Raw genomic sequence first — 57,671 nt, 5'->3', positions numbered from 1 at the left:
AAAAGAAATGTATGTCTAAAAACATTTCAATGCATGTTAATAATAACTTTAATATAAAATTAGCAGATAGCCTTAACTTGAAAGGAAAACAACGGATTAATATTCTGTTTAAAATAGATAATAAAGGCGATGTGGTAGATGTGCGTTCTAGAGCGGGTCACGATGGTTTAGAAACTGAAGCTATTAGAGTTATTAAAACGCTGCCTAAATTTAAGCCAGGAGAATATGAGGGAAAACAAGTAAATGTACTTTATTCGCTCCCAATAATTTTTGCTGTTGCAGAGTAATTAATTTAAGAAAATGATTAAAAACCGAGGTGAATGCTTCGGTTTTTCTTTTTTAAATTATTTAAAACCTAAAAAAATTGTATTTTTCGGTTTCAGTTGATGTCCATGAAGAATTTTTTAGTTTTAATATTCATTTTATCGCTTACTTCTTGTGAGTATTTAAATGTGAAAAAAACATCTTCTGAGGCTATTCTTCAAGAAGAATTACAGACATTTAATTGGAATGAAGTTGATGAGTATCCTAGTTTTTCAAAATGTGAAACTTCTATTTCAAAAGCAGAGAGAACTTTGTGTTTTCAACAAACTATTACTAAGAATATTATAGACTATTTATTAAGTGAGCATATTGTTGTTACTCAAGATATTAAAGATACCATTATGTTACATTTTCGAGTAACTAAAAATGGAGAGTTATTATTACTGCAATCAAAAATAGATTCACTTACAACTCAAGAAATCCCTAATATTAAGCAATTACTTAATAAAAGTCTTGATACCTTACCTAAAATATTTCCAGCAATAAAACGTGGGCAACATGTAACTACAGAGTTTAAGCTGCCTATTGTAATTCATGTAAATTAGCTTTTTTAGGCACTTACAAATATACTCACTAAGTTCTTTTAACTGCCTATTGTAAGTTTATCTGCGTTAGGGATTGCAGAGGAAAGCCCACAGCGAGGAACGAGCGAGGACTTGCAGCGTAAAGCCCGACCCTTTGGGTAACGCCATAAAAAATTAAAACTTAATTGCTAATTTTCGCATAAGTCTTAAAACTTCCATATATAACCAAACTAATGTAACAAGAAGGCCCCAAGTAGCTAGCCATTCTTTGTATTTTGGCGATCTGTTTTTGTGGCGTTCAATATAATCAAAGTCTAGAAGGAGTGATAGAGAGGCAAAGATTGCGGCAAGTATGTTGAAAATAATTGCAGGCCATGTAGTACCCCAGATAAATACTTTAATACCAAAAAAACTTAAAATCCAAGATATTATATAGATTACAAAAATACTTGCTGCAGCTGTTATTATAACACTTCGTAACTTTTTAGTAACAATAATAATTCGTGCTTGGTAGAGAAGTAGCATTACTATAAATGTAACAACTGTTATCCCAATGGCTTGGTAAGGTAAATTTGGGAATTGTGCATGGGCATAAACAGTCATGGCTCCCAGAAAAAAGCCTTTTGCAATTGCGTAAAGTGGTACTAAAATATGTGCCCAATGTTGACGAACAGAAATGACAATGCTAATAACAATAGCTGCTAGCATACCGCCCATAGAATACCATTTTATATTTGTTCCAGTTTTATTAAGTTTCCACATGCCAATAGAAATGATAATTATAATGGCTATGGATAACATAGATTTTATAAAAATACCTGTTACTGTCATGGTTTTTTGTGACGCTGTTTTTTCTCCAAAAAAGTAACTTTTAAAGGCTGGGTTTGAGGTTTTTTTAAGTAAATCCATAAGCTATAAAGCTAGTAAAATTATTAGTAAAACTTAATTTTTATAAAATATTAGGATGGTTTTTATTTTTTAAAGCTACGTCCCTTCCATTTGTAACCAGAAAATATAGATATACATGCTACATAAACACTAAAAAATGGATAAATGATAAACCCTAAAATGTAATTTTTTAGAATGTTTTTTTGGTTAAAAAATGAAGCTGATTTATGTATTAAATAGAAATCAATATTAAACTTTAAAAAAGCTATATAAAAAAAAGTTATAAATTTAAAAACATCAATAATATAAAGGGTTAGCGTAATAAAAATTATGGCATTCATGAGTAAAACAGTTAAGCCTGTAAGTTTGCCAAACCAATTATTATAGGCGCTTGTTTTTGCTGCCCAACGAATACGTTGAGCTGTTAAGTTTTTCCATGTGGGTTGCGCTTGTGTTTTTACTATAGCCTCTTTACATTTTAAGTAGTGTAATTGGCTAAGGTGTTTTTTGGAAATTTTTTCTAACAGAAAAATATCATCACCACTTGCAATATGGGTATTGCCATTAAAACCGTTTAATTCAATAAAGGTGGCTTTTTTATACCCTAAATTAGCGCCATTACACAAAAAAGGTTTGTTGAGTCCAAAACCACCTATGGTTGCACCTTGTAAACTCAATATATCTAGTATTTGAAATTTATTTAAAAAAGAATGATGTTTGTTATAAGCTACTGGAGCAGCAATGCATATGGTATTATGTTTTTGAATATATTGGTCAAAACAATCCAGCCAAAATGTTGGTAACTGGCAATCTGCATCTGTAGTTATTATCCAATCAAACTTAGCTATGTTAATAGCTGAGGTTATAGCATCTTTTTTTGGCGAATTTGTTTGTCTTTTATTTGAAATAATTTTAATGTCTTGATTTCGTTCAAGTGTGTTTATAAATTGATTAATAATTTTAATAGAATCATCTTTTGATTCATCATCAATAAAAATAATTTCAAAAAGGTGTTTTGGGTAGTTTAAACTTCCAATAGACTTTAGTAAACTAGGTAGATTTGCAGCTTCGTTTCTAAAGGGAATAATTATAGAAAACTTAGTTTTAGCTGGAATATCTTCTAACTTAAATATCGAGATTTTATCGAAACCAAAAATGAAGCTTCCTATTAAAATTAAATAGGTTATTGTAATAATTAAACTAATTATAAACATAGTTATTGTTGGCTTTTTGGAAGGTTAAAGTTTAGTACATAATAACTTCCAAGTAGGCTAGGGAATGCAAAATTAAGCAGCCACATTATTGTAATGATACATAAAATTACTAATTCATTTATATCAGCAAAAGTAAATAAATAAACAGCAATACTTCCTTTTATAATAACATCAAAAACAAAAATAGTTGGAACTATCGATGCTAATAAATACATGGTTGTAATGATTTTTATGGCATTTATATAGCTGATATTTACTTGAAAAATTTGTAATAAAAAGTAAAATTGAAAAGAAAAAATAGCATATCTAATTACAGAATAAAATAACCCTAAAGCCAATTTTTTTTTAGGGTATTCCGTTATAAAACGTTTAATTTTATTTATTGTAACTCCTTTAAATTTACGGTTACTTCTAGTTATTCCAAAACCAAATAAAATAACTGTAATTAATAGTAAAACTATAAATCTTATTATTTTATAATAATTAAATTCTGGGTTATATTTTAAAACGAATAAGATAAACCCAATAATACCAAGCATAGTAGTAACACCCATTTGTAAAATGTTACTTAATAGATTAACCAGCAAAACGCGTTTTCTAAAATGAGATGTATAATACATAGCTTTAGCTCCATATTCGCCAATTCTATTTGGAGTAAATAAAGAAGCGGTTAATGAACCTAAACTTTGTTCTTTGGCATCATTAAAAGTGATTTTTTTAATAAAACTCACCAAAGTTTTCCATTTTAATATTTCGAAAAACCAATTAAAAACACTTAAAATTAGCAAAAAAACAATGTTTTTAAGTGAAAAAACATTGTTTTTTATCGAAAAACCAATAAACTCTGAAAATGATAAAACACTATTATTTGTTAGTTTATTATAAATAAAATAAAAAGCACCAACTACAATACTTAATTTAATAAGTACAAAAAAGAATTGTTTAGTTTTGTATGGCAGCTTATAATGCATTGGTGTTGCAAATTAAATTAATATTACCATATGACCTCAAGTTTTAAATTGAATACACATATATGTTTAGTTTTAGTATTGTATTTATGTAGTTTTATAAGTTTTTCACAGGGTGATACAAGTACTTTCAAGGCGCAGTTTGCATTAGGGGTTAATGCCCCTTCATCAAATGGTTTTGTTAATGATTTTGAGGCGAATTCTATGAACTTTCCAACTATTAATTTAGGTTTGCAATATATGTTTAAGCAAAAGTTAGGAGCTAAATTAGATTTTGGTTTTAATCGCTTTTCGAATACAGATAATTCACCAGAATTTAAAGTTAATTACTCGCGCATTAATGCTCAATTGGTCTATGATGCTTCAATAATTACAAGTTTTTCAAATAATTTGGGTGCTTTTATTCATGCGGGTCCAGGGTATTCCTTGATAAAACCATTGGGGAATTATGGTGCAAACAAAATATCTTACTTAAATGTAATGGCAGGAATGGAGTTTCATTACGGTGTTTCAGATAAGTTATCTATTTATCTAGATGCTTCTTATTTAAAAGGTTTTGCTAAAGATTTTAATCCAGTCTTAAATGGATTTGGCTCCTTTAATGGAGATTTATTAACAATAACCATTGGCGCATCTATATCGCTTAGTGGTTGTTATTATTGTGGAGACTAATGGCGAAAGAAAGAATAATATTAGGAATAGACCCTGGAACAACAATTATGGGTTTCGGACTAATAAAAGTAGTGGGTAAAACAATGCAGTTTGTACAACTTAACGAGCTGGATTTAAAAAAATACAACGACCATTATTTAAAGCTAAAGCTTATTTTTGAGCGCACTATAGAACTTATAGATACGCACAACCCCGATGAAATTGCCATTGAAGCTCCCTTTTTTGGTAAAAACGTACAAAGTATGCTAAAGTTAGGAAGGGCTCAAGGTGTAGCTATGGCGGCTGGTTTAAGCAGGGAAATTCCTATTACAGAATATCTTCCTAAAAAAATTAAAATGGCCATTACAGGAAACGGAAATGCTAGTAAAGAGCAAGTTGCAAAAATGCTGCAAAGTTTATTAGGCCTAAAAACACTTCCTAAAAATTTAGATGCTACTGATGGTTTAGCAGCTGCAGTATGCCACTTTTATAATTCTGGAAGAATTGAAGTAGGCAAAAGTTATACAGGTTGGAGCGCTTTTGTGAAGCAGAATGAGGGTAGAGTTAAAAAATAATGGCCGGCATCTATATACACATACCGTTTTGTAAGCAAGCATGTTATTATTGCGATTTTCATTTTTCAACATCTTTAAAAAAGAAGGATGAGCTTATTATATGTTTAATTAAAGAATTAGAACTACGAAAAACTGAATTTAAAAACGTAACTGTTGAAACCATTTATTTTGGAGGAGGAACACCAAGTTTACTAACAAATAGTGAGATTGAATTAATTATAAATACCGTTTACAATAATTATAAAGTTGTTGAAAATCCTGAAATTACGTTAGAAGCAAATCCAGACGATTTATCTAAAGATATCTTATTTCAACTTTCAGAAAGTCAAATAAACCGCTTAAGTATTGGTGTTCAATCTTTTTACGAACGCGATTTAAAACTCATGAATCGAGCACATAATGCACAAGAGGCTAGTGAATGTTTAGCATTAGCAACTCAATATTTCAAAAATATATCTGTCGATTTAATTTATGGTATTCCAGGATTATCAAATAACGATTGGATTAAGAATATAGAAAAGGCATTATCATTCAAAGTACCTCATATTTCTTGTTATGCTTTAACTGTAGAACCTAAAACAGCTCTAGAAACATTTATTAAAAAAGGGGTGATTGATAATGTTGACGATGATTTAGCTCAAGAACAATTTAATATTCTTGTAGAGAAACTAGAGGCTTCTGGTTTTGTAAATTATGAACTTTCTAACTTTGGGAAGCCAAACTATTTTAGTAAAAATAATTCGTCATATTGGTTAGGAAAATGGTACTTGGGTATTGGCCCGTCTGCACATTCATTTACAGGTGACCAACGTAGCTGGAATGTGTCCAATAATACAAAGTATATAAAATCCATTCATAACAATGAATTGCCTTCAGAAGTAGAAAAACTCTCTAAAACTGATAAATTTAATGAATATATCATGACAGGTTTACGAACCGTTTGGGGTGTTTCTCTCAAAAAAGTAGAAGAAAATTATGGTATTACTTATAAAAAGTATCTTTTGCAGCAGGCAGATATTTATATTAAGGAACAATTATTGTATATTGAAAAAGGCAAACTATTAACAACCAAAAAAGGCAAATTTTTAAGCGATGGAATCGCTTCAAGCCTTTTTAAAATAAATCTATCTTGATAGCGACAATACAATACAATTCTAGAAAATTACAAATAGATTTATCGCAACCTTTAGATATTTCTATACCATTAATATCATCTAAAAACAATGTGAACGCTTGGTATATTGACGAGCCAAAAATCGAGCCTGTTACAGATGGTGAGTGGATTGCTGCTGTAAGTCAGGGTGCGAGTATTAATTTTAATAATATCCATTTTAATCCGCATGCCCATGGTACCCACACCGAATGCGCTGGCCATATAACAGAAGAGGTGCACTCCATAAACCAAAATTTAAAAACATTCTTTTTCTTAGCCGAAGTAATTACTGTTGCTCCAGAAAATGATATGGGCGATAAAGTTATCTCCCAAAAGCAACTTCAATTTGCTTTAGGAAATAAAAAAAGAGATGCTGTAATTTTAAGAACCATTCCAAATACAAGAAGTAAATTATCCAGACAATATTCAAATACCAATTGGCCTTATTTAAAAGAAGATGCTGTAAAATTTCTAGTAAATAAAGGCATAAAACATTTACTTGTAGATGTGCCTAGTATAGATAAAGAAAAAGATGAGGGTGAACTGTTAGGGCACAATGCATTTTGGAATACAAAAGGAAGGTTACGGTTAGATGCTACAATTACAGAGTTAATTTATGTATCAAACCAAATAGAAGATGGAGAGTATTTTTTAAATTTACAAATAGCTCCGTTCGAGAATGATGCGACACCAAGTAAACCTATTTTATATAAAGTTTTAAGTTAATGGAAGTTTTTTTAGCAGTTATTATTACAATATTAGTAACATTAGGTGTTGTTACTATTTTAAAGTCTATTAAGAAAAAACAACTTGTAAATTCACAATCCACAATACTTTTAGATAAGATTAAAAAGGTTTGTAAGTTTATAACTGTTGAAGGCGATTTTGCTGAAATTTACCATTACGAAGATGTAAAAGAGCGTTTTTTAAAATTAATAACAAGTAGAAAAAAGGCTTTAGTTGTAATCAATGCAAAAGCACATATTGGTTATGATTTGGCAAAAATAGATTTGATTGCAGATACCGATAATAAGAAAATTATATTAAAACATTTTCCTCAACCCGAAGTGCTATCTATTGAGACAAATTTGAATTACTATGATAAATCCGATGGGTATTTCAATAAGTTTGAAGCAAATGACCTAACTGGATTACACAACGAGGCTAAACAACATATACAAGATAAAATTCCAGAAAGCGGACTTATTCAAGTAGCTCAGAAAGAAGCCTTAGAAGCTATTTTACTTATCGAAACCATAGTTGAAACCATAGGATGGAAATTAGATTATTCGGCTTTAGAGATTGAATCTGGCAGTTCAAAAAAACTTCAATAATGAATATTGAGCAACTTAGAAACTATTGCTTAGAAAAAAAAGGAACTACCGAAGATTTTCCTTTTGATGAAGATACTTTAGTCTTTAAAGTCTTAGGTAAAATGTTTGCATTAGTATCATTAAAAAAATGGGAAAGTGGTGAACCGGCAATAAATTTGAAAGCAGACCCTGAATATTCTGAAGAATTACGTGCCATTTATCATAGTATCCGTCCAGGATTTCACATGAGTAAAAAACATTGGAACACACTCTATCTAAATGAAGGCGAATTGCAACCTCAGGTCATAAAAGATTTAGTAGATCATTCTTATAAAATGGTTGTTAGAGGGATGACTAAAAAAATGAGAGAAATATTACTGAGTTAAAATATTGATTTTCAGAAGTTTTTAATTATATTTATAATCTCTCTATCTCCTTAAACATTTTTATAGCATAATCTATTTCTCCCTCGATCTTAAAGTAGTATTTAATTTTAACAAATTTTATAAACTTTAATTTTTTACAGATTATGAAAACAACCAAACAATTATTTTCAACACTAACTGCTATGTTATTGTTGTTTTGTACAAGTACAATTTCATCTCAAGATGACACTTCTAAAGATCAAGAATTCATGACAGTTACCACAAATCATTGGAACATGAATAAGGAAGATTTTAAAATGTCCGAATGGAAAGCTGCTGCAAAAGAGTACTTTGAAAAAGTAACCATGAAAAATGAATATATAATGGGAGCTTCCATGTATTTACATAATATGACCGGCGATAATACTGAGTTTATTGCAGTGCATAACTTTGCTTCTTGGGAAGATATAGGTAAGTTTGGAGCACGTAGTAGTGAATTAGAAAAAGAAGCATGGCCAGATGAAGCCAAGAGAAAAGCATTCTTAAAAAATCTAGCCTCCTATTTTGCCAACGAACATTCTGATGAAATTTATGCACCAATTTCAGGAGCTAAATATATGACTGAAAAACCAACAAAAGATATGGTGTGTTATGTTAGAAAAAGTCATTTTGCTTTTCCAGAAGATGGTTCTATGGAAGAGTTTGAAAAATTAAGAATGGAAGGGAATGCTGCAATAGTCCAAAAAAATGAACACGTTAAAGCATATTATCCAAATGTACATGCTTGGGGATCAGATAAAACAGAATATATGGAAGCTTTTTTCCTTGACTCATTGGCAGATTTAGATAAGATGTTTGAAAGAGGTGGCGAGTTAATGGATATAGCATTTCCAGAAACCGAAGAGAATAAAGCAAAAGGAAAAGCATGGGGTAAATATTTCACAGGAGTTCATGGTGATTATTTGTATACCTGGATTCACGATCTTTCCAAATAATAGTATTATAATATAATCGAAAAGGACACCCAAAAGTGTCCTTTTCTTGTTTTTAAATAATTTTATCTTATTAAACCTAAACTTGTAGAACCTCCTATTTAGCTGTATTATTGCAGTAACAAAAAGTAGAAAATGAGTTTAGAAAGAGAATTATATAAAAGAGCCGATAATAAATGCGAACTATGTGGAAACGAAGAGCATTTACAAATATATACTTTAGCACCACAAAAAGATGAAACATTAAATAAGTCTTTAGTAGCATGCAAAATATGTGTTGACCAAATAGAAGATCCTGAAATAACAGATGCAAACCATTGGCGTTGTTTAAATGATAGTATGTGGAGTGAGCAAGATGCAGTAAAAGTAGCCGCATGGAGAATGCTTTCTCGTTTAAGAGCAGAAGGCTGGCCACAAGACTTGTTAGATATGATGTATTTAGAAGACGACATTTTAGAATTTGCAAAAGCTACAGGAGAAGGTGAAGCAGATCCAGAAAAACTAATTCACAGAGATGTAAATGGTGTAGTTTTAGAACATGGAGACTCTGTTGTTTTAATTAAAGATCTTAAAGTAAAAGGTTCTAGTATGGTTGCTAAACAAGGTACTGCTGTTCGAAATATACGTCTAGATCGTGATAATGAGAAATATATTGAGGGTAAAGTAGGGCCAACACTAACTGTTATTATTACAGATTTCGTGAAGAAATTATAAAATTTAGGCTTTTCACTTAAACACCTAACAAAAACATGTTAGAAATAAGACCAAACTGCGAAAATTGTAACAAAGTACTCCCTTACAGTTCAAAAGAAGCCATGATTTGTACCTTTGAATGTACATTTTGTAAAGATTGTGTAGAAACATTTCTACATGAAGTTTGTCCAAACTGTGGTGGTGGTTTTGAGAAACGTCCTGTTAGGCCAAAGCATTTATTAGAAAAATACCCAGTATCAACAAAAGAAGTTTACAACCCCGTAGATATTGTTAAGCATCAAGATTTATTAAAAAATATAGGCAATAATACTTTATGAGGACTAACTGGAAGTGTCTGCAATAATCTTCCATTCACCATTAATCTTTTTAAAAATAACCATAAAAATACCATCAGCATTACCAATGTCTCGTTTTATATGGTATTCGCCTAAAACATAGTAAGCATTGTTACTTATATACGAAATATCATTAATTCTAAAACTAAGTTTTCCTGTGTGGTCTTTTGTAGGATAAGCTTTTTGGTAGCGCTCTAAAGTGTTTTCCCATCCGTAAGTTACACCGTTACTTCCGTAAAATTTCAATGAATCACTTTTCCAATAGCCTTCCATATACTCCTCTAAGTTGTTATTAGACCAGGCAATTCTTTGGTTTTTTAAAACTTTATTAATAGCTTTTATATCTGCCTCAGTATCAACTTGTGAAAAGCTATTTAAGAAAGAAATCATACAAATTAATAAAACTAATTTTTTCATGTTTTAGAATATTTATTATTTGATATTATTGTTCTTAGTACAAAACTCATACCATCTTTTTTGTGTTAAAACAAATTGTTATGAGGTAAATGTAACAAAATCTTATAATTAAAAAGGGTTAGTCATCGATGAAATTAACATAAAGTATTTTTTCATCTAAAGAAAAATGTCTTGGTCGAAAAAATTGTGAAGTAACCTCTTATGTTTTCTATTTTTACGATTGTGTAAATAACAATATTCTCCCTCAAGTTTATTTTAACTCTTAAAAATCAACATATTATGGACTTTAAAATTACCAATTGCAACAATTTCTTTAAAATTAAAGGTGTTCTTGATAAGAACAATGTAACTGTTTTTAATGATGAATTTAACAACATTTTTGAAAAAGTTAACAACGTAACAATTAGCATCCAAGAAATAGTAAGTATGGATAAATATGGTGTTGATGCTATTTCAAAACTCCATGAAGAAGCTCTAGCTAAAAACAAAAGATTATCAATAATTGGTTTTGGCTGTAAAGAATTATACGATCATTTTAAATCTGAAATTGCAGCATAGTTACAATATGTTTTTTTGTTGTTTGTAAAAGGCATCTGCTTGCAATTGCATAAGTTCCCTCGCTTTTTTGCGTTTGTATGTGTATAACTCGCTTTCTTTTTCAATATCGCTATAAATGCGGTCGTTAATGGCGTAATCAGTTTTTAATAAAGCTTCGAGCTGGTTTTTGTTTTGAAGTACATTTGTTTTTATAGCCATTTCTAAGTCTTCAAGTTTAAGGTCGTAAGCGCCTTTTGGAGACAGTAGTTTAGCAAGTATAGGTGAGGTTTCAATAGCTAAAAAAAGCATAAATATAAAAAGTGATGGTAACCAAGGGAGCTTCCCTAATGCTTCAATCCTAGCCATTAAACCGTCAAAATTATTAATAATAGGCTGTGTGTTTGCAACCTGCATATTATAATCGCCTTTAAGTTTTGCTATTTCGTTCTCAAAAGAAATAATTTTTGCTTTATTATCTGTTTTTAATTGCTGTAATTCGGCTAGTAAGGCGTCGTGTTTTTCTCGTTTTTCCTTATAAACAGGTCCTTTTCCTAAAAGTTTAGTACCAGCAGTTCCCTCGGCTTCGGCTATATAAGTGTTATAAAGTTGATTTACTTCCGCCTCTTTAGTGTCAATTTCTTGTTGTAAGGTTATAATATTGTTATTTAACTCATCAATGTTAGGTGTAAATTGTTTGGCAAGTTGTGTTTTATTAGCTAAAGTCATTTCGTTTTTTTGCTCCAATAGAACTTGATTAATTTCTTTTTCAAAAATTTTAAGTTCAAGAGGTTTTGAAATTACAACTGCTATTATTATTGCTAAAATTATTCTTGGAGAAGCTTGAATTAGCTCATCTATAACATTTCCCGTTTTTTTTATAGTAGAAACAATGTAACGGTCTAAGTTAAAAATAAGCAAACCCCATATTAGTCCGAAAAAAATAGAAGAATAAAGGTTGTCAAATACGGTATACAAAGCATAACTAGCAGCAATAAAAGCCATAACTGCTGTGAAGAAAACGGTGGCTCCAATACCTGTGTATTTGTTTTGCTCACCTATGGAGCAACCTTCTAGAATATCGGTATCTGCTCCTGAGCAGATTATAAAAAAACGCTTTAACATGATTGATTGTTTTTTGATTGATTAACTATTAGAACGTTTATGCTAGTGATTTGTTACAACTTTTAACAAAAAAACCTGTAAGTTTTTAATTTACAGGTCTAAGGATAGTTTAGAGTCTTATGGGTTCTGTTTGAATTTTTACAACACTAACGTCATCGATTGTTTTTGAGGATATATTTAAATTTTTATTCTTTTTTAATAATTCAATGGCTTCATCAGAAGATACTTTTTTGCCATTGTAATAAAATATAGCACCTTTTTTAGCCATATCAATCACGTGATCTAATGGTGGTTTTGGAGCTGGTGGCAAAGGTGGATTAGGAACTTCAGATACATCACATTTTTTTGCATATGGTGGTTTAGGTGGTGGTGGAATATTTGAAGCATCACCTTTTTTTACTATAGGTGGGGCAGGTGGTGGTGGACAATCTGGAAAAGGTTGGCTATTTACTTTTTGTTCTTCACTCATTAAACTATATAAATATTCTAATCGGTTAACATCTTTTAGTTTTATAACACGTTTATTTTGCGGTTGTGCATTATATTTTTTTGCTAAAGCATTATATTCTTCAACTTGTTTTTTTGTTGCTTTTTCTTGAGTGATGGTTTCATTTAAAGAATAATCGTATTCAATATAATTTTTATTACTAAAACTATAAATTAAAATCGCTAATAATGGCAGAAGTACTAGACTTCTAAACCAAATGACTGTTTTTGATGTTTTTGTTTTCATGACTGTAAATCGTTTTTTGATTAATGAATAATTGATGGCATTTGCCAAAGGGATATCAGCTGCATTTGATGAGAATGCTAATAATAAATACTGATACTGTTTTGTATTAATACCTTTATTTATAACAGCTTGGTCTGCTAAAAATTCATGATTAAGTTTAATATCCTTTTTTATAAAATAAAGCAATGGGTTAAACCAAAAAGCTATTTGAAGTACTTCAATGAACAATATATCTATAGCGTGTTTTTGTTTTGCATGAACTTGCTCATGCAATAAAACTTCTTTTGGTATAAGGTTATGTTCATAATTGTTTTTATTTAAAAATATATAATTAAAAAAGGTATGAGGATGTATTAAATCATGCAGTAAAACATTTATATAATTTTGGTTTTTATACTTAGGGTTTGCTTTTATTTTTTGAAATATTTGATAGAGGTTTTTAAAAAATCTAAACGAAAAAATGATGACTCCTAAAATGTAAATACTCCATAAGATAATAGATGTATAGTTTATAACTAACTTATTTTCAAGTACATCTGTTGTTCCTGTTTTAAATTCTGTAATGTTAGTTAAATTAGCAGGTTTTGTTTCAATATATTCTGTAAATACAATAAAAGGAATGCTGATTGATATTAAAATAACAGCTATTAAATAGAAACGTTTAAAGGTATGCGCACTTGTTTTTTCTAAACAAAGTTTATAAAATAACATAAAAACTGCTAAACAGGCACTTGATTTTAATAGTATAAGTAACATAACTATTTGTTTTTAATTTCACTATCAATTAAAGTCTTTAAATCCTCTAACTCTTCTTTGGTTAGATTAGTTTCTTTGGTGAAAAAGGATGCAAATTGCGAAGCGCTATCATTAAAAAAGTTTTTAATTAGCCCATTAACATGTTTGGAGAAATAATCTTTCTTTTTTACTAATGGGTAGTATTCTCTGGACTTACCATAAAGTTTATAATCTATAAAACCTTTATCAGTCATACGCTTTAAAAGAGTCGCAATTGTTGTATTTGCTGGTTTTGGTTCTGTATAGGCATCTAATAAATCTTTCATGAATGCTTTTTCAAGTTTCCAGAGATGATTCATTAATGCTTCTTCGGTTTTAGATAATTGCATTGTTCTACAAAATTAGATTGTTCTCTACAAATGTAGAGTAAATAATTGTATTCTACAAATGTAGAGGCTGTAAAATTATTTTTTACTAGATCGAATACTTTCTATAATTACTGTAGCAATAATTAAAGAACCACCAATAAATGTATTTAATGCAGGGATTTCATTTAAGAAAATGAAGGCTATTATAATACCGAAAATAGGTTGCATACTTCCAATAATGCTCGCAGTACTTACCGAGAAATGTTTTAAGCTGCTAATAAATAAAGAATGTCCTATTGCTGTAGTTACTAAACCTAAAATAAGTAGATATGGTAATTGTGTTTTAATATTGCTTATATCCATATTAAACATAACAGGAACTAGCAAGATACTTACAATAGAAACTTGCTGCATCATGAGTACGGTGCCATCGTATTTGTGAACGTGTTGTTTTAAAATTAAGTTTCTTATAGAATAACAAACAGCAGAAAAAACACCAATTAGAATGCCTTTTAAATACGTGTTTTCAAAATTTAAGTTTGGAGCAAGAATATATATGCCTAACAAAACCATGAGACCTAAAACGATATGTATAGGGTTTAATTTAGATTTTGTAAATAGTGGTTCTAGAAATGCTGTAATAACAGGAAATGTAAACATAGATAGCATACCAATGGCAACATTTGATAGTTTTAAAGCGTAAAAATAGGTTACCCAATGTACACCTAATAACACAGCACCTATAAGAATAGTTGGGATGTCTTTTTTAGATTGAATTTTAAGGTTTAAATTTTTGTAACGGCAAAATACAAATAGGAATATTGTACCTAACGCACTTCTGCACCAAATAATTACGGGAGTAGGTAGGTCTATAAATTTTCCTAAAGCACCAGATGTACTGATTAGTAAAGTGGCAAATGTGAGTAATAAAAGTTGATTGCTGTGTTGGTTTTTCATTTTGTGTTGCTAACTTGTGTTAGCGATTGTAATGGCATCCTTTTTTTGCTTTAATTAGTGGCAAAAAAAGATATAAAGAAAAGCGCGACCCTTGTGGTAACACCTAAATTATTTTGATAATTCTGTAAAATATTTATAAAATAACGGAATGGTTTCTATGCCTTTTAAGTAATTCCAGATTCCAAAATGTTCGTTTGGAGAATGGATAGCATCACTATCTAGACCAAAGCCCATTAAAATGGTTTTGCTTTTTAACTCTTGCTCGAAAAGTGCTACAATTGGAATACTGCCTCCACTTCGTTGCGGAATTGGTGTTTTTCCAAACGTGTCTTGATAGGCTTTGCTAGCAGCCTTATAACCAATACTATTAATTGGGGTTACATAGCCTTGACCACCATGGTGAGGTGTAACTTTTACCTTAACTGCTTTGGGTGCAATGTTCTCAAAATGGGTTTTAAATAATTGAGTAATGTTTTCCCAATCTTGATTAGGGACTAGTCGCATAGAAATTTTGGCATAAGCTTTACTGGCAATAACGGTTTTTGCACCTTCACCTGTGTAGCCTCCCCAAATACCATTAACGTCTAGCGTTGGCCTAATCGAATTTCTTTCATTGGTAGTATAACCTGCTTCTCCATACACAGTTTCAATGTTTAACGCTTTTTTATAGTTGTCGAGGTTAAAAGGTGCTTTAGCCATTTCTGCACGCTCTTCTTTTGACAGCTCTTCAACTTTGTCGTAAAATCCTGGTATTGTTATATGATTGTTTTCATCATGAAGTGATGCAATCATTTTCGTTAAAACGTTTATTGGGTTTGCTACAGCACCGCCGTATAGTCCTGAGTGTAAATCACGGTTAGGACCTGTAACTTCTACTTCAACATAACTTAACCCTCTTAGTCCAGTTGTTATAGAAGGGACATCGTTAGCAATCATTCCTGTGTCAGAAATTAATATAACATCGTTTTTTAATTTCTCTTGATTGTTTTTTACAAAAGTTGCAAGGTTGGCGCTACCAACTTCTTCTTCCCCTTCAATCATAAACTTCACATTGCAAGGTAGTTGGTTTGTTGCCATCATAAACTCCATGGCCTTAACGTGCATATACATTTGGCCTTTATCATCGCAAGCACCACGAGCAAAAATAGCACCATCTGGATGTTTGTCCGTTTTTTTTATTACAGGTTCAAAAGGTGGAGAGTCCCATAAGTTTATTGGGTCTGGTGGTTGTACATCATAATGTCCATAAACCAGAATGGTAGGTAGATTTTTGTCAATTATTTTTTCACCATAGACTATTGGGTAGCCCTCTGTTTTGCATATTTCTACAACATCGCAGCCTGCTTCTTTAAGACTGGTTTTAATGGTGTCTGCTGTTTTTAAAACATCATTTTTGTAATTAGAATCTGCACTAATAGATGGAATTTTTAAGAGTTCGATTAATTCGTTTAAAAAACGATCTTTATGTTCAGATATATAAGATTGAATATAATTCATGTGAGTTTTTATAAGTATGTATTCAAAAGTATAAAAAAGAATGTTTTTTGAGACTATAAAGTTTGCAATTTAAAAATGTTGTTTATATTTGCAGTCCTTTAGCGGGCGTGGTGGAATTGGTAGACACGCTAGACTTAGGATCTAGTGCCGCGAGGTGTGGGAGTTCGAGTCTCCCCGCCCGCACAAAAAGTCGAAGAGAAATCTTCGACTTTTTTCGTTAAAAATTGCAACGCTTTTTTAGTTAGGTACAACATTTTGTTGTTTTTGTTGGCTTAATTTAGAATAATGAGATTTAATTATATTTAGTATCAAATACTATTTTTTGTATTAATTCAATAATTTTTCTTCTATTTAATAATCAAGCTCATAATCCGACGGTCACTGGTTCGAGTACAGTTCCTATTGCTATAAAACCCTATAATGCTGTTGGTTTTATACGCCATAAGCTGTTTTCAATTGTAACCTCTAAAGAATTGATATAGAAAATGATGTTTCAAAAGTACTTTGCGGATTCAATTTCTGCACACCTTCCTTTTTTGTAAAATCCTTATTTTGATATTTTCGGTCTGCAATACCATACCATGGTTCTATGCATATAAATGGAGAAGTATTGCTGATAGACCATATGCCCAAAAATGGAAAACCTTTAAAATTAACGCTTAAATATGGTTTTTTAGTGGGTTTGTGTACAAAAGTAACTTTTGAGAAAACATTAGGGCTAAGAGCTAAGGATTTGTCATCGAATATAGTATCTGGTAAATCCAGAATGCCCTTATCTTTAAAAACATCCTTGGTGTGACCCTCGTATATTCCGTTTATGTTTGTTTGAAATTTAGGCGCTATTTTTTTGTCAAACACTAATTGATATTCATTTCGTTTTTGGTTTGCTTCAAACGGACAATTAAATGAAGGATGTGCACCAATAGAAAAATATAATTCTTCAGATACGGAAGGGTTTTTTACAATATATTTTGTTAGTAATGTTTTACCCTTTAAAGTATATTTTACCTGTAATACAAAATCGAAAGGATAGATTGCTTTTGATTCTTTTGTTGCGATTTGTTCAAATGTAATGCTGTTATCTGTTTTTGCTACAACTTTAAAATTATTATCTCTGGCAAATCCATGTTGTTTCATGGTGTAGGTTTGCCCTTTGAATAAATATTCATGGTCTTTTAACCTGCCCACAATAGGAAATAAAATTGGAGCCTGCCCAGACCATACCTCAGGATCTCCGAACCAAATATATTCTATATTATTTGCTTTCAAACTTATCATTTCTGCACCTTTTATCTTAAAAGTAGCAGAGCACTCATTATTTATAAGTTTATATATGTCATCTTTTTCATTAACCTTTAAAATGGATGTATCAAATGCTATTTCATTTTTTTGCTTTTGGTTAGAAATGCAGCCTAATAATAAACATGATAGCCAAAAAGACCTAAACATTAATTTCAAACTATTTTTCATTTTCTTTAACTATAATTAATAAAATAGATATTGATCAAAACACGAAAAGCTATGAGTTATAATCATTATCGTTTTGAGGGTTCTTAAAATATTCTTTTGGTGAAATTTTATAGGCTTTTTTGAAGCAGCGAGTAAAATATGATTGAGAACTAAAGCCAACCCGAAAAGCGACTTCGTTAAAGCGGTAATTTTCTTTTTTTATTAATTTCACAGCATACTTTAGTCTTATTAAGTTTACAAACTCAGAAGTGCTTAAACCTGAGAGTGATTTTATTTTTCTGTGAAGATTACTTCTGCTAATCATTAATTCTTCTGCTAATTTTTCTATACTAAAGGCTTCATCCGATAGATTGCTTTCTACAACTTTACGAACCCTATTTAGGAAGAAATTATCAAGTCCACCGACTTCTATCGTCTTTTTGGAAATAAAATGTTTTGTGAAGTTTTTATGGATACGACGGCGCTGTTCAAGGAGGTTTTCAATTTGTTTTAGCAATACTTTTGATTCAAAAGGTTTGGTTAAATAAGCATCTGCTCCTTTGTCTAATCCTACAATTAAATTTTCGGATGAAGATAACGCAGTTAATAAAATAACAGGAATATGACTAGTTTCTATTTGAGATTTTACAATGTTACAGAATTCAAATCCATCCATTTCTGGCATCATAACATCAGATACAATAAGGTCGATTTGACGTTCTTTTAAAATAGCTAAACCTTCTTTTCCATTAGAGGCATGCTCTACTTGGTAATAGTCATTTAGATAGTTGCAAATAAAGGAACTAAAATCTGGATTATCTTCAACAATTAAAACCTGACTTCGTTCTTCTGCAGCAATTTCTTTTTTTAATGGTATAAAAATAGATTCTGTATCGCTCAAATTTTTAACGGTTTGATGACTTTCAAATAGCATTTTTTGAGCTTTTTGCCTTGTTGGTAATAATAATGTGAAGCGAGACCCTTTACCTAGTGTGCTTTGTACCGTAATTTTACCATGATGTAGCAAAGTGAATTCTTTGCATATAGCTAAACCTATACCGCTACCATGAACTTTTGAATTGTTATTGTCTTCTTTTTGTTTTCCTTGCTCAAAACGGTTAAATATTTTAATTAAATCTTCATTATCAATACCTGATCCGTTATCTTCTATGATGATCTCGATAAAGTTTTCAGTAAATATATCTCCATAACTTAATTGGTTGTTATAGGTATTCGCTGCAGTACTAAGCGTTGTATTTATGGATATTTTTATCTTACCATTTGAATTTACATACTTGTATGCGTTAGAAAGTAGGTTATAAATAATGGTGTCAAGTTTTTGCTGGTCGGCCTCGATTTCGAAATTAGAATAATTTGTATTTAAGACAAAATCAATTTTTTTAGATTCTACCTCGCCTAAGAAATCTTGTTGTATTCCTTTAATTAATTTTATAATATCAATTTTAGAAATATTGAGTTTACTTTTTTTCCTTTCAAGCTTCCTTAAATCAGTTATTTGATTTATAAGTTCTAGAAGCCTATTAGTGTTTCTTTGTGCTATTTCTAAATTTGTTTGTTCTGTACTACTTAAGTTTTTAGATTTGAGTAATTGTTTTAAAGGCCATAAAATAAGCGTTAATGGCGTTCTAAATTCATGAGAAACATTGGTAAAAAACTTAAGCTTCATTTCATTTACCTGCTCTTCATTTTCGCGTTGACTTTTTTCAAGTAAAAAGGCTCGTTTTAGCTTTAATCGTTCTATGTAAAAACGACTTATAAAATACAATCCGATACCAAAAAATAGAATATAAATGAAATAAGCCCATGGCATTTTATACCAATATTCTCCAATTTCAATTTTCATCTGTGTAGGAGTATCATTCCAAATCCCATCGTTATTAGAGGCTTTTACCTCAAAAATATAAGAACCTGAATTAAGACTTGTAAATAATACAGAGCCTTCATTTTCAATAGGTACCCAATCGTCAAAGTAATTTATTAAACGGTATTTATATTTATTTTTCTCTGGCATCAAATAATTGTTCGCAGAGAAATTAATTCTGAATGTATTTTCATCTGGCCCTAAATGAATAGGGTTAATTTCAAAATTCTTAGAATAGACGGGGTAAATCGATTTATCATCTTTGGTATTTAATGTTTTAATTATAGTAAACGGTTTTTTTGAGTTGACCTTTATTTTATCAGGATTAATTGTCGTAAAACCGTTGGTGCCTCCAAAATATAGCATTCCGTTATGATCTTTAAATACAGCTTGTGGACTAAATATGTTACTTTGAATATTATCAAAGTACACAAAATGACGTTTAGTTTTATCTTCTGGATTATATAATATCAGTCCGTTATTTGATGTTATCCAGATATTATTGTTATTATCTTCTATAATGCCAAAAACATTTTTCTGTTTTAAAAATCCACCATCGTCAAAACTTTCAATTTTGTTTTCATTAGGTTTATAAATTAGTATGCCTTTGTTTTTTGTTCCAATCCAAATATCTCCTGAACTATGCTGCCATAGTGTATAAATAGTATTATCAAAATATGCTTTAGCGAATTCATTATCCGCTATTTTTGTAACAACTCCAGAGGGTAATTCGATTTTGTATAAAAAATCATTAAGTGTTCCTAACCATAAATTTGAGTCTTTATCAATTATTACAGATTGTACATCAATATCTGACATATTAATGCCACTGCTATTATTTAGGAAGCAATGCGTTATGGATTTTGTTTTAAAATTATAGAAATTAACACCCCCGTGAAAGGTTCCTATCCAAACACCAGAATCTACCGGATATAGCGCATAAATACTATTTGATGAAATGTGTTTTCCATCTTCAGGTCCTTTTTCAAATAATTTAAAGTTTAAAGCATTTGGAGGTTTGTACCAAAGACCTTTCCTAAAGGTGCCGGCCCAAACGCCTCCTTGTTTATCTTTACACAAAGTCTTTATGTTTTTAACAAGTAACTGTTTATCAATTGGAATAAGCTCAAATTTTTTAGTGTCTAAGTTGAATGTATTTAGACCTCCAACCTCGGTTCCAATAAGTAGTTCATTCGTATTTGTTTGCAAAAAAGAACTTACAACATTATTGCTAATTGAATTGTGTGATGCGCTATGTCTGTAGGTTTTAAAGCTATTATCAGATTGATGCATCAATGCTAAGCCACCAGACCACGTACCTAACCATAAACCACCATTATTGTCTTCATAAATTTGAAATATAGAATTATGAGGTATGCCTTGGTAATTATCGGGGTTTAACCACTTCGTTTTTTTTCCATTTTGTATGAACAAACCATCGTCTGTTCCAAACCATAATCTACCTGAAGAATCCCTTTTTATAGCCCTTACACGCTCGTATTTTGAAACTATAAATTTGTTTTTTAATGGAACTTGTTCTATAAATTCGCCATTGATGTTAAACAATTTGGCACCGCTTTCTTCTGAGCCAACCCATATTTTATCTTTTTCTGAATATATACAAGTAACCTTTGTATCAATAGAAAAAGCTTTCCTAAGAGAGCCATTTTCAGGTGAAAACTCAAAAACATGACCGCTTCTTGTACCAATCCATATTCTGTTTAAATCATCTTTGTAGAGTACTTCTGGAGATTTTATTCTGTTTTTTGCTATTCTGATAAATTGCTTTTTTTCATAATCAAAAAAACCAAAATGATTATTATCAATGACCAAATATCGCCCGTCCTCTAATTGTAAAATAGAAATGACTCTGTCTTTTCCTTTCGAATTATTCTCGTAACCATATTTAATGCGTTCAAAGTTTTGTTTTTGACTGTTAAATTTACATAAGCCTCTACTAGTAGCTGCCCATATATCATTATTATTATCAGAATAAACTTTTGAAACTTGCTCACTAGGCAAACTCAAGGAGTCATTTGAAACAGGAATAAACCAATCTGCGTTTTTTGAGTCAAATCGAACAAGCCCTTGTTGAGTTCCCATCCATATATAACCCAAATCATCCTGAATAATTGATTGAATAGCATACCGTGTAAAACCTCCCGGTGGTGATACTTTACGAAAACTAATATCTTCTGTCTGGGAAAACAAAAGAAATGGTGAGAAAAGTAAATATGAACACAGCATAAACGCTATCGAATTCTTAGTCATTATCAACGAGGTAAAAAGTTTCTATAAAAATAGTGATTGTTTTTCAGGTACTATTTTCACTATTGATGCATTTGGTGAACAATAGTGAAAAAGCTCAATTTTATTGACAGTAATGGAACAATAGTGCAAATAAAAAGAGTTAACGTGTTGTTAAATTTGTTTGTTATTAAAAGACAAACTAAATAATCATTAAAATCAATTTTATGTTTAAACTAAAACTCAAAATGAAACAAAAACTAAAAAGTAGATGGTCTGTTTCGGGTTTACTATTTGTATTAGTTCTGGTCTTGTCCAGTTTTACTACTATTAGTGTAAGTGCCCAACAGAGAGTATCAGGGACCGTTTCTGATGCGAACGGAGTGCCATTGCCAGGTGTAAATGTTGTTCAAAAAGGAACCAACAAAGGAGCTGTAACAGATTTTGATGGAAAGTATTCTATCTTAATGTCATCAGGTAATAAAACTTTAGTGTTTTCCTATATTGGTTATGTTACTAAAGAAGTTGCTATCACTAATCAGATAACACTTAACGTGAATCTAGAAGAGGATGTTGAAAGCTTAGAAGAGGTTGTTATAATAGGATATGCGCCTGTAAGCAGAAAGAAAGTATTAGGAGCACTAGGCTCTGTTAAATCTGAAGAAATAGAACAAGCCTCTCCAACAAGTGCATTCGATGCGGTACAAGGTAAATTAGCAGGTGTTCAAATTCTTACTAATAACGGGCCAGGTGGTGGTTTTGATGTTAGTATCCGTGGTGTATCTACTTTTGGAGCAGGTACTTCACCATTATATGTTGTAGATGGACAACAGCTTGAAAATATTGATAATTTAGATCCGAACGATATTCAATCTTTCGAAGTATTAAAAGATGGAGCTACTGCTGCAATCTATGGTTCGAAAGCTGCAAATGGTGTTGTTTTAATCACTACCAAATCTGGTAAAAAAGGGTCGTTAAAAATAGACATCACATCGGTAACAGGATATAATACTTTGGTGGGCGATTTGCCAGTGGCAAATTCTAATCAAAGGTTAGATTATGTTAGAACTAGAGTTAATAGAGCTGCTGATAATTTAACTGGGGAAGAAAGAGATTCGTTAGGGCTTTTAAATAGAAACTCTTTTGATTTACAGAAATTAGTTACACGCCCTGGTATAAGGCATCAAACCAATGTGGCTATCAGTGGTGGTGGTGATAAAGGGACTTATTACTTGAATACTGGATTTCTAGATGAAGAGGGAATCGTTATAAATAGTGGCTACAGAAGAATCAATACGTTATTGAAAATTGATTCGAACATTAGTGATAAGTTAAAGGTGGGTACGAGAGCAAACATATCATATGAGAAAAGAAATGGGGTAAGTGAGAGTAATGTTTTTACTCAAATTGTGGCTAGAATTCCTAATTTTCCTTTATTTGAGCCTAATGGAAATTTTACACCTACAATTGCAGGGCGAAGAAATCCTTTAGCTCAAGCCGAATTAGCTGAAATTACTGACACAAGAAAGAGAACTCAGATATTTAGTTATGTAGAGTGGTCAGTATTCCCGAAAGTTAAGATTAAATCTACCTTAGGAATAAACCATAGTAGTAGAAAGCGTAAAGACTTTACACCTTCTTTAATTCAAAATAATCCGTCAAATCCGCCTGAAGGGATTTATAGAGACAACGAAAGTTACGATATTCAACAGGAAAATTTTATCAATTATAAAAACTCTTGGGGCAATCATGATTTTTCAGCATTTGCAGGTATGCAAATTCAGAAATGGACTGATGAATATTTTGAAGTAGGCGGTCAGTTTGTCTCAGATGATATTTCAACATTTAATAATGCAGATCCCTTAAATGTTGGTATTGATGGTGATACAGGAATTCAGAAACATAATTTATTTTCATTATTTGGTGGGTTTAATTACGATTACAAAAACAAATATTTAATAAGCGCGTCAATTCGTAGAGATGGGTCTTCACGATTTGGAGATGCCAACGAGTATGGTAATTTTCCATCTGCCAGTTTAGGTTGGAGAATTAGTAATGAAGAATTCTTAAAAGGAAATAAAACTTTAACTAATTTGATGTTAAAAGCTAGTTATGGTGAAATTGGTAATGAGCGAATTTCAAATTATGCCTTTACAAGTGCATTAGTGCCTGGTGCAAATTATACTGGGGCAGGAGTAGGACAAAACCGTATTGGAAACCCAAATTTAAGTTGGGAAAGTACAACATCTGTAAACTTAGGGCTTGAATTAGATATGTTTAAAAACAGATTTAATTTTGGAATTGATTTTTGGAAAAAAACAACTACTGATCTTTTAGCCAACGTACCTTTACCAGAGGAGTCTGGCTTTAGTTCGTTACTTCAAAATGTAGGTTCTGTTGAAAATAAAGGTATAGATGTCACAATTGGAGGAGATATAATAAGAACTAAAGATTTTAAATGGAATAGTAGTTTTAATGTTTCTTATCTCGAGAATAAAGTTACTAAGTTAGCTGGAGGAACGCCCTTTTTTGATGGCGACTATAAAATAGAAGAAGGACAGCCTATTGGAAATATATTCGGATTTACTAATTTAGGTATTTTTCAATATACAGAATCTAATGCTTTTACTGACGATGGTGTGCAGCTAACACCAAATTTTGATGGAGATGGGAATTTTGTTAATTATACTTTGAATGGTGCAGAATATACAGACAATGTTAATCAACTAAGTTCTAACGGAAATGTGCTACAAGGTGGTGATATTATCTGGGAAGACTTGAATGGTGATTTCAATATTACTCCGGCTGATGATAGAAAAGTAATTGGTAATGGTTTACCTGAATTTTTTGGAGGATGGTCTAACACATTTACCTTTAAAAACTTTACACTTAGTTGTTTGTTTGATTATAGTTTGGGTGCTGATATGTGGGCAAGATGGGATGAGAACAGAAATGATCTTAATTCTTCTAATGAGACACCAAGTCCAATATTCATTGAAAACGCATGGAGAGAAGAAGGTGATATTACTGTTTGGCCGCGTTTAAATAGAGTGCCTCAATTAAGAAATAGACCAAACAGTTTCTATGTACAAAATGGTGATTGGGTAAAGTTACGTTATGTGCGCTTAAATTATAGTTTTCCAAAAAAACTATTAGACCAAGTAAATTGGTTAAATGCGTTTTCTATAAACCTTGCTGTTAATAACGTATTAACTTGGACAGAATATACGGGATACAATCCAGAACTAGGTAGAAGAGGTAATCCTTTACGTGTAAATCAAGATGATCTTAGGTATCCAAACGATAGAGAGATTATTCTTGGATTAAAAGTACAACTAAAATAAAAAAAGAGATGAATAAAAAGTTTATAAAAAACAGTTTAACATACGGAATAGTATTTCTATTGTTAACAAGCCTAATCGTTTCTTGTGACGATTTGGTTGACGAAAATCCGATAAGTGAAATTGCTCCAACAAATTTTTGGAGAAATAATAATGATGCAGAAGCTGGTGTTATGGCAATCTATGATGCGATGCAAACTGCTTATAGAGAAGGACATCTTTACTGGGGTGAATTACGGTCAGATAGTCATGACAGAGGGTCAGAGTCTGCATCTTCAACTAGTGTTGAGATTGTTACCAATAATGTAACAGAAGGAGATCCAGAAGCTACACGATGGAATTTCATATATAACATGGTTAATAGAGCAAATTTAGCTATAGATAGAATTCCAAAAATTAGTGGCGGTGATCAGAGCTTATTAGGAGAAGCTTTGGCATTAAGAGCCTATGCTTACTTTACAATGATAAAAGTTTGGGGCGATGTGCCATTGTTTACAGAACCTACTGAAAAGTCAGGACCAGAATTATTTAAGCCTAGAACCGATGCAAATACAATCATGCAAACTATTGTTATACCAGATATGTTAAAAGCAGAAGAACTTTTAGCTGCAACAGCAAGACCTTTTAGATGGTCTACTGCAAGTATCTTGGCATTTGAGGCTGAAGTTTATATGTGGATGAAAGATCATGCTAAAGCCAAAATTGCACTAGATAATTTAATAGCTTTAGGTGAGCATAGTTTAGTGAAAAATGCTGAAGATTGGGAAAACTTATTTTATAATAATAATGATGGGGAAGGACCATTCTTAGGTCTTCAAGGCGTATTTGAAGATGAAAGAGGAAAAAAACAAGAAGGGCCAGAACTAATATTATCTATTTTTTATGATCAATTAGATCCACAAGAATCAAATGGTGATTTTAGAGGAAACAGATCTGGATATTCTGGAATTTTATTCGCAGGTTTACCAGGATACTATATTTCTAGTGAGCTAGAATTAAAATGGAGAGATCGTTTTCCCATAGACTCGTTAGGTTGGGTTACTAAATATCCTGGGTTTGAGCCACCACTTACTCGAATAGTTGTAGAAGATGACCCAATGGGAGGTACTAGAACTATAGAAGTGCCAATTTATGGAGACTTTAGATACTTCGTAAGTATTGAGGATGGTGTTGATATCAATCCTGGAGATGGTACCATTGAAGAGATTTTTAATCAACGTGTTGCGAAATGGCATAAATTTAATTATAACACAAATTTTGATGATACAGATATTGTATTATATCGCTACGCGGGACAGTTATTGTTATTGGCAGAAGCAGAAAACCGACTAGGGAACGTAGACCGTGCTTTAGAGCTAGTAAATGATGTTAGAGAAGCTAGAGAATTACCACTTGTGGCAGAAGCAGAGTTTGGAGCTTCTATTGAAGCTCGTGAGGACTATATTTTAGATGAAAGACAATTTGAGCTATTAGGGGAAGGTAAACGTGTTTGGGATTTAATACGAACAGATAAGTTTGTTGAGACCATGAACGAAACGTATAATCTTCGAGGAGAGGCTCTTATTGATGACACAAGAAAACTATTGCCTATTTACTTTGAGCATTTTCAAGAAAATCCTAACCTAGGAAACCAAAACCCAGGATACAGCTCTAACGACTAAAAATAATAATCATGAAAAAACAATTTAAATATTTACTGGTATTAATCATATTAGCTTTTGCATTCAGTTGTGATTTACCTTTACAAGATACTTACGATTTCGATCCGGAATTAACTATTGTTGATCCTTACGCCGATGGCACAGCATGGGACTTTTTTAATAGTCCTAATGCACTTAGAAGATCAGAAGATGGAGGTTTACTTGGTGATAGTTACAATTACCTAGTAGCCGCTATAAATAAAGCAGGATTTGTTGATTTATACAGTCAAACAGAAAATCCTAACAGAACTTACTTAATGCTTAATAATAATGCATTTACAGGTGGTGGTGATGTCATTCAAATTGTAACAGGATCTAGTAGCGTTTCAGGCGATGAAACACCAGAAGATGTTATGGAACGTGTAGATACACCTGAAAAAATGGAAAAGCTAAGAACTGTTTTGAAATATCACATTGTAGACGCTTATGTAGATCAAATTCCGACATTGCGTGAAACGTTTACGCAATATATATTTCAAACCCTTATTCCTGGAGAAGATGGATTAATTGCATTTTTACGTGATGATCGTTACCGAACTGATATTAACGATGATAGACAAGCACCACTACCGTTCCCTGCTTCGGCAACGTCGCAACGAGAGCGTATAAGAAACTCTAATTATATTTTTAATAATGGTATTGGACATTCATTAAATGATCCAGTTAGAAATAAGCCATACTAAATTATAATAAAACATTTAAGTTAGTTTGAGTTAGTAAAAAACCTCCATCCTTTTCTATTCTAAGGTGGAGGTTTTTAATATAACAACACATCATTAGTTTAAAATATAATACAAATTGGTAAGTAACCAATCGCTAATTAAATTTAATTGTAATTAAAATAGTGCTAAAGCATTTTACATTGCATTCAGAATATCGACATCTCTATTGATTATATTGTGCTGTATGATGTCAGCTTAAAGAGGAGATAAAGAAGCCGGAACTAAATTAGAAAAACTATTTTTTTCATTTTTATCAACATTTTAAAGTCTCTGTCAGCGTGTTTTAATGATCTTGAGGGTATAACTCATTCAAATAATGATTTAAAAACAATAATTCAATGTATAGTAGAAAAAATCAATTCAAAGAGAATCCTAGTTTTTTTATAGTATTTATTGCATTGTTAATTTGTAGTATATCTACAACATTTTCAAGTTGCACAGATAATTCGGAAGATAAAACAGAAATAATTGAAGAGGTTGAGGAAGAAGAAGTTGCTACAGGCTGTTTGTCGGGTAAAATATTTAATGAGGAAGATGGTATTGTTCGCGTAGATCTTAAAAATCCGAGTGCAATAGCCAATGGTTGGACTACTGCAAGTACACTTTCTGGCTATGAAGGTACTGGGTATCTTATATGGACAGCGAGTGATAATTTTAATACACCGGGTGCAGGAACTATTAAATTTTCAATCAAAATAAATAATCCAGGAACATACCAATTTGTTTGGCGGTCCAGGATAGGAGATGGAACAAGTAATACCGATTTCAATGATAGTTGGTTAAAAATTAATGGTAATGATTTTTATGGTGAAAAAGCAGGTACAAATGAGCGTGTCTATCCAAAAGGATCAGGAAAAACGCCAAACCCAGAAGGAGCAAGTAAAGACGGTTGGTTTAAAATTTACATGAATAAGGTAGGTGAGTGGTTTTGGAGATCTTCAACAAGTGACAATGACCCGCATGATATTTTCACAAAGTTTGATGCAGCAGGAATTTTTGATGTAGAAATTTCAGGACGTTCTAAATCTCATGCCATAGATCAATTTGTATTATTTAAAACAGATAAAAGCTTATCTGCGGCACAAAGTGGTATGCTAAGCGAAATTACTTGTAAGTAATATTCTAAAAAAACAGAATAGAAATTAAAACACAATTCGCTACGCTTAACAGTTGAAGCCAGCAACTATAATAAAAATAATAATTAAATGTTTAGGATAAAAAATCAATTAACAGAAGTTCAAGTTATTCTTTTAGTACTTATTCTTTTTAGTTTTTTAGCGAGTTGCTCCGAGCAAAAATCAAGTTCGAAAGTAGAAACAAAACTGTTAGAATTGCCTCAAAGACCAAATATTCTCTGGCTTGTAACAGAAGATATGGGGCCATATATCCCACCCTTTGGAGATAATACCATTAAAACACCAAACCTAAGTCGTTTAGCCAATGAGGGAGTTATTTACCCAAATCTATATTCTACATCGGGTGTTTGTGCTCCTAGTAGGGCTGCAATTGCTACGGGTATGTATCCTACTAGTATTGGTGCGAATAATATGCGGGTAAATTCATATACAGAAGTTACAGGATTACCAGAATATGAAGCAGTGCCTCCAACTGAAGCGAAAATGATAAGCGAATGGCTGAGGTTAGGTGGTTATTATTGTACAAATAATTATAAAGAAGATTATCAATTTAATCCGCCTGTAACAGCCTGGGATGAAAGTAGCCCATATGCACATTGGCGTAATAGAAATGAGAATCAGCCTTTCTTTGCTGTTTTTAATTTTCATGAAACACACGAATCTGGATTGTTTGAGCCTTATGGCCTTCGCTATCATGAAGAAAGATTTTACGCTGCTGGAGATAGAGGTTTTGTTACCAGAGGAAATGGTAAAAAACGTATGAAAGAGTCCGAATCAAACCTACACCTGCCTCGGGAGACTGACTTTAAAATACCGCCGTATTTACCTGATAATGATATTGTGAAACGCGATATGTGGAAGGTATATAATAACATTGCTGAAATGGACAAACAGGTTGGAGCCATTCTTAAGCAATTGGAAGATGATGGTTTGTTAGAAAATACAATCATATTTTTTTATGGGGACCATGGAGGACCGCTTCCAAGAGAAAAAAGATTAATATATGATTCAGGTATAAATACACCAATGATAGTTAGGTTTCCTGAAAAATTAGGAGCAGGAACTAAAGATGAACAATTAATAAGTTTTGTTGATTTTGCACCTACGTTGTTGTCATTAATTGGAGAAGAGCCAAAAGACTATATGCAAGGGCTAGCATTTTTAGGGAAACAGAAAACAACTGATAAAAGAAAGCACATACATGCTGCGGCTGACCGATTCGATGGATTTACAGATGCAATTAGAGCAGTAAGAGATCAACAATTTAAATACATTAGAAATTATCGACCTAACCAAGGCTATTATTTACCTATAACTTACAGGGAAAAAATCCCTACAATGCAAGAATTATTGCGTTTAAATGAAGAAGGTAAGTTAAATTACAATCAAAAACAATGGTTTAGAAAAAGCAAACCAACTGAAGAATTATTTGATTGTTTAGCAGACCCATATGAATTAAACAATTTGAGTGATGATCCTAAATACAAGGACAAGTTAAGCGAGTTAAGTGATGAAATGGATAACTGGTTAAGTACCATTGGAGATCAACCTAATTTACCTGAAAAAGAATTAGTTGATCATTTATGGGGAGGTAAAGATGTGCAGCCACAAACCAAATCTCCAGTTATCAATGTAAAAGATAACGAAATTATCATTAGCACAGAAACCGAAGGTGCCTCTTTAGGTTATAAAATCATAAATCCTAATGGGGAACAACCATTATCATGGACCGTTTATAATAAACCAGTAAATATCCAAAATAACGGAAGTCACATTATAGTGCAAGCACATCGTATAGGGTATAAACCAAGCGAAATTATAAAAAAGGAATTGTAATTTTTCTTAGATATATTACTTCTTTACCACGATTAAAAATAAAAAATAAAAAATGAAATATAAATTAACCCTTTTAGCGTGCCTTGTGTTCTTTATTCTAAAGGCACAAACTTCTGAGCTTTTAAGGTTTGATAGAAATGGCAAACTTATCTATGTAGCTGATAACAGAGGAAATAAAATCCCAGATTATAGTTATGTAGGTTATCATCATAGTGAAAAGAGTATTCCTAACATTCCAATAAGAAAAACTATCAACGCTATAAAAGGAGACAATAGAAGTCATATTCAAAATGCAATAGATGAATTAGAAACTCTAAAACCAGATAAAAATGGTTTTCGAGGAGCTTTGCTCTTAAAATCGGGAACTTACAATGTTAGCGGTGTATTGAAAATTAAGAAGAGCGGTATAGTAATTAGAGGAGAGGGAAAATCCACCACACTAATAGCTACAAAAAAATCTAAATCTAATTTTGTTGTTTTCGAGGGTTATTCAGAGCCTGAAAAAATTTTATCTACTCAGACAAAAATTATTGATTCATATGTTCCTATAGGAGCACAGGCAGTAACAGCTATAGATGGTCATTCTTTTGAAAAAGGTGATGATATAATGATTGAAAGAAAACCTAATCAGGCTTGGATTGATATGTTAGGGATGGATGATTTAAACGAAACAGATTCTAACGATAGGAACTGGACACCTAACAGGTATACAGTCACTTTTAGGAGAAAGGTGCTTAGTGTTAAAAAAAATAAAATTTCATTTGATGCTCCAATTGTTGATATAATAGACTCGAAATATGCTGAAGGATATATATACAAGTATTCTTGGAAAGGTAAAATTGAAGAAGTCGGGATAGAAAATATTCAATTAAATTCATATTATGCTTCACCGGAAGATGAAAACCATGCTTGGAACGCCGTTATTTTTAATAATGTAGAGAACGGTTGGGCGAAAAAAGTATACGCTAATTATTTTACATATTCTTGTATCAATATTGGTAGATCGAGCATGAAAATTACTGTAGATTCTTGTGAAATGCGAAATCACAAGGGTATAGTAAAAGGAGGAAGAATGTACTCTTTTAACGTTGTCGGCGAACAAAATCTAATAAAAAACTGCATTACTGAAGGAGGAAGACATGACTATGTAACTGCTTCAATTGTTGCGGGACCAAATGTTTTTTTAAACAGCAAAGCTTTGGACGCACATAGTGTGAGCGGTCCTCATCATAGGTGGTCTACGGGTTTATTGTTTGATAATATATATATAGAGGGCGATAATATTGGTGTTGAAAACAGGAGGAATTCAGGTAGTGGCCATGGTTGGTCAGGAGCATCATGCATGTTTTGGAATTGTAGTGCCAAAGAAATCATTATTCAGGATCCTCCAGGAGATCATACAAATTGGGCTATAGGTTGTTTAGGTGAACATACTAATAAAGGTTGTTGTGGTCCAAAACAATCATATGCACATAAAGAGTCTATGAACGTTCATGTAAAACCCGAAAGTTTATTCGAAAAACAGCTAGAGGATCGTTTATCAGTTTCTGAATAATTTGATTAACTGAATTATAATCAAGTTTTAGCAATTTCAAAATCGACACCAAAAGGTGATAATAGTATTAAAATATCCTGTTAAGTCCTGTTTGCATATTCCTAAAAATCATCCTGAAATAGCAACTTAATTGAATGTGCTCTACTCTTTGTCATTGGGTTTAATGGTTGAATAAAATAATCCGGATTCTAAAATTAATTAATGTCAATTACAAAAAATTGATCGTATTATAATTGATAAAAAACATCACCATTTCATTTTCTTTTTAACCATCTAAGTAAACATATTTAATGCGAAAATCATGATAAACACGTGAAAAAGAGAATATAAAATAGCTTTAAAACTATTGAATCATAATGGGTGATTAATAGATGTATTGTTTTTAAGGATAGCGTTGAATTTTCTAATTTAATTTTCACTATTGATGCAAATAAGGAACATTAGTGAAAAATCGCAATTATATTGACAGAAATGGAACAATAGTGCATAAAAACAAGCAAAACGAGTCGTTAAATTTGTTATTCACCAAACTAAATTATTAAATGAATATCTCGATTCTACAAGTAAACCCGATACCAAAGTTTAAGAAGATTAAAGAACTATTGAGTTTGCTTAGGACATAAGGGGTAGAACCATATTCATAAGATTTAATAATAATTTTAACAATTTACTTAGTTAAAAATGAAATAAAATAATATCAGAAAATGAAGATTCGTAAAATTAGTATTATAAGTATTTTAATAATTACTGTTCTTATTATTAGTGTGTTGAAATTTATATCAAAAAATCAAAATCTTGAACAAGTAAGTGATCAATCTGAAAAGTCTGAACTCAAGCTTACAAATCCATTAATAGCCGAACCAGGAATGTCAGACCCACATATGTTAGTGGTTGATAATGTCTGTTATGTTTTTACAGGACACGACATTGGGTTTGGTATTAACGATTGGGTAATGCCAGACTGGAGGATTTATAAATCAACAGATTTACAAACTTGGGAGCATGTTGGTACAATTAGTCCTGAAGACAATTACATGGGCAAAGGTAATACATCTTGTTGGGCCGGAGATATTGTAGAGCGAAACGGTAAGTATTACTGGTATTTTTCAAACCACCATGATAATGCTGGAGTTATGGTTGCCGACAAACCAGAAGGACCATATAAAGATGCATTGGGGAAGCCTTTAGTAGATTCTTTTGATCCAACTATTTTTGTTGATGATGACAATACACCTTACATCATTTACGGTAGAACTAATTACAAAATCGCTCGCCTAAAAGAATCAATGATTGAGCTGGATGAAGAGCCAAAAACAATTGTCATCAACAAAACAACTTATTTTCCAGATATGGATAAAAATTCATTACATAAACGTAATGGGATTTACTATCTAAGTTGTTCTGGTTATTATGCTACTTCTAAAAATCTATACGGGCCTTACGAAACTCAAGGACTTGTAGGCGAAGGTTGGGGTCTAGAAACACCTTACGCTCATGGTGATTTTTTTGTTTGGAAAGACAACTGGTATCACGTTTGGTGTCACTATAAAGATCGTAAAATAGATCGTATTAGGGATTGCTTTATTGCACCAGTTATATATGGGCCTAATGGAGAAATGAAAGATGATTTAAGTGAATTAAATGCTACGCTTTCAAAAGAACCAAATTCAGAGTCAGAAAAAGTCGTTTCAGTAACTAAATAGAGTTTAGTCAAAATTAAAAAAAGACTGTAATGAAAAATAATTTATCTAGTGCAGTAACCGCAGTTTTTTTAACAGTATTCAGTTTTTCAATAAATTTAACTGCTGTTTCTGCGCAAACAAAAACAACTTCAGATTTATGGGGTGATAATGGTGAGTTGTGGGATACACGCGGACGCCTTTCAGACTTTTCATATGCTGGCTACGGTGGAGGTAATGCCGTAAAGCCAGATTTTACGAACATAATTAATGTGTTGGATCAAGGTGTTATAGCCAATGATGGTCTAAGTGATGCCGATGCAATTAATGCAATTATTAATACAGCACCTGATAATAGTGTTGTTTTTTTTCCAGTAGGACGCTATGTCATCGACAAAATAATAGAAGTAGATAGAAGTAATATTTTACTTAGAGGAGAAGGAGATGGTCCTAGCGGTACCATATTTTACCTCCCGAAATCGGCAACGGAGGTGACTCCTCCTTATGATCGTGATTATTCAACTGGAAGAAGTGGTCATTTTGTAAGTTTCTTGGGAAATAGTTCGCTTTCTACTATTACAAAAGTTTCAGAAGAGGCTCTGAGAAGTGATAGGGTAATTGTCGTGGAAGATGCTAGTCAATTAAATCAATGGGATATTATTGTAATAAATGCTAGAGGCGATAATCCAATAAATGGGGAATTGTGGCACGAATATTTTAACAATCAATCTCAAGACTGGCCGGAACCTCATGTCACTTGGGCAACCGGAGATAATGTTCTTATGACTCATACTATAGAAAAAATCGAAGGAAATTTGGTTACTCTAAGAGAGCCTTTAAGACTCAAATTAAAGCCCTCTTGGAACATGCTTGTAAGGAAACTAAATGGTGCATTGAAAAATGTAGGAATAGAAGATATAAGAATGGATTTTATTGAAGTACCTAAAGAATCTCATTTAAATGAACCTGGCTACAATGGTATTAGATTTGAAAACTGTCAAAACTTTTGGTCAAAAAATATTACAATCGTTAATTGTGATAACGGTATTGGTATTAGAAACTCATCTTATGGAGAGCTAGAAGGTATAGCGCTTGAGGGTAGAGAGGGGCATCATGGATTTAAAATAGGTCATAGTTCCAATATACTTTCCAGTAATTTAAAATTTAATAATAATGAAGAGTATGTCCATTCTTTTACCATTATACATAAGGCGAATGGAAATGTGGTTAGAAATATGAGTGGTGATAATTCGGTAAATGTTAATACCATCCGCTTAGATTTTCATAGAAACGCTCCTTTTTCAAACTTATGGACAGATGTTCGTACGCCTTGGACGTATCAGAGTTCAGGAGACCAAAAAGCGGGGCCACACGGTGCTGGCTATAATGTGTATTGGGGTTTAGAAGGAGATAGTGCTAATGGCATGTATTGGAGAGATCCTAATGATTGGAAAAACCGATGGGGTCAGTACCAAGGTACTTTAGTTAGTGGTATAGATACCTCAGCTCCATACTCGCAAGAACTATTTACAGAAGAACGTGAGTGGTATGAGGATGTGCCAAATTTAGCAGAAAAGGACCTATATGAAATTCAAAAACGCTACCATTCTGAGTTTATTCATGAGACAGTTTTTAATAGTAATGAATATGGAAACCGAGGCGATTGGAAAGAAAGAGATCCTTCCCGATGGAAAGTAATGGATATAGTTGGTAATAATAGATATGCACTTATTGCTAGAAACCTTCCTCCTGTTACCAGCGGAAAACTTTCAGAATATTCAGTGATTGATGTACCAGAAGAAAATAGCTATGAAGTTGAAGCTAGAGTAAAACGTTATACAACTAGTGAAATTGAAAACGAATCTGATGTTGCTATAATTACTGCGTTTAGCAATGATGATAATTATATTTTTGGAAGACTAAGTGCTGATTCAAACAAGTCAGGAATATATAGGGTGCTTAATGGTAACGTTACAAAATTAGTAGGTACAAGTTCTACGCTTTCTACAAATGGTTATGTAAGTTTAAAATTGGTAGTTAATAATGGAGATATTGCTTTTGTCTTGGATAATAATGAAATAGCCAGAGTAAATAATGTCTCTAATATTACATTTGGTAAGGCTGGTGTTGGATCGTCTAGAAACGGAGTCGTTTTATTAAAGTTTTCAGAAAATAGCGTTCTGTCTATTGACGAAAGTACAATCAATAGTTTTAAAATTTATCCAAATCCAGTTGATGATGAGTTTGTTATATCCTTGAAAAACTTCACAAACGCTACAATTACCATTTTCAATATGAACGGGCAATTGTTATATGAAACAATTGCAAATAAAGAATCTATAAAAATAGCTGCTAAGGGCGTATTCCCACAAGGTGTTTACATCGTAAAAATATCTAATTCAGAAGGTCAAAGCTCTTTCAAAAAAATGATAATTAATTAATAAGAAAAAATGATAAAAAAAATATCCATTTTATTATTGCTACTACTCAGTAGTAATTATATACAATCACAAACAAAAACCACTTCAGATTTATGGGGTGAAAATGGTGAATTGTGGAATTCTCGTGGGCGACTACCTGATTTTTCATATGCAGGTTATGGCGGAGGATATGCTGTAAAGCCTTCTTTTGATAATATTATTAATGTTTTAGATCAAGGTGTTTTAGCCAATGATGGACTTAGTGATGTTGTCGCTATTGATGCCATAATTAGGTCAGCACCAAATAACAGTATCATCTTTTTTCCAGCAGGACGTTATGTAATAGATGATTGGCTAAAAATTGAAAGAAGTAATATTATTATTAGGGGAGAAGGCGAAGGGACTGATGGTACTGTATTTTACATGCCAAAATCAGCTACTGATATTAATGGTAGCTATCAAGGTTTGTATTCAACAGGAGATAAGGGGCATATTATTGAGTTTTTCGGACGGTTTCCATCAACGGTCACAACCGTTAGCGAAGAAGCACTAATAGGTGATAAAGTAATAGTTGTAGCCTCTGTTAGTAATTTGAGTGTTGGAGATATTATTGAGATTAATGCTACAGGTAATAATCCTGTAAATGGCCCATTATGGCATGAATATTTTAATAATCAGTCACAAGATTATCCCTTACCACATGCAAGTTGGCTTTCTGCTGATGGAGGAAGTATGTTCCATACCATAGAAAAGATTGAAGGGAATTTAGTTACACTACGTGAACCTCTAAGGCTTAATATTAAGCCCTCATGGAATATGGAAGTGCAAAAAAGAAATAGCGCCCTAACCAATGTTGGCATAGAAAATTTACGTGTTGAATTTATTGAGGTACCAAAAGTAGATCATTTAGACGAACCAGGTTATAATGCTATTCAGTTTAATAGCTGTTATAATTTTTGGAGTAATAATATTTCAATTGTAAATTCAGACAACGGTATTCTTATAACGCGTTCTGCCCATGGAGAAGTTGAAAACACCACCATGCTCGGTAGAGAAGGGCATCATGGATTTAAAATAGCCTATAGTGCGAATAATGTTTTAAATGGCATTTATTTTAATAACGCAGTGGCTAATATACACTCTGTAACTATAATTCATAAGGCTAATGGAAATGTAGTTCGTAATATAAGTGCAGATAATTCTGTTAACGATAATACCATAAGTTTAGATTTTCATAGAAATGCCCCTTTTTCAAATTTGTGGACAGATGTAAGATCTGTTTGGACACACAAAAGCTCTGGGAATACTAATGCTGGTCCGCATGCGGGTGCACGCAACGTGTATTGGGGATTAACCGGAGAATCTACAGCGCTTTTTTGGGGTAATGGTTGGACCAATGAATGGGGTTATTACCAAAATACTATTGTATCAGGATTAAAAACCGCTGAAATATTTACAGAGGAGAGAGAATGGTATGAGTATGTGCCAGATTTGGCTGAGAAAGATTTGTACGAAGTTCAAAAAAGATACCATGCTGAGTTTATTCATGAGACAGTTTTTAATAGTAATACTTATGGAAATAGAGGAGATTGGAAAGAAAGAGATGCCTCTCGTTGGAAAGTTCAGGATATTGAAGGAGAAAAATACTATTCACTTTTTGAAGAGGAGCTTCCTCCTGTTACAACGGGAAAACTATCTGAATATACGGTTACTGAATTTCCTTCAGGTACTATTTATGAAATTGAAACTAATATAAAAAGTATTGATAAACTTGAGAATAGATCGGAATCTGATATTGTTTTAGTTACCTCGTTTATAGATGATAACAATTACCTATTTGCACGTATCAGTACAGATCAAGAAAAATCAGGAATTTTTTCGGTAGCTAATGGTGCATTATCAAAATTAGTAGGAACATCTTCAACGTTACAGAATGATGATGAAGTACTGTTAAAGTTAGGTGTTCTGAATAACCAAATCATTTTTACAATGAATAATGGATTAGTCGCAAAGGCAGATTATAATAGCACTATTCCATTTGGAAAAATAGGTGTAGGTTCATCAAAAAATGGTCTTTTATTTAATGATTTTATAGTTAATGATTCGTTAACCAGTACAACTCTAGATACTGATAATGATGGCGTATTGAATTCGGAAGATTTATGTCCTGATACTATAGCAGGAGCTGTTGTAGACGAATTAGGTTGTGCGAGCATACCATCAAATAACTTTACCATAGTAACCACAGGAGAGACTTGTATCGATAAAGGTAATGGACAAATAGTTATAAATGCTGTTGAAAGTTTGAATTATGTGGCAACTATAGATGGCACAGATTATAACTTTACATCTAGCACAACAATTGAAAACTTAATGCCTGGTACTTACGATTTATGTATAAAAATAGAAGGCAGGCCATTTGAGCAATGTTATACAGTTAACATTGATGGCGGTGTAGAATTGTCAGGTAAAATACAAATAACGAAGCAGAGTGCGAGCGTTTCTGTAGATTTAGGAACAGCACCCTATACGGTTTTTAAAAATGGAGAGGCTATTTTCGAAACCTATCAGTCTACATTCTCTGTACCTGTAACCCATGGGGATGAAATACAGGTTAGTAGTAAAGCTTCTTGTGAAGGACTAATATCTAAAAGCATTAATTTATTTGAAGATATAAAAGCGTATCCAAACCCATCAGCTGGATTATTTGAGCTGTATATCCCAAATAGTTTAAAGACTATTGATTTAGAGATTTATAGCATTCATTCTCAGCTCATATCAAATAAAATTTATCCAGTAAATGGTGGGAAAGTAGAATTGAATATAGAAGATAATCCAAGTGGTATCTACTTTGTGAAAGTTAATGTAGAAAAGCCCGTATTTATAAAATTAATAAAAAAATAAGATGAAAAAGACATATTTATATTTAGCAGTTTGTTTAGGGTTTGTGGTGTCATGTAGTAGTGGCGGAGGAGATGATGATCCAACACCTGCTGAAAATAAGGCACCTTCAACACCAAGTCAGGTTTATCCGTTAAATAATACCCTTTGTATAGATAATGCGGTAATTTTTGAATGGAATGCATCGACAGACCCAGAAGGAAATTCTATATCCTATAAAATAGAGATATCAGAAAACAGTTCATTTACAGCATTAGCCTTTAATGAAACGAGTACTACTAATTCAAGATTGATTTCTATACAAAAAGGAAAAGCTTTTTATTGGCGTGTTAAGGCTGTAGATAGCGAGCAGGCAGAAAGCGGGTATTCCTCGGTAAGTCAGTTTTTAACTGAAGGCGAAGGTATTTCTAATCATTTGCCATTTTCACCAGACTTGGTATCTCCAACACTAAATGCTGAGATAGATGGAACCAGTACCACATTAAGTTGGACTGCAAGCGACGTAGATAATGATGCTTTAACTTATGATGTGTATTTAGATACCACAAGCAACCCAACTACGAAAGTTTCAGAAAACCAGACGGAAACTAATTTTACAGCAAGTAGTTTAACTGCAGCAAGCAATTATTATTTTAAAGTGGTAGTTAAAGATGAAAATGGAGGAACCACCATTGGGCAGATATGGAGTTTTAAAACAAAATAGTAATACGTGAAACTTCCTTAGCGAATTTTCGATACTTATATAAGTAATTATCTTGAAACTACATGTGATATTAAACAATTAAACCAAGCAAATGAATACCACAACTTATTCTATAATAACATTATTTTTATGTATCACTTTAAGTGGAATAGGGCAAGATTTAGAATATGGTTTGAAAAACTCAACACAATCCGCGAAACCCAAAACTTGGATGCATACCATGAGTGGTAATATGGGTAAGGTGTTTATGGTTAGTTGTTTAGAAGCAATAGCTGCGACAGGTCAAGAGGAGAATTTATAATTCAATATTGCAAATGATGAAAAAAGTAATTTATATCATACTAGTTTTAATACTATGTAATATATCATATGGACAAAATGATACTACCAAAGTATTAGATGAAACATTTGTTAATCCTGCGCCAGAAAACAGACCGCGAACATGGATGCATGCCATGAGTAGTAACATGAGCAAAGTAGGCTTAACAAAAGATTTAGAAGCCATGGCCGATGCTGGTATAGGCGGTATTATCTTGTTTAACGTTTCTGCTTTTATAAAAAATGGAGATGTGAAATTTAATTCTCCTGAACACATTGATAAAATAGGACATGCGGCAGCAGAATGTGAACGATTAGGCTTAAGCTTTGGTGTACACAACTGTGATGGATGGACGTCAAGCGGAGGACCTTGGGTAACCGCTGAGCATTCGATGAAACAAATCGTACATAGAGAATTGGTTATACAAGGAGGTGATATAAATACCAAATTACCTGAACCAACCAAACGTGGTGGTTTTTATAAAGATTTGGCCGTTATTGCTTATCCTTCTTTAGATTCTGAAGTTCTAGAATCTCAGATAATACCGGAAGTAACAAGCTCGAGTTCTGATTTTAATACGGACATGATTATTGACGGTAAAATTGACGAACGCAACTGGCTTAAAGTTCCAGAGAAAGGCTTGTCTTGGATTCAATGGGATTTTAAAAAACCACATGCAGTTAGATCTTTCTATCTAAATTGTGAAAAGAAAAGAGAAGATGGTATTACAAAGCTTCAAATTTCAGATGATGGCGTTAATTTTAAAGATGTAGTGGATTTTAAAGTATTGCGTCAAGGAAAAAAAGAATACGCCATTGATAAACATTTTGAGGCTATAACTGCAAGATACTTTCGTTTTGTAACTGATATGGATTTCGAAATTTCAGAAATTAATCTAAGTGGTGTGTATCGATTTAATGACATGCTAGCACGCACCAGTTTATATATGCAAGAGAATCATAGGCTACCTGCTTTAGATGATGCGCCAGAAAGCATGATTGTAAAGCGAGATGATATTATAAATGTAACCAAATTTGTAGATGAAAATGGTGTGATAAAAACAAAGTTACCAAAAGGAGATTGGACCATTATGCGTTTTGGATACAGCATTACGGGAGCCGTAAATAGTCCCGCATCAGATGCTGGCCGCGGATGGGAAGTTGATAAGATGAGCAGAGCATCATTTAAAACATTTTTTGATGGCTATGTTAAAAATGTGATTGATGTTTCTAAACCTGTTGCTCCTAATGCTTTGCAATATATTGAGATTGATAGTTATGAAGTTGGTGGTCAAAACTGGACACAAGGTTACGAAACAGCATTCAAAAAACATTTCGGATACGATATTATGGATTATCTACCGTTATATGCTGGACGGTATATAGATAATACAGATACTACAGAACGTATTTTGTGGGATATGAGGAATTTTACAAGTAAAATGATGACCGATAATTACTTCGATTATTTTACAGAGTTATGTCATGATGAAGGGTTAATTAGTTATGTGGAACCATACAGTTTTAATGCAGCGTTCAATGAGCTAGATGCCACCAAAAAAGTAGATATTCCTATGGGAGAATTCTGGATGCGTGGGCACTTTAAAACAGAAACCGCGGTGTCTGGGGCCCGTATTTATGGTAAAAATATTGTATCTGCAGAGGCATTTACAGCATTGCCAACTGTAAACTGGAGAAGCCATCCAGATTTAATGAAACTTTCAGGAGATATAGCTTGGACCTTGGGGATTAATGAATTTATGTTTCATCGTTACGCTCACCAAGCCAATACAAATGTATCACCAGGCATGACCATGGGAATATGGGGTTCACATATTGATAGAACACAAACGTGGTGGGATAATGCTGGAAAATCTTGGTTTAAATATTTGGCACGTGGTCAATATATGTTACGAAAAGGAAATCCAGTTTCAGACTTACTTGTATTTGTTGGGGACGGAACACCTAATTCATCTTATAAAGCAAAATCAATTAGTCCAATATTACCAGATTATGTAAATTTTGATTGTATTAATTCTGATGCTTTGATTAATAGAATTACGGTAAAAGATAATAAAATGGTATTGCCAAATGGTATTTCTTATTATATGCTCAACTTAAAAAACATGAAAGAAGTTAAACTCCATACTTTAAGAAAAATAGCGGAGTTAGCTGAAAAAGGCATCATTATAACTGGCGATAAACCTGAAACACTTGGTGGATACAATAATGCTTCAGCCGATATACAGGAATTTGAAAGATTGGTTAAACTGATTTGGAGTGCACCTAATACTTTAAATAAAGTACCATGGGAAGACATTTATAGTACTTATAATATTCCAAAAGATTTAGTTATTGAAGATGGAAAAGAGATTGGATACACACATCGTAAAACAGAAAAAGAAGATATCTATTTCTTTTACAATCCTAATGAAAGCGAAAAAGCTTTTAAATGTACTTTTAATGTGGCAAACAAAATTCCTGAATTATGGAATCAAACTACAGGAGAAATTTCAAAACTAGCTGCTTTTGATTCCAACAATGATGGCACCACAACAACTAATATTAAATTACCTGCAAGAGGTTCAATTTTTGTGGTTTTTAGAGAGTCCTCTAAAAATGTAACTCATATTCAATCAGCTCATGCCTTAGAAAATCCATCTGTTATTGGAACTTTATCAAAAGACAACGTATTAGAATTTGAAGTTTCTAAAGCAGGAACTTACAATGTGAAATTAAATAATGGAAACTCGGAAAGCATTAAGGTAAAACGTATTCCTCAGGCAATTGATATTTCTACAAATTGGGAAGTGTCATTTCCAACCATAAAATCTGAACCAAAAACATTTAATTTCTCTGATCTACTAGATTGGACCACTCATAGTAATGAAGAAGTAAAATACTTTTCAGGTACTGCTATTTATGAGAAATCATTCATATTAAATAAAAAGATGCTAGCTGAAGATATTAATTTAATGCTTGATTTAGGTAAAGTAGATATTGCCGCAAGAGTTATTTTAAACGGAATAGATTTAGGAGTAATTTGGAAAAATCCGTATCAAATAGACATAACTAAAGCTATTAAAAAAGGTGAAAATTCTTTAAGAATTGAAGTAACCAATCAATGGACAAACAGATTAATTGGTGATCAAAATTACCCGGACCTTTCTGGGTATTATGATTCAGAAAAAATGCCAGAATGGTATAAAAATAATGAGCCAGCACCAATGGATAAACGGACTACATTTACAACGTATAATTTCTTTAAAAAAGGAGATGATTTGATTCCAGCAGGATTAGTAGGACCAGTTAAAATTACTTTTAGTAATACAAAGCTTTTTAAATAAAAAAATGAAATATATCAATATAACTTCTAAAGTACTAGTTATTTTAAGTTTCTATATAGTAATAACTTCTTGTGAAAACAAAAAGGAGAAAGGCACTATAAAAAAATCAGAAAAATTTCTTTTTTCAAAATTAGAAAAACAAACACTTACCATACTTAATTATGAGAAGCTAAGAACGGTAAAAAAAGAAATTGAAAATAAGTCTGAGATTTATTTAGTTCCTTATAAATCATTAATTGAAGTAGCCAATGAAGCATTAAATGAAGGCCCTTTTAGTGTAACCAATAAAACCCAATTACCGCCTAGTGGCGATAAAAGAGATTATATGAGTATAGGTCCTTATTGGTGGCCAGATACTAAAAAGCCAGACGGCTTACCATGGATTCGTAGAGACGGTCAAGTAAACCCATTGACAGAAGGTAATAATTTAGATTTGACGCGTAAAAATAAAATGTTTCGTAATGTTTATCGTTTGGCAATGGCACATTACTTTACGGGAAATAAAACATATGCAAACAAAGCTATTGAATTATTAAAAGTTTGGTTTTTAGATGAAAAAACTAAAATGAATCCTAATCTTGATTACGCTCAGGCTATTCCGGGAAAGACTATTGGAAGAGGTATCGGTATTATAGAATTTATAGGCGTTAAAGAATTAATAAGCACTATTGATTTATTGGAATTAAATAATGCTATGAATACGAGTATAAGTGAAGGATTAAGACTTTGGTTGAAAGATTATCTCTATTGGCTACAACATAGTAAAAATGGATTAGATGAAAAAAAATGGCCTAATAATCATGGAACTTGGTATGATGTTCAAGAAGTGTCCATACTAATGTTTTTACATAGATTTAAAGAAGCGAAACAAGTTTTAGAAATTTCCGCAAAAGATAGAATTAAAAGTCAAATAGGAGCCGATGGAACTTTGCCTCTTGAACTTGAAAGAACAAGATCGCTTCATTATACTGCATACAATTTAGAAGCCTTTACCTATCTAGCGTATTTCGGGAAGCAATTAAATGTGGATTTATGGAATTATCATCCGCATAAAGCGGGAAGTATACAAGATGCATACCATTTTTTAGACCCATATATCATTAAGGAAAAGGAATGGATGTATACAGAAATTTCAGGCGTTGATAATGGTATTGAAAACTTAAAAGAATTATTTCTTATGGCAGGCAATATGTTTAATATTCGAGAATACTCGGTGATTGGTTTGAGCATGAATGAAAGTGATAATTTTAAAATTTTGAGTTATTCATTTTAGCAAAAAAAATGTTTAATCATAATAAGTAACATATTTATTCGAAATAAACTAAACAGTAGATTGGTAGTTTGAGTGTTGCCTATTTTATATGTATTTGGCGAAATTAAAGATTGCCTTAAATTTTATTTAGTTTGTCGCTTTATCAAAACAGAGACCTTGTCAATTCCTAATGCTCTTTTTTTTATAAGTTGACATTTAAAGTATAATCCATCCATAACGATTTCATTTTATAGTTTGCTAGGAGAATTCAATTAGTCAGTGTTTTTTCACTATTGTTTCAATCGCGACACGAGAGTGTAAAAATGTAAAAATTTTGAAAGTAATGGTACAATAGTGCAAGGAAACAATAGCAATACGTTCATAAATTTGAGAATAACTAATATAAAATAAGACAATTATGAAAAAATTTTTACTTTTTATTACTTCGATTGCAACTTTCGTAGGTTATAGTCAAACATTCGATAATATTCCTGTTATTGGAGAAACTAGCTCGTCAAGAGTTTTAATTAACAAACTTATTGCATCTCCGGGAGGACCCGACTTAACAAATGAGTATTATGAGGTTAGGGGAACGCCTAATGCTGTTGTGCCATCAGATTTGTACCTTATAGCTATAGAAGGAGATGGTGATGCAGGTAAAACAGACATGGGGAGAATTAGAGATGCTGTTCAACTTGGAAATGGATCTACAACTTTTGGGTCAAACGGAATCTTAGCACTTGTTGCAAACTACACACAAGATGGTGGTGGAGTTACCACAAATCCATATTCAAGTGTTATTTCTGCCAGCGCAAATGTCATCGTTATTGAGTTAGCAGGTCCGGATGTAACCAGTGGGAGCTCTAGTGCAGTAACTAGTAAAAATCCAGATATTGGGTATGATGGTAATTTTTCAGATCAAGGCGCAACGTATATGTTAATTCAGGTAGCTGGAACATCTGTTGAAGATTTGAAATTAATTGATATTGATTCAGATAATGATGGTATAATAGATAATACCGGAAGTCATACCACAGACTGGACATTGCATGACTCCGTATCTTGTTTAGATTATGATGATTCAATTGCGTCTGGAGATACTGGAGAGTATGGATATGGGCAAATTGTGTTTGCAAGAAATTACACGGGTAACGAATCTGATTATAAAACGACTACTAGTGCGAACGTTATTCATCTTTTTGATGGTAACCCTGTCTATGTATTAAGACAAGGCACGAACACCGGCTTTTCGGTAAATGATTGGATTGGAGCTGGAAGTGGGGCTGCTTCATCTGCACCTAATTGGAAATTTTCTAGTGCTAAAGTTTCTCCAATTGAATTTGCGAGTTACGAAATGCCTAATAGTATTTTTGGAGAGCTAAATCCTACTGCAGGCACACTATCGGTAAATAGTAATGCATTTGCTTCTAAAATTGCAATTTATCCAAACCCAGCTGATGAATTTATAACAATCACTTCGAGTGTAGAAATTGAATCTGTTGAGATTTTCGATATGTTAGGCAAAAATGTTTTAAAGAGTGAATTAGTTAAAGATAGAATTAATGTTTCTAATTTAACTTCAGGAATTTACATGTTAAAATTTAATAGTGTAAATTCTAGTTCAATAAAAAAGATTATTATAAAATAGTTTGTTTTAGTTTAGTTTTAATTAATAGCGTGTAGTTAATTAAACTGCGCGCTATTATAATTCAAATATAAATTAGCGTAAAACAATAATTTCTCGTTTGACGTAGCTATATGAATGGGTAACGATGGGACGCAACATGATTATGCAATCCAAAAATTAGAGCGAGTAGATTAGATTCAACATAAGGATACTTAATGAAACGATTAATAAAATTTTAAACGAATATGACTATTTTTAAATTAAGCAAACAAGTTATTCTGTTATTACTGTTGTCGCTGACATTCTCATGCCAAACTAAGAAAGAACAAAAACCTTATAATGTATTATTTATTGCTGTAGATGATTTAAGAACCGAGCTTAATTGCTATGGCGCATCGCATATTAAATCGCCCAACATTGATAAATTGGCAGACAATGGTATCCGTTTTACAAATGCACATGTGCAGCAAGCCATTTGTATGGCTTCAAGAGCATCTATTATGTCTGGGATAAGACCAGAAAAACTAGGTGTTTATACAGGTGAGTCTGTTAAAGATATAATGCCAGAAGTATTAACCATGAATAAATTTTTCGAGCAAAATGGTTATGAAATAGCTTCTGCCGGAAAAATTTATCATTATACTGAAGATACAAAAGCTCAATTTGGTGATACTTACATCGAACCAGTCTCTAGCTGGAAAGCCAAAGGTTATGTTACAAAAGAAGGTTTTAAGTCTCTTGAATTAACTACAAAACCAGGAAATGGATTAGCTTTTGAGACGGCAGAGGTTCATGACACCATATATCCAGATGGACTTAATACATTAAATGCTATGAGAAAACTAGAAGACCTTAAAAAAAATGATAAACCTTTTTTTATGGCTTTTGGTTTAATAAAACCTCATTTACCTTTCAATGCACCTCAAAAATATTGGGATATGTATCCAGAAGCCTCCGTTAAGTTATCAGAGTTATCAGAAAGACCAGAGAATTCTAGTAAATATACAATGCGTTATGGCGGAGAATTAGGAAATTATTATGGTATGCCAAAACTGTTTGAAGATGTTCAAGATTCAACGGCTATAACCTTGCGTCGCGGATATTATGCTTGTGTGTCTTATATAGATGCACAAATAGGGAAATTGGTGAATAAATTGGATGAACTAGGGTTAAAAGAAAATACGATAATTGTGCTTTGGGGAGATCATGGGTATAAACTTGGGGACTATAACAGCTGGTGTAAATGGTCTAATATGAATATTGATACCAACATACCTTTAATAATTAACGTACCCAATGGAGTAAAAAGCGAAGTATATACGCATCCTGTTGAAGCATTGGATATGTATCCAACATTAGCAGAATTGTGTCAACTAAAGCAACCTGCTCATTTGGAAGGAAAAAGTTTAGTTTCGATTTTAAATAATCCAAAGCAAGAGCCTAAGTCTAAATCTTACGCCTATTCCGTTTGGCCAGATAATCGTTGGAACTACGATAAAACAATAATGGGGTATTCAGTAACAGATAATCGGTTTAATTATGTTGAATGGGTAAAACTGGATACAGGAGAAGTGCTTGAACGTGAATTATATGACCATTTAAACGACCCAAAGGAAACCATAAATGTAATAGCTGATAACCAGTATAAAAATATAATCTTAGAGCTTGGAGAAAAAGTGAAGTTTAAAAAAGAAACCACAGATCACAATCATAATTTTAAAAACCTTAAATAATCAATCAATACCCTAAACTTAAGTTTTAAAGAATATAAATCATGAAAAAAATAGCATTAATCTTATTCGTGTTAATTTCAAATATCGTGCTATTTGCACAAGATAATTTATTGCAAAACAATTATTTGAGAGAAGGTGTAACCCTAAATGGACGATGGAATTATATTGTAGATGTATACGAGTCTGGATATTACAACTACAGAAGAGAGCCTCACGACGAATCTGAAAATCCAGGTGCTGGTGCTTACTTCATGAATGCAAAGCCTAAAGATAAAACAGATAGGGTTGAATACGATTTTGATGCGGCACCAACATTGTTAGTTCCAGGAGATTGGAATTCACAAAAGGAAAATTTATACTATTATGAGGGTACCTTATGGTACAAAAAATCTTTTGATGTTCCCAACTACGATAGTTCTAAAAGGTATTATCTGCATTTTGGAGCAGTTAACTATTTTGCCGATGTCTATGTAAATGGAAAAAAGCTCGGTGCTCATAGAGGTGGATTTACACCCTTTAATTTTGAAATGTCTAAAGTATTAAAAGCCAAAGATAATTTTGTAGTTGTAAGGGTAGATAATAAGCGTTTTCCAGATGAAGTGCCAACAGTAAGTACCGATTGGTGGAACTATGGCGGTATAACTAGAGATGTTACGATTTATGAATTGAGCCAAACCTTTATTGAAGATTATAGTATTCAATTAGATAAAGCCAACAGTAAGCAACTAAAAGGCTTCACTCAATTAAATGGAGAGAGCAAAGCAAATACTCAAGTAGTAGTGAAAATTCCAGAATTGAATATTAGTAAAACCTATACTACAGATAGCAAAGGCTTTGTAGAATTTGCCATACCAGTTAAAAAGATTAATAAATGGAGTGATAACAATCCAAAACTTTATACGGTTTCAATTTCGACAGATACTGATAAAATTTCTGATAAAATTGGATTTAGACGTATTGAAACTAAAGGTTCAGATATTTTACTTAATGGAGAAAAAGTATTCTTAAAAGGAATTTCTATTCATGAAGAAAATGTAATGCGTGGTGGTAGAGCACATTCTATTGAGGATGCGCGCGTTCTTTTAGGTTGGGCTAAAGAATTGGGATGCAATTTCGTAAGGTTAGCACATTATCCTCATAACGAGAACATGGTGCGTTTAGCCGATAAAATGGGGCTTTTAGTTTGGGAAGAAATTCCTGTGTATTGGACCATAGATTGGAAAAACATGGAAACCTATAAAAAAGCAGAAACGCAATTAAAAGAAGCAGTTACTAGAGATAAAAACAGGGCGTCGGTAATAATTTGGTCTATGGCCAATGAAACACCACAATCAGAAGAGCGACTTAGTTTTTTAACCAATCTTGCAAAAGCAACAAGGGCATTGGATAATACACGTTTAATTACTGCAGCTTTAGAAGATCACCCGAGTGCAGACGATAAAAACATTATGGTTATTGAAGATAAATTTTCAGATGTTGTGGACATTGTGAGCTTCAATCAATATTACGGTTGGTACGGAGGTAAAATTGAAGATCTAAAAAACATCCGATGGGAAATTGATATTGACAAACCAGTAATTATATCCGAATTTGGAGCAGCTGCACTACAAGGTTTTCATGGCGATAAATCTACCATGTGGACAGAAGATAACCAAGCATATCTTTATGAGGAAACCTTACCAGCACTAGCAAGAATACCCCAATTTAGTGGTGTAACACCTTGGATTTTAACAGATTTTAGATCGCCGCGTCGCATGCACGATGTCTATCAAAACGGTTATAACAGAAAAGGATTAATTTCTGAAACAGGGAATAAGAAAAAAGCATTTTACACGCTACAAAAATTTTATAAAAATTTGAAAACACAGAATTAAAAAGTGTTTATCTGATTAGCACAAGCTATTTTTTTGATACTAAGTTTATATTTTATTACATGATAATGACATTAAAAATCTCATCGTTAAAGTTTTTAATTACTTTAATAACTTATTCCATTACGGTTTCATGCTATGCAGAAACGAAAAATGATACTCCAAGAAGTAGAGTTAATAAAAATGCAAATTGGTTGTATTTAGAAAATTCTGCAAAAAATATTAGTGATGCATTACAAATAAATAATTGGCAAAAAATTAATTTACCGCATAGTTGGAATGCCTTAGATGCTACCGATGCAATACCAGGTTACAGAAGAAGCGCTAGTTGGTATAAAAAAGATTTAGAAATATCTGATATTGACTCTAATCAAATCTATCAATTGTATTTTGAAGGTGTCAATATAGAAAGTGAAGTTTACGTCAATGGGGAAAAGGTAGGTGAGCATACAGGTGGCTATATTGGTTTTACTATTGATATTTCAAAAGTCATAAAAAAAGGGAATAATGAAGTTTTAGTTCGGGTAGATAATAGTTATAACCCAGAAGTCATTCCATCTCAAAAAAGTGATTTCTTCATATTCGGAGGTATTACGAGAGATGTTTGGCTAGAAACTTTACCGATAAACCATTTATCTAATTTAAAAATTACCACACCAAAAGTATCTAATAAAAACGCATCATTGGTGGCCACAGTTACCATTAATCAAACGGGTAATTCAAACTTAAAAATTAAAGCCTCTTTAATAGATAGTAATGGTAAATCTGTTATGTCTTCCAAATTTGATATTGTTGATAATAATTCTAAAATAATATTCAATAATATAAAGAACCCAAAACTTTGGCATACAGACTCGCCTAACCTTTATACACTAAAGGTAGAACTTGTTGATGGAAAACCAGTTAAAGATGAAATTTCTGAAAAAGTGGGGTTCAGATGGTTTGAATTTAAAGATCATGGTGCTTTCTATTTAAACGGAAAAAGATTGTTATTACGAGGAACTCACAGACATGAAGAGCATGCAGGTGTTGGTGCTGCTATGAGTAATGCCCAACATCGAGCTGATATGGAACTGATGAAAGACATGGGAACTAATTTTGTCCGTTTAGCACATTATCCGCAAGATCCAGAAGTATATAAAGCTTGTGATGAACTTGGTTTATTGGTTTGGGATGAATTGCCTTGGTGCAGAGGAGGCGTTGGAAATGCTGTTTGGAAAACGAACACAAAAAAAATGTTGAAAGAGATTATTAATCAAAATTATAATCATCCGAGTATTATTTTATGGTCCTTAGGAAATGAAATTTATTGGTTGCCAGATTTCGAAAATGGAGATGATAAAACAGAGATAAACACGTTTTTAAATGAGTTGAATGATTATGCCCATAAATTAGACCCATCAAGAAAAACGGCTATTAGAAAATACTATGAAGGTGCTGATATTGTGGATGTGTTTTCGCCTTCCATTTGGTCTGGCTGGTATTCAGGAAGCTATAAAAGTTATCAAAAAGCCATTGATAAGTATAAAAAAGAGTACCCTCATTTTTTGCATGCTGAATACGGTGGTTCTAGTCATGTTGGCAGACATACAGAAAATCCTATTACAGGAGAAGGGAAAATTCAATCTGATGGTTGGGAAGAAGCTATCGTTCAAACTGATGTTGCAAATATTGCCCAAATAGGCGATTGGAGTGAGAATTATATTGTCGATTTATTCGATTGGCATCTACGGATTTCTGAAAATGACCCAACGTTTGTTGGAAACGTGCAATGGGCATTTAAAGATTTTGGAACGCCTTTACGTCCGGAAAATGCCATTCCGTATATGAATCAAAAAGGATTAGTTGATAGAGAGGGAAAACCCAAAGATGCATTTTATGTTTTTAAAAGTTATTGGAGCAATGACCCATTTACATACATTGAATCTCACACTTGGACAGAGCGACAAGGACCGGAGGGGAAATCAAGAGATATTAGCGTTTATAGTAACTGTCCTGAGGTAGAGTTGTTTCTTAACGGTAAAAGTTTGGGAATCAAAAAGCGAAATACGTTAGATTTTCCAGCAGCTGGTTTAAATTGGACTGTAGATTTTGTTAATGGCGAAAATAATTTAACGTCTTTAGGTAAAACTAAAGATGGCACACAAGTCGCGGATGAATTAAAAATAAATTACAGATTCGTTAAAAATCAACAAGCTCAAAGTTTAAAGTTAGAATACACAGCATTAGAAGATGATAATTATCTGGTAACTGCAACCGCAATAGATAAAAATGGATTGCGTTGTTTGGATTATGAAGAGCGCGTATATTTTCAGTGTTTAAATGGTGGAGAAGCTTCAGTAAGTCACGGTACGCCTACCGGAAGTGAAGTTATTGAAATGGCAAACGGACAAGCGTCAATTAAAGTAAAAAGAAAATCTAATACACAACCTATACAAATGATGGTATTAAATCAAAGTTTTAAAGGCACGTATTTAATTATAGATTAATTTATAAATGAATAAAGAGATGAAAAATTCAATTGTTTTATGCTTAGCAGTATTAACACTTTTTAATTGTACAGTAGCCCAAAAGGCCACTACACAAAATTCTATAAATAAATCTGAAGTTAAAGCATCAATGATTAAGGCTTTAAAATGGCAAGAAGCACATCCAATTATGGCCGAGTCGCCTACTGATTGGACTAATGGAGCTTACTATACAGGGGTTGCTAGAGCGCATCATGCAACAAAAGATATGGTGTATATGGCCGCTTTAAAAAATCAAGGCTATTGGAATGATTGGAAAACGTATGATAGAGTTTATCATGCTGATGATATAGCTATTTCCTATAGTTATTTATACGTTGACATAAATGGAGGACGTAAAAATTATGTGGATTTGGAACCTACAAAAAACTTTTTAGATGAGCACTTGCGCAAACCCAATGAATGGAGTTTAGGAACAGATAAAAATAAAATGAAGAATATTTTGTGGTGGTGGTGTGATGCCTTGTTTATGGCGCCTCCAGTTATTACTCTTTATGCTAAGCACAAAAATCAGCCTGAGTATTTGGATGAAATGCACAAATATTATTTGGAAACTTATAATCAACTTTACGATAAAGACGAACACTTATTTGCTAGAGATTTAAGATTTGTATGGAACGGATCAGTAGATGATAAGAAAGAGGAAAACGGAAAGAAAATATTTTGGTCAAGAGGAAATGGATGGGTAATAGGTGGTTTAGCTTTAATGTTAGATGATATGCCCGAAGATTATAAACACCGATCATTTTATCTGAATTTATATAAAGAAATGGCATCTAAAATCCTATCCATTCAATCAGAAGATGGATTGTGGAGTACGAGTTTATTGAGTCCTGAATCGTATAATCACGGAGAGGTTAGTGGTAGTGGTTTTCATACTTTCGCTCTGGCTTGGGGTATTAACAACGGACTTTTAGAAAAAAAACACATACCAGCAGTGACCAAAGCTTGGAATGCCCTTAAAAAATGCCAGCACGAAGACGGGAGAGTTGGTTGGGTACAGAATATTGGTTATGATCCGAGACATGCCGATGCAGATAGCTGGCAAAACTATGGCACAGGCGCTTTTTTATTAGCAGGTAGTGTGATTTTAAAAATGGAAGACAAATAGTTAGAAGACTTTGTTTTTCGTTTTAATAGTCTTACTTAAAATCTAAGAAAATGAATTCATTAGAGAATAAAATATTAATAACGGATTAGACCTAGCAACAATAATAATAGATTTATTAGAAAAGATTTAGACGAAGAGTTATTTGAACTATTAGTTTTAATATCTGTAAACAATCTTACTATTGGAAAAGACGTGGGAATAATATCTTATAATGAGACTCTGTTTAAGCGCTTGTTGGGTTTAGATGTTTTCACAACAGATTTCATAAAAATGGGCGAAACCGCTGCCTCCATGATTATAAATGAAGAAAAGGGGGAAATTAAAAACAAGTTTAGGTTTGTTCATATTACATTCATTGCAGTAGTTTCGTTAAGAGAGCAGTTGCCTCTTAAGTAAATTTTTAAACTTTTTAAAAAACCGTTCATCAATTTCTTGAAAAGCGAGATGTCTTACTTTACAATATTTTTCTATATAACTAACCCAAGCTGAGTTAGTAGAAAGACGATTCATTTTCCCCTCAACTTGTAGAGCTTCAAGGTGTTCATCAACAAAATCAAAAAATGTAAGGTTTGATCTGGGTTTGTAAATCTCTTTTTTAATTTGATTTGCAGAAGCATCTTTATTGTTGGTTTGTAGAGCAATAAGACCTTTCCGAGCTTCAGATAATTTTAACGTTATAAGGTTATTTAAACTTTCAGAATTTGGGTGGGATTTTTTGATTTCATTATTTTTTGAATCCCAATCCTCTAAATCTATATAATGACCAATAAGTTTATAAGTAGAGCGTCGATTTTTAGTTATTCGAATTGCAAGTGGATAAAGCCCTTTGGTGTTGGGCTTTTTACGTAGAACTATTTTTGCACTTGCTGACATCGTTGACATGTTTTGCGAAAGTCAAATCAGGATATCATTTGATTAAGTACTTATGTAAAGATACAAATTATTATCTGCGTTTGGGTACAACATAGGTACAACAAATATTGATATCATATGATATTATATGACTTTAAAGAAAATTGACGAACACTTAAATCATTGAAAATGAGTGTATTTGTATTTCTTTGGTGCAATATACGCTAGACTTAGGATCTAGTGCCGCGAGGTGTGGGAGTTCGAGTCTCCCCGCCCGCACCAAATTAAGGTAAAACGTTTCTCTTTTTTAGAGGAGCGTTTTTTTATTTATATGAATTTCTACTAATTCGTTTTATAAATAAATTTACATTACTTAATGTATTATATAAATTCAAATGAATAAATTTGAGAAACTAATATACTCAAGATGAAAATACATACATTCCTCATTATACTTTTATTAATTACATTATCTAGCTGTAAATTAGTTGATTATGATTCCGTAAAGGTTGAAAATGAAACCATCGTTGAAAAGCAAATAGATTCATTATTAGAGATAATGACAATTGAAGAAAAGGTTGGCCAGATGAACCAATATAATGGCTTTTGGGATGTTACAGGCCCAACACCAAAAGTAGGTAATGCTGTTAAAAAGTATGAGCATTTACGTAAAGGATGGGTAGGGTCAATGTTAAATGTAAGAGGAGTAAAGGAAGTTCGTGCAGTACAAAAAATAGCAGTTGAAGAATCTCGATTAGGAATACCTCTTTTAATAGGATTTGATGTTATACACGGTTATAAAACATTAAGCCCTATCCCTCTTGCAGAATCAGCTAGTTGGGATTTGGAGGCTATTAAAAACTCAGCTAGAATTGCTGCAATTGAAGCGAGTGCTTCTGGCATTAATTGGACTTTTGCACCTATGGTAGATATATCTAGAGATGCTCGTTGGGGGCGTGTTATGGAAGGTGCTGGTGAAGATCCTTATTTAGGAAGTAAAATTGCTCAAGCTCGTATTAAAGGTTTTCAAGGCGATAATTTATCTGATGTTAATACAATTGCAGCAACTGCTAAACATTTTGCAGCCTATGGTTTTTCTGAATCAGGAAAAGAATATAATACTGTAGAAGTTAGTGCATCAACTCTTAACAATGTAGTGTTTCCTCCATTTGAAGCCGCTGTAAAATCTGGTGTTAAATCATTTATGAATGCTTTTAATGAGCTAAATGGTGTTCCTGCAACTGGAAATAATTTTTTGCTAAGAGATGTTTTAAAAGAAAAATGGCGTTTTGATGGATTTGTAATTTCAGACTGGGGCTCTATTTCAGAAATGAAAGATTGGGGTTATGCCGAAAACGATAAAGAAGCAGCAAAAATGGCTGTAACAGCTGGTTCGGATATGGATATGGAATCTTATATTTATATTAAATATTTGGTTCATTTAGTTAAAAATAAAGAGATTGATGAAGCCATAATTGACGATGCGGTTAGGAGAATTTTAAGAGTAAAGTTCGAATTGGGATTGTTTGATGATCCATATAAGTATTGCGATGATAAAAGAGAGGCTGAAATGATTGGTAATTCAAAACACCATGAGGCAGTTTTGGATGTGGCAAAAAAATCTATTGTGCTTTTAAAAAATGAAAATAATTTACTACCATTAAAAAAGAATGGTCAAAAAATAGTATTGATTGGCGCATTGGCTAGTGATAATAATAGTCCCTTAGGTAGTTGGCGTTTAGCTGCAGATGATAATACTGCAGTTTCGGTTTTACAGGGTATGCAAAATTATAAAGGCAATGATTTGATTTTTAAAAAAGGTGCAGATGTGTCTATTGGAAAAACAGCTTTCACAAAGGAAGTTGTAATAAACAATTCAGATAAGAGTGAGTTTAATGAAGCTAAAGAAGCTGCCAAATCTGCTGATGTTGTTGTTATGGTTTTAGGTGAGGTTGGATTTCAATCTGGAGAATCAAGAAGTCGAACTAATTTGCAATTACCAGGTGTGCAGCAAGAATTATTAGAAGAAATTTATAAAGTGAATAAAAACATTGTATTGGTCTTGAATAATGGGAGGCCATTAGCTTTAACTTGGGCAGACAAACATATACCCGCAATTATTGAAGCATGGCAATTAGGAACTCAAACAGGAAATGCTGTAGCTCAAGTTTTGTATGGCGATTATAATCCTAGTGGAAAACTACCAATGACTTTTCCTAGAAATGTTGGTCAAGTTCCTATTTATTACAATTACAAAAATACAGGTAGGCCTGTAAATTCTAACAATAATGTATTTTATTCACATTATATTGATGTTGAAAGTTCTCCATTGTACCCTTTTGGATATGGATTAAGTTATTCAACTTTTCAATATTCTAATTTATATTTAAAACCGGTTTCTCTTATGGCAGATAACCCTAAGATTGAAGTAACTTTAAATATTAAAAACACAAGTAATACTGATGGTAAAGAAGTGGTTCAACTTTATATAAGAGATTTGTTTGCTAGTGTAGTACGACCTGTAAAAGAGTTAAAAGGTTTTGAATTAATTGAATTAAAAGCAGGAGAAACTAAAGCGGTCTCTTTTATTTTAGATAAAAGCACATTAGGTTTTTATAATAATAATGGTGACTATATCGTAGAGCCAGGAAAATTTAAGGTTTTTGTTGGAGGAAGTTCAAACACAAGTTTAGAAAAAGAATTTGAACTAAATTAGTTTAATAATCTTTAATTAAAATGCCTGTTTTTTGAAAAAAAGAAAATGTGAACACTGTTATTAAATTATTTCAGCATTTAGTAATACCCATCTACTTAAAGATTATATATTTGCAATTAGAGTGTTTTTTGAAAGTGTTTCTGCCTTTCAATAGGCACATTTTTAAGCAACTAAATATAAATCATAATTAAAAAAAATGAACAAAGAGATTAATTTAAAGGCAGCAGATAATATTAGAGCATTGGCGGTTGCTATGGTAGAAAAAGCGAATTCAGGACACCCAGGAGGTCCCATGGGAGGCGCAGATTTTATGCACATATTATATTCAGAATTTTTTAATTATGATCCTTCAGATATGACATG

The 57,671-nt window shown here is 32.3% G+C and carries 43 protein-coding genes, 1 tRNA gene and 1 pseudogene (1 of these 45 running past the window's edge); 33 read left to right on the top strand and 12 right to left on the bottom strand.

The genetic code is table 11. From position 1 onward, the window contains the following. A protein-coding gene (locus tag Q0842_RS02855) for a M56 family metallopeptidase (protein ID WP_298494126.1) crosses the window boundary here: on the top strand, nucleotides 1–287 show its 3' portion. The gene continues 1,321 nt to the left of window position 1, outside the view; the window shows 287 of its 1,608 coding nt (coding positions 1,322–1,608); its start codon lies beyond the left edge, outside the window; the stop codon is at nucleotides 285–287. A 105-nt stretch (nucleotides 288–392) separates the two neighbouring features. After that, entirely contained in the window at nucleotides 393–869 is a 477-nt protein-coding gene (locus tag Q0842_RS02850; RefSeq protein ID WP_298494124.1) for a hypothetical protein, read from the top strand. Nucleotides 870–1,022: 153 nt separating this feature from the next. Here the strand turns inward: Q0842_RS02850 and Q0842_RS02845 are convergent, their stop codons facing one another. The 3 genes from Q0842_RS02845 to Q0842_RS02835 all read right to left on the bottom strand — a co-directional run bounded on the left by Q0842_RS02845 (nucleotide 1,023) and on the right by Q0842_RS02835 (nucleotide 3,921). Then, on the bottom strand, nucleotides 1,023–1,757 hold the full coding sequence (locus Q0842_RS02845; RefSeq protein WP_298494121.1) for a Bax inhibitor-1/YccA family protein: 735 nt from the start codon (nucleotides 1,755–1,757) through the stop codon (nucleotides 1,023–1,025). A 62-nt stretch (nucleotides 1,758–1,819) separates the two neighbouring features. Further along, nucleotides 1,820–2,950: a glycosyltransferase gene (locus tag Q0842_RS02840; RefSeq protein WP_298494119.1), complete on the bottom strand. Its 1,131-nt coding sequence runs from the start codon at nucleotides 2,948–2,950 to the stop codon at nucleotides 1,820–1,822. Nucleotides 2,951–2,952: 2 nt separating this feature from the next. Further along, entirely contained in the window at nucleotides 2,953–3,921 is a 969-nt protein-coding gene (locus tag Q0842_RS02835) for a lysylphosphatidylglycerol synthase domain-containing protein (RefSeq protein WP_298494117.1), read from the bottom strand. Between the two features lie 48 nt (nucleotides 3,922–3,969). Here Q0842_RS02835 and Q0842_RS02830 point away from each other — a divergent pair, with 48 nt between their 5' ends. From Q0842_RS02830 to Q0842_RS02790, 9 genes are all read left to right on the top strand, one after another. After that, nucleotides 3,970–4,590, top strand: a complete 621-nt coding sequence (locus tag Q0842_RS02830) for an outer membrane beta-barrel protein (protein WP_298494115.1) — start codon at nucleotides 3,970–3,972, stop codon at nucleotides 4,588–4,590. Further along, on the top strand, nucleotides 4,590–5,144 hold the full coding sequence (ruvC, locus tag Q0842_RS02825) for a crossover junction endodeoxyribonuclease RuvC (protein ID WP_298494113.1): 555 nt from the start codon (nucleotides 4,590–4,592) through the stop codon (nucleotides 5,142–5,144). Before Q0842_RS02830 ends, ruvC begins: the two co-directional genes overlap by 1 nt. After that, entirely contained in the window at nucleotides 5,144–6,277 is a 1,134-nt protein-coding gene (gene hemW / locus Q0842_RS02820) for a radical SAM family heme chaperone HemW (RefSeq protein WP_298494110.1), read from the top strand. The genes ruvC and hemW overlap by 1 nt, the downstream gene beginning before the upstream one ends. Continuing rightward, nucleotides 6,274–7,023: a cyclase family protein gene (locus Q0842_RS02815; RefSeq protein ID WP_298494108.1), complete on the top strand. Its 750-nt coding sequence runs from the start codon at nucleotides 6,274–6,276 to the stop codon at nucleotides 7,021–7,023. The genes hemW and Q0842_RS02815 overlap by 4 nt, the downstream gene beginning before the upstream one ends. Beyond that, on the top strand, nucleotides 7,023–7,631 hold the full coding sequence (locus Q0842_RS02810) for a DUF4230 domain-containing protein (protein WP_298494106.1): 609 nt from the start codon (nucleotides 7,023–7,025) through the stop codon (nucleotides 7,629–7,631). The genes Q0842_RS02815 and Q0842_RS02810 overlap by 1 nt, the downstream gene beginning before the upstream one ends. Continuing rightward, on the top strand, nucleotides 7,631–7,996 hold the full coding sequence (locus Q0842_RS02805) for an MmcQ/YjbR family DNA-binding protein (RefSeq protein WP_298494104.1): 366 nt from the start codon (nucleotides 7,631–7,633) through the stop codon (nucleotides 7,994–7,996). The genes Q0842_RS02810 and Q0842_RS02805 overlap by 1 nt, the downstream gene beginning before the upstream one ends. 143 nt (nucleotides 7,997–8,139) lie before the next feature. Further along, nucleotides 8,140–8,970 (top strand): hypothetical protein, encoded by an 831-nt coding sequence (locus Q0842_RS02800; protein WP_298494102.1) that lies wholly within the window; start codon nucleotides 8,140–8,142, stop codon nucleotides 8,968–8,970. A gap of 132 nt (nucleotides 8,971–9,102) precedes the next feature. Further along, entirely contained in the window at nucleotides 9,103–9,681 is a 579-nt protein-coding gene (locus tag Q0842_RS02795; protein ID WP_298494100.1) for an alkylphosphonate utilization protein, read from the top strand. A 35-nt stretch (nucleotides 9,682–9,716) separates the two neighbouring features. Further along, nucleotides 9,717–9,998, top strand: coding sequence for a DUF1272 domain-containing protein (locus Q0842_RS02790; protein WP_298494098.1), 282 nt, complete (start codon nucleotides 9,717–9,719; stop codon nucleotides 9,996–9,998). A gap of 3 nt (nucleotides 9,999–10,001) precedes the next feature. Here the strand turns inward: Q0842_RS02790 and Q0842_RS02785 are convergent, their stop codons facing one another. Next, nucleotides 10,002–10,433, bottom strand: a complete 432-nt coding sequence (locus tag Q0842_RS02785) for a nuclear transport factor 2 family protein (RefSeq protein WP_298494096.1) — start codon at nucleotides 10,431–10,433, stop codon at nucleotides 10,002–10,004. Nucleotides 10,434–10,712: 279 nt separating this feature from the next. Here Q0842_RS02785 and Q0842_RS02780 point away from each other — a divergent pair, with 279 nt between their 5' ends. Next, nucleotides 10,713–10,991, top strand: coding sequence for a hypothetical protein (locus Q0842_RS02780; protein ID WP_298494094.1), 279 nt, complete (start codon nucleotides 10,713–10,715; stop codon nucleotides 10,989–10,991). Here the strand turns inward: Q0842_RS02780 and Q0842_RS02775 are convergent, their stop codons facing one another. The 5 genes from Q0842_RS02775 to Q0842_RS02755 all read right to left on the bottom strand — a co-directional run bounded on the left by Q0842_RS02775 (nucleotide 10,992) and on the right by Q0842_RS02755 (nucleotide 16,382). Next, nucleotides 10,992–12,092 carry a DUF4407 domain-containing protein gene (locus Q0842_RS02775; protein WP_298494092.1) on the bottom strand — a complete coding sequence of 367 codons (1,101 nt, stop codon included), beginning with the start codon at nucleotides 12,090–12,092 and terminating at the stop codon, nucleotides 10,992–10,994. It abuts the gene before it with no gap. Between the two features lie 109 nt (nucleotides 12,093–12,201). Beyond that, nucleotides 12,202–13,581, bottom strand: coding sequence for a M56 family metallopeptidase (locus Q0842_RS02770; protein ID WP_298494090.1), 1,380 nt, complete (start codon nucleotides 13,579–13,581; stop codon nucleotides 12,202–12,204). A 2-nt stretch (nucleotides 13,582–13,583) separates the two neighbouring features. Then, nucleotides 13,584–13,949, bottom strand: a complete 366-nt coding sequence (locus tag Q0842_RS02765; RefSeq protein WP_298494088.1) for a BlaI/MecI/CopY family transcriptional regulator — start codon at nucleotides 13,947–13,949, stop codon at nucleotides 13,584–13,586. A 75-nt stretch (nucleotides 13,950–14,024) separates the two neighbouring features. Then, nucleotides 14,025–14,885, bottom strand: a complete 861-nt coding sequence (locus tag Q0842_RS02760; RefSeq protein ID WP_298494086.1) for a DMT family transporter — start codon at nucleotides 14,883–14,885, stop codon at nucleotides 14,025–14,027. A gap of 108 nt (nucleotides 14,886–14,993) precedes the next feature. Beyond that, entirely contained in the window at nucleotides 14,994–16,382 is a 1,389-nt protein-coding gene (locus tag Q0842_RS02755; RefSeq protein WP_298494084.1) for a dipeptidase, read from the bottom strand. A gap of 101 nt (nucleotides 16,383–16,483) precedes the next feature. Here Q0842_RS02755 and Q0842_RS02750 point away from each other — a divergent pair. Continuing rightward, nucleotides 16,484–16,565: transfer RNA gene (locus tag Q0842_RS02750), tRNA-Leu, on the top strand. Nucleotides 16,566–16,847: 282 nt separating this feature from the next. On the opposite strand, the gene Q0842_RS02745 is transcribed toward Q0842_RS02750, so the two are convergent. Together Q0842_RS02745 and Q0842_RS02740 are read right to left on the bottom strand one after the other, a co-directional pair. Then, entirely contained in the window at nucleotides 16,848–17,852 is a 1,005-nt protein-coding gene (locus Q0842_RS02745) for an aldose 1-epimerase family protein (RefSeq protein WP_298494082.1), read from the bottom strand. A gap of 49 nt (nucleotides 17,853–17,901) precedes the next feature. Then, entirely contained in the window at nucleotides 17,902–21,924 is a 4,023-nt protein-coding gene (locus tag Q0842_RS02740; RefSeq protein ID WP_298494080.1) for a hybrid sensor histidine kinase/response regulator transcription factor, read from the bottom strand. A gap of 284 nt (nucleotides 21,925–22,208) precedes the next feature. Between Q0842_RS02740 and Q0842_RS02735 the strand changes: the two genes are divergently transcribed. The 18 genes from Q0842_RS02735 (at nucleotide 22,209) to Q0842_RS02650 (ending at nucleotide 53,740) form a co-directional block, all read left to right on the top strand. Beyond that, the gene (locus tag Q0842_RS02735; RefSeq protein ID WP_298494078.1) at nucleotides 22,209–25,304 is read left to right on the top strand and encodes a TonB-dependent receptor; all 3,096 of its coding nucleotides are present in this window, start codon (nucleotides 22,209–22,211) and stop codon (nucleotides 25,302–25,304) included. Nucleotides 25,305–25,312: 8 nt separating this feature from the next. Beyond that, on the top strand, nucleotides 25,313–26,962 hold the full coding sequence (locus Q0842_RS02730) for a RagB/SusD family nutrient uptake outer membrane protein (RefSeq protein WP_298494076.1): 1,650 nt from the start codon (nucleotides 25,313–25,315) through the stop codon (nucleotides 26,960–26,962). Nucleotides 26,963–26,973: 11 nt separating this feature from the next. Beyond that, on the top strand, nucleotides 26,974–27,684 hold the full coding sequence (locus tag Q0842_RS02725; RefSeq protein WP_298494075.1) for a hypothetical protein: 711 nt from the start codon (nucleotides 26,974–26,976) through the stop codon (nucleotides 27,682–27,684). 377 nt (nucleotides 27,685–28,061) lie between these two features. Continuing rightward, nucleotides 28,062–28,841 carry a hypothetical protein gene (locus tag Q0842_RS02720; RefSeq protein ID WP_298494073.1) on the top strand — a complete coding sequence of 260 codons (780 nt, stop codon included), beginning with the start codon at nucleotides 28,062–28,064 and terminating at the stop codon, nucleotides 28,839–28,841. 87 nt (nucleotides 28,842–28,928) lie between these two features. After that, complete coding sequence (locus tag Q0842_RS02715) at nucleotides 28,929–30,695, top strand: sulfatase (RefSeq protein ID WP_298494071.1); 1,767 nt, start codon at nucleotides 28,929–28,931, stop codon at nucleotides 30,693–30,695. A gap of 85 nt (nucleotides 30,696–30,780) precedes the next feature. Then, nucleotides 30,781–32,250 (top strand): hypothetical protein, encoded by a 1,470-nt coding sequence (locus Q0842_RS02710; protein ID WP_298494069.1) that lies wholly within the window; start codon nucleotides 30,781–30,783, stop codon nucleotides 32,248–32,250. 704 nt (nucleotides 32,251–32,954) lie between these two features. Further along, nucleotides 32,955–33,953, top strand: coding sequence for a family 43 glycosylhydrolase (locus Q0842_RS02705; protein ID WP_298494067.1), 999 nt, complete (start codon nucleotides 32,955–32,957; stop codon nucleotides 33,951–33,953). A gap of 29 nt (nucleotides 33,954–33,982) precedes the next feature. Next, nucleotides 33,983–36,370, top strand: coding sequence for a T9SS type A sorting domain-containing protein (locus tag Q0842_RS02700; RefSeq protein WP_298494065.1), 2,388 nt, complete (start codon nucleotides 33,983–33,985; stop codon nucleotides 36,368–36,370). A 9-nt stretch (nucleotides 36,371–36,379) separates the two neighbouring features. Further along, a complete protein-coding gene (locus Q0842_RS02695) occupies nucleotides 36,380–39,253 on the top strand; it encodes a T9SS type A sorting domain-containing protein (RefSeq protein WP_298494063.1) in 2,874 nt (957 codons plus the stop codon). 1 nt (nucleotide 39,254) lies between these two features. Next, complete coding sequence (locus Q0842_RS02690) at nucleotides 39,255–39,953, top strand: fibronectin type III domain-containing protein (RefSeq protein ID WP_298494061.1); 699 nt, start codon at nucleotides 39,255–39,257, stop codon at nucleotides 39,951–39,953. Nucleotides 39,954–40,044: 91 nt separating this feature from the next. Next, complete coding sequence (locus Q0842_RS02685) at nucleotides 40,045–40,254, top strand: hypothetical protein (protein ID WP_298494059.1); 210 nt, start codon at nucleotides 40,045–40,047, stop codon at nucleotides 40,252–40,254. 16 nt (nucleotides 40,255–40,270) lie between these two features. Further along, a complete protein-coding gene (locus Q0842_RS02680; protein ID WP_298494057.1) occupies nucleotides 40,271–43,618 on the top strand; it encodes a glycosyl hydrolase in 3,348 nt (1,115 codons plus the stop codon). 4 nt (nucleotides 43,619–43,622) lie between these two features. Further along, nucleotides 43,623–44,891 carry an alginate lyase family protein gene (locus Q0842_RS02675; protein WP_298494055.1) on the top strand — a complete coding sequence of 423 codons (1,269 nt, stop codon included), beginning with the start codon at nucleotides 43,623–43,625 and terminating at the stop codon, nucleotides 44,889–44,891. Between the two features lie 397 nt (nucleotides 44,892–45,288). After that, nucleotides 45,289–46,518 (top strand): T9SS type A sorting domain-containing protein, encoded by a 1,230-nt coding sequence (locus tag Q0842_RS02670; RefSeq protein WP_298494053.1) that lies wholly within the window; start codon nucleotides 45,289–45,291, stop codon nucleotides 46,516–46,518. 224 nt (nucleotides 46,519–46,742) lie between these two features. After that, nucleotides 46,743–48,230, top strand: coding sequence for a sulfatase (locus tag Q0842_RS02665; protein WP_298494051.1), 1,488 nt, complete (start codon nucleotides 46,743–46,745; stop codon nucleotides 48,228–48,230). A 41-nt stretch (nucleotides 48,231–48,271) separates the two neighbouring features. After that, nucleotides 48,272–50,104, top strand: coding sequence for a glycoside hydrolase family 2 TIM barrel-domain containing protein (locus Q0842_RS02660; RefSeq protein WP_298494049.1), 1,833 nt, complete (start codon nucleotides 48,272–48,274; stop codon nucleotides 50,102–50,104). Nucleotides 50,105–50,169: 65 nt separating this feature from the next. Further along, complete coding sequence (locus tag Q0842_RS02655) at nucleotides 50,170–52,590, top strand: glycoside hydrolase family 2 TIM barrel-domain containing protein (RefSeq protein WP_298494047.1); 2,421 nt, start codon at nucleotides 50,170–50,172, stop codon at nucleotides 52,588–52,590. Between the two features lie 19 nt (nucleotides 52,591–52,609). Further along, nucleotides 52,610–53,740, top strand: a complete 1,131-nt coding sequence (locus tag Q0842_RS02650) for a glycoside hydrolase family 88 protein (protein WP_298494045.1) — start codon at nucleotides 52,610–52,612, stop codon at nucleotides 53,738–53,740. 369 nt (nucleotides 53,741–54,109) lie between these two features. Here Q0842_RS02650 and Q0842_RS02645 read toward each other — a convergent pair whose 3' ends face one another. Further along, nucleotides 54,110–54,613 carry a phage integrase SAM-like domain-containing protein gene (locus tag Q0842_RS02645; RefSeq protein WP_298494043.1) on the bottom strand — a complete coding sequence of 168 codons (504 nt, stop codon included), beginning with the start codon at nucleotides 54,611–54,613 and terminating at the stop codon, nucleotides 54,110–54,112. 406 nt (nucleotides 54,614–55,019) lie between these two features. Here Q0842_RS02645 and bglX point away from each other — a divergent pair, with 406 nt between their 5' ends. Both bglX and Q0842_RS02635 read left to right on the top strand, forming a co-directional pair. After that, nucleotides 55,020–57,308 (top strand): beta-glucosidase BglX, encoded by a 2,289-nt coding sequence (gene bglX / locus Q0842_RS02640; RefSeq protein WP_298494041.1) that lies wholly within the window; start codon nucleotides 55,020–55,022, stop codon nucleotides 57,306–57,308. Between the two features lie 196 nt (nucleotides 57,309–57,504). Continuing rightward, a pseudogene (locus Q0842_RS02635) lies at nucleotides 57,505–57,671 on the top strand (transketolase); the annotation flags it as partial.

The organism is uncultured Algibacter sp., assembly GCF_947495675.1.
GTDB lineage: Bacteria > Bacteroidota > Bacteroidia > Flavobacteriales > Flavobacteriaceae > Algibacter_B.
The sequence above is the reverse complement of the archived record's forward strand: the minus strand, read 5'-3'. Positions and strand labels throughout refer to the sequence as shown.

What these genes read in the sequence shown, in the direction of transcription:
- Q0842_RS02850 (WP_298494124.1), top strand. Translation starts at nt 393, where the DNA reads ATGAAGAATTTTTTAGTTTTAATATTCATTTTATCGCTTACTTCTTGT.
- Q0842_RS02845 (WP_298494121.1), bottom strand. Translation starts at nt 1,757, where the DNA reads ATGGATTTACTTAAAAAAACCTCAAACCCAGCCTTTAAAAGTTACTTT.
- Q0842_RS02840 (WP_298494119.1), bottom strand. Translation starts at nt 2,950, where the DNA reads ATGTTTATAATTAGTTTAATTATTACAATAACCTATTTAATTTTAATA.
- Q0842_RS02835 (WP_298494117.1), bottom strand. Translation starts at nt 3,921, where the DNA reads ATGCATTATAAGCTGCCATACAAAACTAAACAATTCTTTTTTGTACTT.
- ruvC (WP_298494113.1), top strand. Translation starts at nt 4,590, where the DNA reads ATGGCGAAAGAAAGAATAATATTAGGAATAGACCCTGGAACAACAATT.
- hemW (WP_298494110.1), top strand. Translation starts at nt 5,144, where the DNA reads ATGGCCGGCATCTATATACACATACCGTTTTGTAAGCAAGCATGTTAT.
- Q0842_RS02810 (WP_298494106.1), top strand. Translation starts at nt 7,023, where the DNA reads ATGGAAGTTTTTTTAGCAGTTATTATTACAATATTAGTAACATTAGGT.
- Q0842_RS02805 (WP_298494104.1), top strand. Translation starts at nt 7,631, where the DNA reads ATGAATATTGAGCAACTTAGAAACTATTGCTTAGAAAAAAAAGGAACT.
- Q0842_RS02800 (WP_298494102.1), top strand. Translation starts at nt 8,140, where the DNA reads ATGAAAACAACCAAACAATTATTTTCAACACTAACTGCTATGTTATTG.
- Q0842_RS02795 (WP_298494100.1), top strand. Translation starts at nt 9,103, where the DNA reads ATGAGTTTAGAAAGAGAATTATATAAAAGAGCCGATAATAAATGCGAA.
- Q0842_RS02790 (WP_298494098.1), top strand. Translation starts at nt 9,717, where the DNA reads ATGTTAGAAATAAGACCAAACTGCGAAAATTGTAACAAAGTACTCCCT.
- Q0842_RS02785 (WP_298494096.1), bottom strand. Translation starts at nt 10,433, where the DNA reads ATGAAAAAATTAGTTTTATTAATTTGTATGATTTCTTTCTTAAATAGC.
- Q0842_RS02780 (WP_298494094.1), top strand. Translation starts at nt 10,713, where the DNA reads ATGGACTTTAAAATTACCAATTGCAACAATTTCTTTAAAATTAAAGGT.
- Q0842_RS02775 (WP_298494092.1), bottom strand. Translation starts at nt 12,092, where the DNA reads ATGTTAAAGCGTTTTTTTATAATCTGCTCAGGAGCAGATACCGATATT.
- Q0842_RS02770 (WP_298494090.1), bottom strand. Translation starts at nt 13,581, where the DNA reads ATGTTACTTATACTATTAAAATCAAGTGCCTGTTTAGCAGTTTTTATG.
- Q0842_RS02765 (WP_298494088.1), bottom strand. Translation starts at nt 13,949, where the DNA reads ATGCAATTATCTAAAACCGAAGAAGCATTAATGAATCATCTCTGGAAA.
- Q0842_RS02760 (WP_298494086.1), bottom strand. Translation starts at nt 14,885, where the DNA reads ATGAAAAACCAACACAGCAATCAACTTTTATTACTCACATTTGCCACT.
- Q0842_RS02755 (WP_298494084.1), bottom strand. Translation starts at nt 16,382, where the DNA reads ATGAATTATATTCAATCTTATATATCTGAACATAAAGATCGTTTTTTA.
- Q0842_RS02745 (WP_298494082.1), bottom strand. Translation starts at nt 17,852, where the DNA reads ATGAAAAATAGTTTGAAATTAATGTTTAGGTCTTTTTGGCTATCATGT.
- Q0842_RS02735 (WP_298494078.1), top strand. Translation starts at nt 22,209, where the DNA reads ATGAAACAAAAACTAAAAAGTAGATGGTCTGTTTCGGGTTTACTATTT.
- Q0842_RS02730 (WP_298494076.1), top strand. Translation starts at nt 25,313, where the DNA reads ATGAATAAAAAGTTTATAAAAAACAGTTTAACATACGGAATAGTATTT.
- Q0842_RS02725 (WP_298494075.1), top strand. Translation starts at nt 26,974, where the DNA reads ATGAAAAAACAATTTAAATATTTACTGGTATTAATCATATTAGCTTTT.
- Q0842_RS02720 (WP_298494073.1), top strand. Translation starts at nt 28,062, where the DNA reads ATGTATAGTAGAAAAAATCAATTCAAAGAGAATCCTAGTTTTTTTATA.
- Q0842_RS02715 (WP_298494071.1), top strand. Translation starts at nt 28,929, where the DNA reads ATGTTTAGGATAAAAAATCAATTAACAGAAGTTCAAGTTATTCTTTTA.
- Q0842_RS02705 (WP_298494067.1), top strand. Translation starts at nt 32,955, where the DNA reads ATGAAGATTCGTAAAATTAGTATTATAAGTATTTTAATAATTACTGTT.
- Q0842_RS02700 (WP_298494065.1), top strand. Translation starts at nt 33,983, where the DNA reads ATGAAAAATAATTTATCTAGTGCAGTAACCGCAGTTTTTTTAACAGTA.
- Q0842_RS02695 (WP_298494063.1), top strand. Translation starts at nt 36,380, where the DNA reads ATGATAAAAAAAATATCCATTTTATTATTGCTACTACTCAGTAGTAAT.
- Q0842_RS02690 (WP_298494061.1), top strand. Translation starts at nt 39,255, where the DNA reads ATGAAAAAGACATATTTATATTTAGCAGTTTGTTTAGGGTTTGTGGTG.
- Q0842_RS02685 (WP_298494059.1), top strand. Translation starts at nt 40,045, where the DNA reads ATGAATACCACAACTTATTCTATAATAACATTATTTTTATGTATCACT.
- Q0842_RS02680 (WP_298494057.1), top strand. Translation starts at nt 40,271, where the DNA reads ATGAAAAAAGTAATTTATATCATACTAGTTTTAATACTATGTAATATA.
- Q0842_RS02675 (WP_298494055.1), top strand. Translation starts at nt 43,623, where the DNA reads ATGAAATATATCAATATAACTTCTAAAGTACTAGTTATTTTAAGTTTC.
- Q0842_RS02670 (WP_298494053.1), top strand. Translation starts at nt 45,289, where the DNA reads ATGAAAAAATTTTTACTTTTTATTACTTCGATTGCAACTTTCGTAGGT.
- Q0842_RS02665 (WP_298494051.1), top strand. Translation starts at nt 46,743, where the DNA reads ATGACTATTTTTAAATTAAGCAAACAAGTTATTCTGTTATTACTGTTG.
- Q0842_RS02660 (WP_298494049.1), top strand. Translation starts at nt 48,272, where the DNA reads ATGAAAAAAATAGCATTAATCTTATTCGTGTTAATTTCAAATATCGTG.
- Q0842_RS02655 (WP_298494047.1), top strand. Translation starts at nt 50,170, where the DNA reads ATGACATTAAAAATCTCATCGTTAAAGTTTTTAATTACTTTAATAACT.
- Q0842_RS02650 (WP_298494045.1), top strand. Translation starts at nt 52,610, where the DNA reads ATGAAAAATTCAATTGTTTTATGCTTAGCAGTATTAACACTTTTTAAT.
- Q0842_RS02645 (WP_298494043.1), bottom strand. Translation starts at nt 54,613, where the DNA reads ATGTCAGCAAGTGCAAAAATAGTTCTACGTAAAAAGCCCAACACCAAA.
- bglX (WP_298494041.1), top strand. Translation starts at nt 55,020, where the DNA reads ATGAAAATACATACATTCCTCATTATACTTTTATTAATTACATTATCT.